Consider the following 55,274-nt stretch of genomic DNA (forward strand, 5'->3'; position numbering starts at 1 on the left):
TGCTGGGTACCCGTGGCGGCAATTGGGAGATCCTCGCAACCTCCGCCTTTGTCTCGATCGCGGTGCCACTCGCCGTCTTCTTCGCGATGCAAAAATACCTCGTCCGCGGCCTCCTTGCAGGCTCGGTCAAGTGACCTGATCCGCAGGCCGGATCAGACCGGCGCTGCCCCTTACTCTAAGACTATGGAAAACAGCTGACATGAACGCTCAAGCTCAACTCGACCCGGCCCAGGTTCTCGCCACTGACCCCGATTGGTGGCGCGGTGCGGTGATCTACCAGATCTATCCGCGCAGCTATCAGGACAGCAACGGCGACGGCATCGGTGACCTTCGGGGCATCACCCAGCGCCTGCCGCATATTGCCTCGCTTGGGGTGGACGCGATCTGGATTTCGCCGTTCTTCACCTCCCCGATGAAGGATTTTGGCTATGACGTCTCCGACTATTGCGACGTCGATCCGATGTTTGGCAGCCTGTCCGACTTTGATCAACTGGTCGCCGCCGCCCATCGTCTGGGCCTGCGGGTGATGACCGATCTGGTGCTGTCGCATACCTCTGACCAGCACGCATGGTTTGGCGAAAGCCGTCAAAGCCGCGACAATGCCCGCGCAGATTGGTACGTCTGGGCCGACCCGCAACCAGATGGCACGCCGCCCAACAACTGGCTGTCGATCTTTGGCGGCTCCGCCTGGCAGTGGGATCCCCGGCGTGAGCAGTATTACCTGCACAACTTCCTTGTCTCGCAACCTGATCTGAATTTCCACTGCCCCGCCGTGCAGGACGCGCTGCTGGATGTGACCCGCTTCTGGCTGGAGCGCGGAGTTGATGGCTTCCGCCTTGATACGATCAACTTCTACTACCACGATGCAGAGCTGCGCTCGAACCCGGCCCTGCCGCCGGAGCAACGCAACGCCACCATCGCCCCCTCGGTGAACCCCTATAATCATCAGGAACATCTCTATTCCAAGAACCAGCCGGAAAACCTGGCCTTCCTTGGCCGGTTCCGCGCGCTTCTGGATGACTACCCGGCCAAGGCGGCCGTGGGCGAGGTGGGCGATGCGCAGCGCGGGCTTGAAATCATGGGCAGCTACACGGCGGCCAACACCGGTGTTCACATGTGCTATGCCTTTGAGCTTCTGGCCAAGGACGTGTTGACCGCCTCCCGTCTGGCCGAGGTTTTTGCCGAGGTGGACCGCGTTGCCGCCAATGGCTGGGCCTGCTGGGCGTTTTCCAATCACGATGTGATCCGCCACAGCAGCCGCTGGGGTCTCAACCCGGCGGCACAACGTCTGTTCACCACCATGATGATGTGCCTGCGCGGCACCGCCTGCATCTATCAGGGCGAGGAACTGGGCCTACCGGAGGCAGATATCGCCTTTGAAGACCTTCAGGACCCTTATGGCATTGAGTTCTGGCCCGAATTCAAAGGGCGGGACGGCTGCCGCACGCCCATGGTCTGGGAGCCGTCGAATGGCGCCGGCGGGTTCAGTGAGGGCAAGCCATGGCTGCCCGTCTCGCCCGAACACCTGACCCTGAGCGTGGCCAGTCAGGAGGCTGACCCAGAGGCGATGCTGCACCACTACCGCCGCGCCATTGCCCTGCGCAAGGCGCATCCGGCGCTGGCGGTGGGCACCCATGATCAGCTGCGGGCAGAGGGCAACGTCGCCTTCTTCACCCGTCAGGACCGCGACGAGGTGATCTTCTGCGCCTTCAATCTGGGGGACACCCCGGCAGAGATCACCCTGCCGCAGGGCACATGGCAGACGCCCGACACCGACATCGCCTTGGCCGATCTACCACCGAACGGCGGGCGCGTTGCGCTGGCACCGTGGCAGGCCTGCCTTGCGGTGCGGGTCTGACAGAAACGACGAGCAGGGGAGGGACCAGTAGATGGCAAACCTGAAATTGACCAATGTGGCCAAAACCTACGGGGGCGGCGTCGAGGTCCTGAGAGACATCAACCTCGATATCAAACAGGGGGAGCTGATCGTCTTTGTCGGCCCTTCTGGCTGCGGCAAATCCACCTTGCTGCGGATGATCGCGGGGCTGGAACGGATCAGCGGTGGCACGCTGGAAATCGACGATGCGGTGATGAATGACATCCCGCCCGCCCAGCGGGGCATTGCGATGGTGTTCCAGTCCTATGCGCTTTATCCGCATATGACGGTGCGCGACAACATGGCCTTTGCGCTGAAGATCGCGAAGAAAAGCAAGGACGAGATCGACGCCGCCATCGATCGTGCCGCCAAGATCCTGCAGCTGGAACCCTATCTGGATCGCCTGCCCAAGGCGCTGTCGGGCGGGCAGCGGCAGCGGGTTGCCATCGGTCGCTCCATCGTGCGCGATCCGAAGGTCTATCTTTTTGACGAGCCGCTCTCCAATCTGGACGCGGCGCTGCGGGTCGCCACCCGGATCGAAATTGCCCAGCTGAAAGAGGCGATGCCCGACAGCACCATGATCTATGTGACCCATGATCAGGTGGAGGCGATGACGCTGGCCAGCCGCATTGTGGTGCTCGCCAACAAAGGTATCGCGCAGGTCGGCACCCCGCTGGACCTGTATCAGCGACCGGAGAATGAATTTGTCGCCCAGTTCATCGGCTCACCTGCCATGAACCTGATCCCCGGAACGGTGATCGCCACGGGGCCGCGCACCACGGTGCGGCTCACCAGTGGGGAGGAGGTCGTGGCAGAGATCCCGACAACTGACGCCGATCAGGGGCTTGCCGTGAATGTCGGGGTTCGGCCCGAAGATCTGGTTGAGGAGGGCACAGGCGGCGCGTTGATCGACAGCCGCGTTGATATCGTCGAGGCCCTGGGCGAGGTTACCGTGCTCTACATCGCGGCGGGCGAGGGGAAGGATCCGCTGATTGCCAAACTCCCCGGCATTCACAAGGGGCTGCGCGGCTCCTCTGTGCGGCTCTATGCCGACCCAGCCAAGCTGCATCTCTTTCACAAGGGCCAGTCGCTGCTCTATCGCTAAGCGCTCGCGCTACTTCTGCAACACGGTGCTGCGCCATTCCTCAAGGAACCGCGCCCGTTTCAGCCGGTCCAGAAATACCAACAGCCCCGGTCCCATCTGGATCGGGCGCAAGGCGGCGGTGGGGTTGGTCTCGGCGGTGGCGTAGCGCGGGAAAGGATAGTCCGGATCGCGCCCGTTGCCCCAAGCGGCCCGCAAAAGGTGGTCGATGAACGCCCCCGCCAGATCGGGGCGCTCCGCTCCTCTCAGCACGACAGCCGTGCGCAGCATCATATTGGTATAATCCTGCGGATCGACGATCTCGATCCGCTCTGCCAGATCGTCGCGCGCACGGGCATAGCTGCCCAGCACATTATAGGCGATGGCCAGCTCCCCGCGCGCCACCGCCTCGATCATCTCGCCGGAGCAGCAATAGAGCCGCAAATCAAGGCTGCCGAAAATCTCCATCATTCGCCAGAAACTCTCCGAGGTGCGCAGATCCTGCGTGGCAAACAAATAGCCAAGGCCGCTTTTCTCGACATCATATGTGCCGATGCGCCCCCGAAACCGGTTGGGGTAGCGACGCAGGAGCGACATCAGCGCCTGACGGCTGCGCGGCATCTCCAGCCCGTCAAAGGCGGCGGGCGACAACACAATCGATGCAGGCTCCTGCGAGAAGGCAAAGACATGATCGCGCCAGACCGCCCAATCCGGGATCCGCAGCCGCCCAGCGGGGGAATGCGCGCGGGTGTACCCATCATTGGCAAGCTTGGTCTGCAGATCCAGCGCCGAGGAGACGGCAAGGTCAAAATCCGCGCCATCCTCCACCACCGCGCGCATCAGCTCTGAACTGCTGACCGTGACGTAATCCACCACCACCGTCGGACGGGTGCGCAGAAAACTCTCAACCAGAGGCGCCAGCAGATCGGTGTCGGTGGTGGACAGCACCCGCAGGACATCAGCGCCAGCCGCACCGGCAGCGGGCCCAAAGCGGCGCTGGTCCTCGATCTCGAATGCCTGCGTTGGCCCACCGAGAATGACTGCAAGGCAGATCAGGCAGAGCACACGCAGAGCTGCTGTCAAAGCACTGGAAAACATAAGGAAACGCATGATCCCTCCCGTCTTGGAGATGCCGCCGGTGGTCCGCTGGTGGCCTGGCTCGGCGCGATGGTCAGGCGCCCGCCATGGGCCTCCACCACCTCTCGCGCAATCGTAAGCCCAAGGCCCGAGCCAATCGTCCCTTCGGCATTGGCGCCCCGCGCAAACCGCGCGGTCAGCGCCTCGGTGTCACCGCTGGGAAATCCGCCTGCTTCATCAATGATGCTCAGCCGCAGCTCTGCCCCCTCCTTGCGCAGGATCACCTGAATGTCGCTCTCGGAGGGCGCATATTTGATCGCATTGTCCAAAAGGTTGCGCACTGCGTTTTGGATCAGGATCGGATCGCCGGACAGGGGCGGCGTTTGCGGCAGGTCGGAATGCAGCGCAATATCTTTCAGCTCCGCAATAGGGCGGAGCCGGTTCAGCAGATCGCGCGATAGCGCCCCCAGATCCACCTCTTCGCGCAGCAGACTGTCGGTGCGAAAGGTCACCATCGCATGATCCAGCAGTTGCCCCGCCGCGCGGGAGCTCTCATCGATGGCGCGGATCATCTCGCGCAACGAGGCGCGGTTTTCGTCCCGCTCGACCCGTCTCAGCGTGATCTCGGCCTGCGTGCGCACCGTGGCCAGCGGCGTGCGCACCCGGTGCGCGGCCTCTGCGATGAAATCCTCCGACCGCGACAGGGAAATCCGCAGCCGCTCGATAAAGCGGTTCAAAGATGTGACCAGCGGGATCATCTCCGACGGTACCGGGCGGCGCACCGGGCGCAAATCCTTCGGTCCACGCCGCGACACCGCTTCGGCCAGTTCGGCAAGCGGTCGAATACTGGACTGTGCTGCCCAGATTGCCAAAAACGCTGCAATCATGAAAAACCCCAGACCAAGCTGCAGCGCGGTGCGCGTCAGCTCCGCCAATTGCGCCGACTGCCCTTCGCGGGTCTGCGCCACAGAAATCACCACATCGGAGACCTGACCGTTCAGCGACACCCGACGCGCCAGCGTCACCATGCGGATGCTATCGCCCTTGTAGGGCGCAGTATCAAATCGCGGCTGCCCTCGCTGCGGCAGCAGATCAGGCAGCGGCAGATCGCCGTAACCAGTGAGCAGCCGGTCATTTTGCGCGACCCGGTAAAACACCCGATCATCGCTGACATTGCCCAGCATCGACAGCGCCGAATAGGGGATATCGACCGTCACATCGCCCGACCGTACAGACACCGAGTCCATGATCGACGTGGCCGAGGCCTGCAGAATACTGTCATGGGTGCGCTGCGACACATCCCGGGTGAAGACCAGCACGATGAAGAACAACAGCGAGGCGAGAAAAGCGGCACTGCCCACCAGCTGCAACGTCAACCGCCGCCGGATTGACCCGCTGGTCGGCAGCGCGCGGCTCATGCAAGCGACATCCGATAGCCCAGCCCGCGCACCGTGGTGATTTCCACATCCGCCCCGGCCAGATGTTTGCGCAGCCGTGCCACATAAACCTCAATCGCATTTTCCGAGACGTCTTCCTCATAGGAAAACAGCCGGTCCACCAGTTTCGATTTGGAAAAAATCCTGTCCGGCGCATTGATGAAAATTTCCAGCAGCCGCAGCTCCTTGTTGCGCAGGGAGACGGTTTTGTCGCCCACCACCAGCGTGCCCGCCAAGGGATCAAACACCAGCGCGCCGAATCGTTTCTGGTTGGAACTGCCGCCACCATGGCGCCGCAACACGGCCCGGCAGCGCGCTTCCAGTTCGGAAAAATCAAAGGGTTTGGTGATGTAATCATCCGCGCCCAGATCCAGCACACCCACCCGGTCCGACACCTCTGACCGTGCGGTCAGCACGATCACCGGCGTTGTGCCCTCGCGGCTGCGATGGGACTTAAGAAAGCTGCGACCGTCCCCATCCGGCAGCATAATATCCAGTAAAATCAAATCGTAATCCGCCGTCGCCGCATAGTCATCCGCGACCGCCAGATCCGGGGCATGATCCACCACATGGCCATCCATCCGCAGCCGGTCCTCGACGGCGGCAGCCAGGCTCAGGTTGTCTTCGACCAGCAGAAAACGCATGGGGATCTATCCGTGGGAAGGGCAACGCCCGTGGTGGCAAAATGCGATGTGACAGGTTTGTGTCAGCTTGACGTGTTCCCTTTCAGTCATGAGCGGCCAAGCCGCCATTTGTCAAATGGGAGGACAAACAGATGAAAACGACTTTGACCCGGCGCGCCCTGATGGCGGTGACCGCTGCGACACTGGCCTTTGCTGCGCCGGTTTCTGCGGATGAGATGGTGGACAGCATCCACTTTCTGATCCCCGGCGGCGCAGGCGGCGGCTGGGACGGCACCGCGCGCGGGACTGGTGAGGCGCTGACCAAGGCGGGCCTTGTGGGCAACGCCTCCTTTGAGAACATGTCCGGCGGTGGCGGCGGCAAGGCAATCGGCTATCTGATCGAGAACGCCGAGAGCAACCACGGCACCCTGATGGTCAACTCGACCCCGATTGTGATCCGCTCGCTCACCGGTGTCTTCCCGCATAACTTCCGGGACCTCACCATGGTGGCAGGCACCATCGGCGACTACGCGGCCATCGTTGTGGGCAAGGACAGCCCGATCAACTCCATGTCGGATCTGATCGCAGCCTATCAGGCCAATCCGCGCAAGACCGCCATCGGCGGTGGTTCGGTCCCCGGCGGCATGGATCACCTCGTTGCCGCCATGGTGATGAAGGCCGCAGGCGAGGAGCCGACAGCGGTGAAATACATCCCCTATGATGCGGGCGGTGTGGCCATGGCCGCACTTCTCTCCGGTGAAATCGCCGCACTCTCCACCGGCTTCTCCGAGGCGATTGATCTGGCCAACGCAGGCGAGGTGAAAATCATCGGCGTCACCGCCGAGGACCGCGTACCTGCCTATGCAGACGCCCCCACAATGAAAGAGCAGGGGATTGACGCAACCTTCGTCAACTGGCGCGGCTTCTTCGGCGCGCCGGGACTGCCAGAGGAGAAGGTCGAGGCCTACCGCGCCGCCCTAGCCAAGATGTACGACACCCCCGAATGGGAAGAGGTCCGCGCCCGCAACGGTTGGGTGAACATCCACAACAGCGGCGACGACTTCGTCAGCTTCCTGGAAGGTCAGGAAGAGGTGATCAAAAGCCTGATGCAGGAACTCGGCTTCCTCTAAGTCTGGCAGAGCAGACAGGCGTCCGGTCCGAGTTGTGCCGGGCGCCATGCCTCTGACACCAGAAACCGGCGGCGCGCATCTTCAGGAGGGGGCCGCGCCGCCCGCCCGGTTTCACGCTCGACATATCTCATCAAAGGGGGGAGAGCCTCATGGCGCTCGACCGATGGATCGCGCTGGTCATTCTTATGATCAGCCTCGCCTATGGCTATACGGCCTTTTTCACCATGGACGAAGGCTTGCCGCCGTTCATGAAATTCAATGCCATCTGGCCCAGCACCTTCCCTAAGGGGTTGTCCGTTATGGCGGTGATCTGTGCGCTGATCATCCTGCTGTCACCGCAGAAAGCCGATGCAGGCCCCAAGGCTGGCGACATCGATTACCGCCGCTTGCTGGACTACAAACTGGGTCAGGCGATGGCACTTCTCGCGATGATGGTGATCTACGCGCTGGCACTGCGTCCGGTAGGCTTCCTGATCTCCACCATCGCATTTCTGGTGATCAGCGCCATGGTCCTTGGCGAACGCAAGCTGCATATCCTGATCCCCATCGCGGTCATTGCGGCGGGTGTGGTCTGGTATCTGGTGCAGCAGGTGCTGGGTATCTATCTGCGCCCGCTGCCCTTCTTTATGGGGACTGGGGGCTGATATGCTGGACGGTATTCTGATCGGCCTCAGCACGGCCTTTTCCTTGAGCAACATCCTGATGGTGATCGGCGGCTGCCTCATCGGCACCTTCATCGGCATGTTGCCGGGCCTCGGCCCGATGAGCATCATTTCCATCATGATCCCGGTGGCGATCTCCATCGGTGATCCCTCTGCCGCTCTGATCTTGTTGGCGGGTGTCTACTATGGCGCCATCTTCGGTGGCTCGACCTCGTCAATCCTGATCAACGCGCCGGGCGTGGCCTCAACCGTGGCGACGTCCTTCGATGGCTATCCGCTGGCGCGACAGGGCAAGGCGGGCAAGGCGCTGACCGTGGCGGCGATTTCGTCCTTCTGCGGCGGCAGCATCGGGGCGATCCTGCTGATGATCTTCGCGCCCGCGCTGGCCAGCGTTGCCCTGCTGTTCCACTCGGCGGAATATTTCGCGCTGATGGTTGTGGGCCTCTCCGCCATCGCCGCCTTTGCGGGCACCGGTCAGGTGGTGAAGGCGCTGTTGATGACCGTGCTTGGCCTGATCATGGCCACGGTGGGTGAGGGCGCGCTGTTCAATATGCCCCGCTTCACCATGGGCATTATGGATCTGCAATCGGGCTTTGGCTTCATCACCTTAGCCATGGCGATGTTTGCTCTGCCAGAGGCACTGTATCTGGTGCTGGATCCCAGCCGCTCCAAGACCGAAGGGGGCAGCAATGAGATCAAGGATCTGCGCATCACACGCGAGGAGGCCAAATCCATCGCGCCGGTGATTGGCCGCCAGTCGATCCAGGGCTTCCTGATCGGTGTGCTGCCGGGGGCCGGGGCCACCATCGCCTCCTTCCTTGGCTATGCGGTGGAGCGCAATATCGCCCCGAAGGAGGAGCAGAAGGAGTTCGGCAAGGGCGCCATCAAAGGCCTCGCCGCGCCGGAAAGCGCCAATAACGCCGCCTGCACAGGCTCCTTTGTGCCGTTGCTGACGCTGGGCATTCCCGGCTCGGGTACCACGGCAATCCTGCTGGGGGCGCTGATCGCGCTCAATGTCTCGCCGGGGCCGCGCCTGATGGTGGATGAACCGGAGATCTTCTGGGCGGTGATCATCTCGATGTATGTTGGCAACCTGATCCTGTTGATCCTGAACCTGCCGCTGATCCCCTATATCGCCAAGGTTCTGGCGGTGCCGCGCAACTACCTGATCCCCTTCATCTTCTTCTTCACCTTGATGGGGGCCTATATCGGGCAGAACAATGCAACCGAACTGCTGATCCTTGTGGGTCTGGGAATCTGCGCCACGGTGCTGCGCTTTGCCGATTATCCGCTGGCTCCCTTGCTGATCGGCTTCATTCTGGGGTCGATGCTGGAGGATAATTTCTCCCGCTCGATGCAGCTCTATGACGGGCTGGGTTTCCTGATGGAACGCCCGATGACCATTGGCCTCTTGGGGCTGGCCGCGGTGTTGGTGATCCTGCCCAGCTACCGGGCCCGCCGCGCCCGGCTGCGTCAGCGCGGGGTGGCAGACGGCGATTGATCGTCGCCAGGGATACAGATCACGGGGGGCGCTGCGGCGCCCCTTTTGCGTGGCTCAGCCCAGGATCAGGAGCCAGAGCCAGACCGTCAGGATACAGGATCCCGTGGCAATCAGCACCGAGGACGCCGCCACCCGCTTTGCGCGCCCATACATATTGGCAAAGATATAGGCGTTGAACCCCGGCGCCATCGCCGCATTCAACACGGCTGAGCGGAACAGATCCGGCTGCACCTTCAAGGCGCTGCCCATGCTCCAGACCAGCGCCGGATGCACCATCAATGAGATCGCACAGACAAAACCGATGGTGCGCAGGTCTCCTTCGGGGCGGTATTGCACCAGCACGCCCCCCAGCGCAAACAGCGCTGTCGGCAGCGCCGCCCGAATGACCAGCGACAGGGCCTCATCCACTGCCTGCGGGATCCACAGGCCCGAAAGGTTCACCACAAACCCCAATGCGATGCCAAGGATCAGCACATTCTTGAACATCGCGCTGAACACCGATTTCACCGTAGCGATGCCGCCCGCGCCCTTGTTGCGCACGATCTCCATCACCGTGATCCCCAGCCCGTAGCAAAACGGCGAGTGAAAGGCGATGATCGCGTAGTTGCCGGTCAGATTGTCGGCCCCATAGGCGCGCTCCGTGATCGGCAGACCCAGCAGCACCGAATTGGAGAACAGGCAGCAAAAGCCGATCGCCACGCAATCCTCCCAGTCGCGTTTGAAAATCAGCCGCGCACCGGCCATCCCCAGACAGAAACAGGCCGCCGCGCCGGTGTAGAAACTGATCAGCAGACGCGGGTCAAAACTCGCCGACAGATCCAGCGTCGCAATAGCGCGAAACAACAGGCAGGGAATGGCAAAGCTCTGGGTGAATTTCATCAGCCCATCCACATGGCTGGCCTGAAAATACCCGCGCCGCGTGGCGACATAGCCCGCGCCAATGACCAGAAACACCGGCAGGATGACATCAATCAGGCTCTGAAACATGATGTGCCTTCCTATGGGCGGGGTCGCGGGCGCCTTATGTGGCGGCTCAGATCGGGTATTCGATCACCATCCCATCATAGGCGGGATCAATATGATCAGGGGTCTCAGCGGCGACCTGCGCGTAATCCAGATCAATATGCATATTGGTCAGTACCGCGCGCTTTGGCGCCATCCGCTCGATCCACTGCAGCGCCTCGTCCAGCGACAGATGGGTGGGATGCGGCTTGCGGCGCAGCGCATCAAGGATCCAGCAGTCCAGATCCTGCAATTCCACCAGCGCGCTGTCGGGGATCTTGGCCACATCCGGCAGATAGGCGACATCGCCAATGCGGAACCCCAGCGCCTCAATGGAGCCGTGATTGACCTCAAACGGGCGCAGGGTGATATCGCCACCGGGGCCGGAAATCGTCAGCGGGCCGTCAATGCTGCGCAGGTCCAGAATGGGCGGATAGGGGGAGCCTGCGGGCTGCACAAAGGCATAGCCGAACCGCGACAGCAGCGCGTTCTGCGTGTCGCCATCCGCATAGACCGGAATGCGGTCGCGCATGTTGAAGACGATCATCCGCAGATCATCGATGCCATGCACATGATCGGCGTGGGAATGGGTATAGACCACCCCGTCCAGCCGCCCGGTGCCGGTGTCGAGCAGCTGGCTGCGCATATCAGGGGAGGTGTCGATCAGCACCGTCGTGGTGCCCTCGGGACCGTCCCGCTCCACCAGAAGCGAGCAGCGGCGGCGGCGGTTGCGGGGATTATCGGGGTCGCAATCGCCCCAATGCCCGCCCAGTCGCGGCACCCCACCGGAGGACCCGCAGCCCAGAATGGTAAAGCGCAGCACGCCCATCAGGCGGCGGCCTCATATTGGGCAGCCTTCCAGAACAGCCGGTCAAAATTGGTCTGTGTCTGGGCGGCGAAATCGGCGTAATCCACGCCAAACACCTCTGCGCCCACGCGGGCGGTATGGGCGGTATAGGCCGGCTCATTGCGTTTGCCACGATAGGGCGGCGGCGCCAGATAGGGCGCGTCGGTCTCCACCAGAATCCGCTCCATTGGGGCAGCGGCAAAGATATCGCGCAGCTCCTGACTCTTGGGAAAGGCGGCGATGCCCGACATTGACAGGTAGAACCCCAGATCCAGCGCCGCCCGTGCCAGTTCAGGCGAGGAGGAGAAGCAATGCATCACACAGCTATAGGCGCCCTTGGCCATTTCATCGCGCAGGATCATCGCCATATCCTCATCCGCTGCGCGGGCGTGGATGATCAGCGGCAGGCCGGTTTCCCGCGCCGCCGTAATATGGGTTCTGAGCGAGGTCTTCTGCACCTCCACACTGTCGGCGGTATAGTGATAATCCAGCCCGGTCTCACCAATGCCGACAAATTTCGGATGCTGCGCCAGCGCCACCAGCTCGTCCACCGACACCAGCGGCTCGTCTGCGGCGCTCATCGGGTGGGTGCCCGCCGCATAGAAGATCGGCGCATGCGCCTCGGCGATGGCGCGCACGGTGGGCTCATTGCGCAGTTTGGTGCAGATGGTCACCATGCGGGTCACACCGGCCTCAGCTGCCCGCGCAATCAGCGCGTCCAGCTCACCCTCGAAATCGGGAAAATCCAGATGGCAATGGCTGTCCGTAATGGACGGGGGCATGGGGGAAAGGCTCTCGGTCATAACTGCTCTCTGTCGCGTCCTGCGGGGGTCCGGTGCTCCGGATCAGCGCGCCGCAGTGTCCTGCATCTTGAAAACCGTATCTAGGACAAGTGCTGCGGGGTCAAGGTTCACCGCCTGACCGTGGCGCATCCGGGCTGTCACCTGCGCTGCCAGATCCGCCCAGGCACGCGCCTTTTGCGGCGTCGGCGAAAGCCGGGACAGCACCGATGCCTCCTGCGGGGCGGCCTCCGGCTGTGGGGCTGTTCCGGTGGCCCCGGTGCGTGCCAGCCGGGCCAGCGCCGTATCAATCAGGGTGAGCAGCAGCTCGAATTTCTCTGCCCCACCTCGTGCTGCGGCCTGTTCTGCCAGCGCCATGGCGCGCTGTCGATCCAGCCGGGGCAGGCTGTCCAGCAGCCGCACCACATCGCTATAGGCCTGCAAGCCACCGAGGTTCAGCAGCCGCAGCGCCGCCCCGACCGAGCCATTGGACAGCGCGGCCAGATGGTCGGCTTGCTTTGGCAGCTCAGCGCCTGCCTGCGTCAGCGCCGCCTGCATGTCCTCAGCGCTCAGCGGCGCGAACCGCAACAGCCGACAGCGGGAGCGGATCGTCGGTAACAGTCGCGAGGGCTGATGTGACACCAGCAGCAGGGTTGTGCGGGCAGGCGGCTCTTCCAGCATTTTCAGCAGCGCATTGGCGGCACTGGTGTTCATATCGTCAGCGGCATCCACAATCACCACCCGGCGTCCGCCGTCGGTGGCCGAGAGGCCAAAGAATTTGTTCAGCGCCCGGATGTCATCGACCACGATCTGATCGCGCAGCTTGCCCTTGTCGTTTTCGCTGCGGGTAATCGACGCCAGCCCCGGCTCCGCCAGCGCCTGAATGCGGTGCATCACCGGATGATCCATCCCGATATCCAGCGAGGTGGCAGGCGGCGGCGCGCCGAACAGCCCCGCATCCTCCGCAGGCGGCTGCGATAGCAAAAACGCCGCAATGCGCCAGGCCAGCGTTGCCTTGCCCACACCCTGCGGGCCGGTCAGCAGCCAGCCGTGATGCAGCCGGTCCGAGTTGAAGGCGGTCAGGAAATCCTGCTCCGCCTGCGCTTGCCCAAACAGTTGCAACGTCTCGCGCGGATGGGGCGCGCCCACTGTCTGATCCGCGCGCAGAGGGGCATCATCCTTGCTCATGCGCCTGCGTCCCCATCGGACGTGGGCAGGGCGGTGGAGACAACTTTCAGTACATCGCGCGCGACGCTGTCCATCGGGCGATCCCCGTCGATGACGCGAAACCGGTCGGCAAATTCCTGTGCCAATGCCAGAAACCCGGCACGCATCCGCTGTTGCAGATCCAGACCAAAATCCTCGAACCGTTCTTCGCTGCCCTGACGGCCCTTGGCCCGCGCCAGCCCTTTGGCCGGGTCCATGTCGATCAGGATGGTCAGGTCCGGTTCATGGCCAATCATCAGGCGATGCAGCTGATCTACGCTGGCGCGCAGATCCCCGCGCGACAGCCCCTGATACATCCGCGTGCTATCGGCAAAGCGATCACAGACCACCACTTTGCCTGCGGCCAGCGCAGGCAGGATCCGCCGTTCCATATGGTCGCGCCGCGCGGCGGTGAACAGCAACAGCTCCGTCTCCGCCGACCAGCGATCGGGGTCCCCCTCCAGCACCAGACGGCGGATCTCCTCCGCGCCGTCTGACCCGCCGGGTTCACGGGTCAGGACAACCTCAACCCCCTGCGCCTGCAAGGCCTCCGCCAGCAGCCGACATTGCGTCGATTTGCCGGAGCCATCGATCCCCTCAAATGTGACGAAGAGGCCGGAATAGGAGGCTGCGCCATGCGTAGCGGCGCCGGTCTTGGCCGCTGTCACTGGCTGGCCTCAGGCCCGCTGAGGAACCGTTTCACCAGCACTTCGGCGGCGGTCTTCACCCGCACCTGAAAGCCACCCGTGGGAATGTCCTTCTCCGCCACCAGCGGCAGCCGCACCTCCGGCAGCTCATCCGGTTGCAGCACCAGTTCGGCCAGCTGCTGCCCTTTCTCGATGGGGGCATCAATCGGCCCGGTATAGACCACCTCGCCAGTGATCTCGCGACCGGCAAGGGCAGGCAGCAGCACGGTCAGATCCTCCGCGGGCACCAGCCCTACGGTTGCCTCTGCGCCGCGCCAGACCTCGGCTTCTGCGACCGGAACACCCGCTTTAGCCACCGTTTTTTTGGCAAATTGGCGAAACGACCAGTTAACCAGGGCCTCAGCCTCCTCTGCGCGGGCGGTGGTGCTGTCCAGACCGGTGATCACAAAAATCACCCGCCGGTCGCCTTGCGCGGCGGATCCCACCAGACCATAGCCCGCCTCGGAGGTGTGGCCGGTCTTCAGACCATCCGCGCCGATGCCCAGACCCAGCAGCGGGTTGCGGTTGCGCACATTGGAGGGCGCGCGGCCATCAAATTCAAACTCCCGCTCGGCAAACAGCGGGTAATACTGCGGGAAATCCTCGATCAGCTTTTCAGCGAGGATCGCCAGATCCTCCACCGACATCCGGTGCCCGGCGGCGGGCCAGCCGTTGGAATTGGCAAAGGTGGAGTTCTCCATCCCCATTTCCTGCGCCCGTTTGGTCATGTAGCGGGCAAACCCCGCCTCAGTGCCATCCGGGCTCAACGCTTCGGCCAGCACCACGCAGGCGTCATTGCCCGACAGCACGATAATCCCGCGCAAGAGATCCTCCACCCGGACCCGATCCTGGGTGTTGAGGAACATGGTCGAGCCCTTATAGCTCATGGCGTGTTCGCTGACCGGCAGCCGCTCATCCAGTGTCAGGCGGCCATCGCGGATCGCTTCAAACGCCACATACAGCGTCATCAGCTTCGACATCGACGCAGGCGGCAGCGCCAGATCGGCGTTCTTGGCCAGCAGCACGGTATCGGTCTCCTGATCCAGCACATAGGCGGCGCGCGCGCGGGTATCAAAGGCCGCAGCCGACAGCGCCGAAAGGCTGACCAACAGGCCAGCCGCACAGGTCAGTTTCAAAGCAGAGCGAAGCGGAGAGGGGAGAAAGGTCATGACAGAAGCGTCTTTCCGGTTGGTCACGTCAAGCAGAGCCGCACAAGCGAGGTCAATTGGTGACCGCATAGGCATCGGAGAAGCCGACGGCCTTGACGCTCTTCAGCAGCTGACTGCGTTCGGATTTCGATTGGGCCGGCCCGACCAGCACCCGCCAGAACGGTTTTCCGTTGCTGGACTGGGACAGGACTGAGGGCATAAGCCCGGCATTGCGCATCTGATCGGCGGTGCGTTTGGCATTGGCCTCAACACTGAAAATACCGATCTGAATATAGGGTTTGTTCAGAGAGGAACTGGCTGCTGCAGCCTTAGTTGCGGTTGAGGCCACGGCGGGTGCGGCTGTCTGCGCAGGCGCAACAGCGGTCGGGGCCGCCGCGTCAATGGCCGCCGCAGCACCGGCAATCGGGTCCAAAGGCTGCGTGTCGATATCGCCGCCATCGGCAAGGGCGACATCGGCCTCTTCAAGGATGACCTCCGCTGCCTGCTCCGGATCGGCAACTTTTTCGCGGCGCAGCGCGGTGACATTCAGTTCAACCGGTGCACCCGCCAACATGCCCAGAGCCTCGGACGCATCGGAGGACACCTGCAGCCGGGGACCGGGAATTTCCCGCTCACGCCGGAACAGCGCACCGATCACAAATTTGCCATTGGCCTGATTGCGGATGATCACCTGTTCGGGATCTTCGGCATCCGGATGCGCCACCCAGACCCCGCCCAGCGAGGGGCGCCCATCCCAAAGACCCGCTTCGGTTACCTGAAATACCTCCGGTGCCTCTACCTCGCGTTCAACCAGGCGGGTGCTGCTGGAAGGGGTGACGGCGCCGTCTTCCTGTGGCTTTGGTTTGAGGAAGGCCAATCCGGGGCCTTCTTCGCAGGCGCCGAGGATCATCAGCCCGGTCAGTGCCGCCGCAAGCCGTCGGCCCCGGCGCGAAGACCCTTGGCCTTTGGCGCTGTGTTTGCGTGTCGACATAGCGTGAACCATGTGTGCTTCCTTGCCCGTATCTGACGGCGCTTTGCGCCTTCTTATGCGCGCTGTCCTGCGCTCCGTGCCGATTGCTTCGGCGTCAGCTGTTCCTGTACCGGTTGTTCCGGCGCCCTTATGATGGGCGCAGCATAGCCGCCACGCCAACGCAAGGAAACCCTGCCACAGCGCGCTCGGCAAGTTTTCGGCGATCCCGGTTCCCTGTGGCAGCCCGTCACGCTCGGCCCGCAGCGCAGGGTATCCGGGACAGGTGGCGGACACTGTGAAACGGGATAGGGTGCAATTCCCTCTTGCCAGACGGGCAACCAGCGCCTAAACCCGGCGCCGACCGGGGAGGTGGCAGAGTGGTCGAATGCGGCGGTCTTGAAAACCGTTGAACGTGAGAGCGTTCCCAGGGTTCGAATCCCTGTCTCCCCGCCACTTTATCAAGTAGTGAGCCGCCACCTTGACCGCTCACCCCGAACGGGGAATGTCACGGCTGACCCAAAAATTTCTACGTTCACGATCTGTTTTTGTTTCGGTCTCTGAGGCTTTGTGCCTCTTTCGCCAGGGGCTTTTGGCTGCCCCTTTCGAATACTTTTGAACCAGGATAGGCTCTTTTGCCCTGTGATCGCGACAACCTGCTGATCTGTGCAACCGACTTCAACCAATTAACCAGCGGTTTTTAAAGCAGACCGTGCAGTGAGTATTCAGCCAGGCTCGCCGTTTTTCGCACAGCCATGACTTTCTTCTGCATCTGGTCGTAATTCAGCTGCCTGCCTCTCTTCCCACTGGGGCGACGGCTTGTCGCTCTTGATGAGCTTTTAGAATGTGAAGCGCTGAGCAAGCGCACCGCCACCGCGCATCAGTCGCCAATACTTGCGGCCATATTCTTCGCAGTTGGAATCCGTGCGTGTCGCACCTCGGCACTGGCGAAAAGCCATATCTTGAAACCCCGATGGTGCGGGGTAGTGACTACCTGTCCTATCGGGCCGCGTTGAGGCGCGAGATCGCCCGGTGCCTTGGAGTTTTCTTCGTCTTTCCCGTCCGTTACGCGCAGTCACGTGCTGATCGGTGCCGTTTCTTTCGCGGGAGACGGCACCGTGTCTTCGGGGAGCAGTTATTCCACGGCCTGCATTTCAGTGTCGATTTCGATGACCGTGTCCCAACCGGGATGGTCATGCCAACACCAAAGTCTTTCGGCTCGATTTCGGTTCGCGCATAAAACGCCGCCCAATCGCCCTTGTAGTACTCTAGGAACTGCCCCAACGGGTGCTCTCCGATATGGGTCAAAGTGGCCTGAAGCGTCACGGGTTTGGTCACGCCGTGCATGGTCAGGTTGCCTGCTATATCAGCGGTCTTGTCACCGGTGCGGGTCACTGAGGCGCTTTCAAAGGTGATTTCCGGATATGTTTCCACTTCCAGGAAGTCGGCATTCTTGATGTGATCATCCAGCGCAGCGACACCGGAATGGATGCTGGTTGCATCCACAACCGCTTTCAGGCGTGCGCCTTCGACATTGGCTTCATCCAAAACCAGCGTGCCTTCAGCCGTGGTGAACTCGCCATGCTGCATCGAGACGCCTGCGTGGCTCCATTTTACGCGGACTTCGGTGTGACCCTGTTGGGTTTTATAAGTTACCTCAGCCAAAACAGGGGTTGCCAGAGCAATGGCGGTCGCGGTCGGGTTGAAGAGCTTTGAGAACAGCATGGTATTTCCAATCTTTGCAGTTAAGAAATTGAGGCAGAGGGCAAAAATGCGTGTGTTCTACGCACGCCCAGCTCTGGCCAGGACCTGAGCCACTCCGGGTTCAGGCCCCAGTCAGACAGGGTCAGTCATCAGGGCTGATAGGGCTCTTCCCGCAGCGTGTGGCTGACGAGAAGCTTGAAGAAGAGGATGGGCAGGAACCATTCCAGATGTTCAGGATTCTCGAAGACATAAAGCGACAGAAGCAGCGCGATGCAGTAGATGAGGGCCGCAAATGGGCGCTGCAGGTACAGAGGTGTCAGAAGGATCGCCGCACAGGACGCAAGGGTGAAGCCATAGACCATGGCAATCCAGCCCAAATCAAAGCCCAGAAATGCCCAACTGAACAAGGTGATCTGGATCAGGTGGATCGCAATGAAGGTCATGTGGGCCTTGAAACCCTCACCTTCACGGAAGAACCAGCGCTTGGCGGCGGAGGTCGAATTTGTGATGGCACCGCCGACCATATCCACAGCCATCAATGACACCAGAATATACTGCCAAACATTCCAATCAGTGTTCTGATAGAAGCCGAAGACAATAACGCCGGCGGCAAAGATGAACGGCGGATAAAGCTGCAGGTTCTTTTCTGCTTTTGTTGCCCCTGGGCCGATCAGCGTGTCGATAAAGCCCCAGAAGCCAACCCGTTTGTCGGGCAGCGTCCAATCAATTCTCATGGTCGTGTCGTTTCCTTGAAGAGTTTGCGGTTTAGGAAAAAGTTACGCCGTTCTCAGTCATCGGCAGTGTGCTGACCATCGTGCCAGCCAAGGCTGCGACAGCATTGGCCAGAGCTGGCCCAGCGGGGGGCGTTCCGGGTTCGCCGATGCCGCTGGGGGCTTCAGCCGAGGGGATGATGTGGACATCAATGGCTCCGATGTCGCCGATGCGCAGCGGCTCATAGTCTGGGAAATTGAACTGGTCCACTTTGCCGCTGCTCAGGGTGATCTGATCGCGCATGATGTGACCGATACCGTACCCGACGCCGCTTTGGATCTGGGCGTCTACGATGTCCGGATTGACGGCAATGCCGCAATCCACGGCGCATGTGATTTTCTCAATCTTCACGCCGTCCTCCACATTGCCCGAGACTTCGACAACAAGCGCAACAAAGGTGCCAAAGGACATATGGCCCGAAATCCCCTGCGCATGACCGGCAGGCGCCTTGCCCCAGCCGGCCTTGTCTGCGGCCAGTTTCAGAGCCGCTGACTTCCTCTGCTGGTTCTTGTTGTTCGCGCCTGCCAGATACATCAGCCGGTACTCCAGCGGATCGGCTCCGGCCGCCTTGGCCGCCAGATCCATCATTGTTTCCATCACATAGGCCGTGTGGGCGTGGCCGATGGAGCGCCACCACAAGACTGATGTTGCCTTTTGAGTGTCGGTTAGGCCGAGGGCAAATCCCGGAATGCTGTAGGCGGTATCAACAGCCCCTTCCACGGAAGTGTGATCCACGCCGTTATGCACGACGATTTGTTCAAACGGGGTGCCTTTCATCACCGATTGGCCAGCAATTTGATGCTGCCAGCCGATGATGGCCCCCTTGGCATCTAGGCCAATCCGCACCTTGTGGCCGAAGGCAGGCCGGTAGTAGCCACCCTGAATATCATCCTCGCGCGTCCAGACCAGTTTCACCGGCCGCGTCCTATCCGTCATGATAAAGGCCAGCGCCGCTTCGACCTGATAGTCCGCCGATGGGGTTGCCCGGCGGCCAAAGGACCCGCCTGCGAACATCGACTTTATGTGAATTCTTTCCTGGGGCAGTCCGAAGATTTCCTGATAGGCCAGATGGGTTGCCGTCGGCATCTGCGCCCCATCATGGAGCACGATGTCGCCATCCTCGGTCTGTTCAATGGTGCAATTCAACGGCTCCATCGGGGCGTGCGCCAGCAGTGGGAAGTAAAAGGTTTTTTCAATGGTTTTTTCCGCCCCCTTGATGTCGGCCGCCACGGCGTCCGGATCCGTGCCGTTCGCCCGGAACTCAGGTTCGGCGTCCAGCGCCGCCCTGATTTCGGCTTCGACCTCATCAGAGCTGCGGGTCTCGGCGGCGGAGAGATCCCACTCGGCCTCAACCGCGTCCCGCGCCTGAATTGCGCCCCAGGTGTTTTCTGCATAAACGGCGATGCCCGCCTTGTTTGGCAGAACTGCAGAATGCAGGTAGCCTTGCACGTCCTGCGCGGCGCTGTCGTCAAAGCTGACGGCCAGGGCACCCCGCGACGGTGGGCGCTTGATCAATACAACCATTTGATTGGGCAGATGCACATCCATGGCGAATTTTGCCTGACCGTTGCCTTTGCTTGCGGAATCCAGACGGCGGGCGGCAGGTGAGCCGATCAGCTTATAGTCTGCCGGATCTTTCAGGCGCGGGTTTTCAGGTGTCGGCAGTTGTGCGGCCGCCGCCACAAAGTCGCCGAAAGGGGCAGAATGCCCGGCAGCACTGATAATCCCCTCGTCGATTGTGATTTCCGAAGCATTAATTCCCCATGCCGCAGCCGCGGCCGCGATCAGCATCTCACGGGCTGCCGCACCAGCCTGGCGGTACTGATCCCAGGAGTTGACGAGGGAGGTGGAACTGCCGGTGCCCTGGAAAATCCCGAACCTGAGGTTGGCATAAAGTTCAGGGTTAGATGGCGCGAACTCGAATTCGATCTGATCAAGACGCAGGCCTATTTCTTCTGCAATCAGCGTGGAGAGCCCGGTGCTGATGCCCTGGCCAGCCTCATAGTGCTTGACGATTGCTGTCACTGCACCGTCCGACCCGACTTTGACAAACGGGTTGAACTGAGCCGTGCTTTCCCCGGCAGCGGCAAGACCGCCGCTGGGGTTTACTCCGACAAAGAGAACAGCTGTGGAAGCCGCAGCCCCCTTCAGAAAGTTACGACGGGACGTATTCGCGGTCATCTTCAGCCCTCCAGAATTTCAGCAGCGCGCAGGATGCCCGCCCGGATACGCTGGTACGCAGCACATCGGCAGGCATTCCCCGACATGTAGTCGTCGATCTCTTCCGCGTTGGGTTTGGGGTTCTCGGCGAGCAGGCCTGTCGCAGACATGATCTGCCCGGATTGGCAGTAACCGCATTGAACAACATCCAGCTCCAGCCAAGCCTGCTGCACAGCCGCACCGATCGCTCCGTCACCGACGGCCTCGATGGTGGTGATTTCAGCGCCCTCTGTATCTTCGATGTATGTCTGGCAGGAGCGCACAGGCTCACCGTCCATATGCACCGTGCAGGCGCCGCATGAGGCGATGCCACAGCCGAACTTCGTTCCGGTGAGTTTCAGTTCGTCCCGTATCACCCAAAGAAGCGGGGTCCCCGGGGCAGCTTCGACGGTATGCGTTTGGCCGTTCAGTTTCAGCTTGATCGTCATCTTGACTTCCCTTTGGCCGAGCCACCCTGCCGCTGCTTGGCAATTGCACGGCTTGGCAGAAGTGTCTTGAAGATGCCTCCCTTGATATTGAGAATCATCAATCACTGTCAACATCTGTTGACTGCTAGTGGTGACAACGGGCTTGACTTCCCGTCAAAAGCGATCACATTCGCGTCATGACTTCAGAAAATTCAACCATCCAAACCAATAACTTGATCTTCAAAGCTGGAACCAGTCTCAGCACGGAACTGATCCTGGACACCGCCCTCACCTTGGCGGAGGAGGTTGGAAGCCTTGAAAAACTGTCGCTCCGGAAAATTGGCAAGGCCTTGAATGCGGATCCTACGGCGATCTATCGCTATTTCCGCAGCAAGAACGAACTGCTGCAAGCGATGGCAGACCGGATCTACTCACGAATGCTGCCGGCGATAGATGTAACAGACGAAGACTGGGCTACTCAGCTTACAGAAATCGCATCCTCCGTCCGCAGCGTTTATCTGGTCTTCCCGACGATTGGACTGGAAGTCACCAATCTGTCTGAGTCTGATGCTCGGGCTGCCAGTTACGTGATTGACGCAATCTATCGTGCATTGGAGCACTCCGGCCTCCCGGAACGGCAAATCCCAGTGTTCGGAGAAGTCCTGCTTTCCATGGCGATTGGTGTTGGCACCGGTGAAAATCTGTTCGGTTCTAATCCGGACCGAAGTAAGGCGTTGGTCAGGGAAAAACAAAAAAAGCTCGATCCGGCTCAATACCCGAACCTGACCCGCCATCTGGGCAGCCCGATCCCTTCCAACGAAGAGGTTTTCGACCTTGCCGTTCAAATGCTGATCGAAAAGATATCGGCAGTCGCAAGTGCCAGCAGCAAAAGCTGAACACACATGGGAAGGCCAATCAATCCACTGCCAGGAATGCCATGGTGCCTTGTTCATGCGCCATGGCATGCGCCGTGAGAAGGGCCGCCAGGTCAGGCAGGCAAGCTTGGGTTGGCAACCTCGGGCAACGAACATGAAATTGAGGAGTACCGCTCTCCTCACAGCCGGAATTTTTGCGCTGCTAGGCGCATGTACTTCCTATGAAACAAGAGACAAGATTCAGACCATGAGCAGCTCAACACCCAGCCATCACACGGCCAACCACAGGTTCCGGAACCCTCCCGGCAGCCCGGTACGCGAAGGGTCCGCCGGAGAAATGCTCGGGTTCATCATGAACCAGCTGTTCTCTTCTTTCAAAACACCTATTCCCAGCGATCATGTCCTGGGAGGTGATGAATTCCGTCGGCAATTGGCGCAGGCCCGCAATCCAAGCGTCACATGGCTGGGCCATTCTGCATTCATCATTAGGCTGGGTGGCAAGATCATACTGACAGATCCGTTCCTCGGGGAAACTGCCGGTCCTGCGGGCTTTGGCCCCAAGCGGTTTGTCGCAGCTCCGATCACCGGAGCCGAGTTGCCCAAGGCAGATGTGCTGCTGGTTAGCCACAACCACTATGATCATCTCGATGCTCCGACAATCGAAGCCTATCCCTACAAGGCGGACATCCACGTTATTGTTCCATTGGGTCTGGGAGCATTCTTTACCAGCCGCGGCTATTCAAAGGTGATCGAACAGGATTGGTGGGAGAGCTGGCGCTCCGGCGCCCTCACGATCTCCACCTTGCCGGCACTTCACAACTCCGGTCGCGGTCTCCGTGACAAGAACAAAACGCTGTGGGCCAGCTTTGGCATCTTCACCGACGAAGGCCGCATCTGGTTTTCGGGGGGCACAGCGAGCGGACCTGTCTTTGACGAGATCGGCAAAAGGGCGGGGCCTTTCGATTTGGCGTTGGTGGCTATCGGAGCATATGAGCCGCGCAAACTGATGAAGGGAGCCCATGTCACCCCTGAAGAAGCTGTTGAACTGGCAATGAAAGTTGGCGCCCGAGCCGCAATCGGTATGCATTGGGGAACAATTGCGTTGACGCCGGAAAACCCGTTTGAAGCGCCAATAAAGTTCCGCAAGGCAGCGGAAAAACTAGGCCTGGGCGCAAAAAAAGCTGTTGTGATGAAAATCGGTGAAACCGTAAACCTGTCTGCCGGTGACCTCACGCTGCCGCACCTTGTGCAGCGTTAGACAAATATGGGCGGCAGAGCCTGCATTAGTTCCTCCGTCTCGTTGTGACTGATTGTCCGCCGCCCGGCGGTCTGACACGCTGCCAACCTCTGAAGCGAGATTTTGGCATAATCTAGCTTCGCCCTTTCCAGCAGAGTGTAAACTGCCCCGTTTAGACCGGCCACCTTGGCTTGACCAAGGTGGTTTATCCAAGCTTCACCTGAAACCTGTGAATTCGGGTGGCAGAACGCGCTGTGGCGCACGCGCAGCGAAACCATCCAAGATACAGGTTGGGTTCAGGGCCACCCAATGCGTCTGCGTGCCTTCAGCAAGATCGCCGTGCAGCCCAGCTACTCGAAGACCGCACGCAGCCCGAAGCGGAACTCCGTCAAGGCACCGAGAGTGAGGACTATCAACCGCTGCTAATAATGTATGGCGACAAGGCTTCACTCTCATCTTTACGAGAAGGTCGCTTGTAGCACGACGTGGCTTTGGGAGCGAAATGCTCCATGTTGTGTTTAGCTCAAATTATGGCGCTAGCTCACTATCAAATATATCGCGTGAAGTCGCCTGTACGCGTTTGAAAGCTTCGACATATAACACTGTTATTTCGAAAATTGTCTGTGAGGGGCGTGCAAGGTCCACTCAAGCGGGGTGGCTTGGCTGGCCTTGCTGTTTTTACGCGTCACCGTGGAGGGCTGGAGACAGCCCGCCGCAGCAGATAGATATCCATGATCCAGCCATGATCCGCGCGGGCGTTGGCGCGGGTTTCGATGATCTGATCGCTGACCTCTCCCAACGGGCCTGAGATCGAAATCTCGTTTTCCATCCCGGCATAGGCCGTCCACCAGATCTGAAGGCCTGCGGGATCAAGCGAGCGGAACGAACAGGCGCCATCCAGCATCACCACCAGCGTCTCGGTCCCCTCCGGCCAGCCCGCATCGCGCAGCTGCCGCCCGGTGGTGATGGTGAAGGGGCCGTTGATGGTGTTGATCGGGATCGCATGCGCCGCCGTCAACGCCTGAATGGAGGTGATGCCGGGAATGACGCGCAGGGCAATCTCGGCCCGCGTTTTCAGCCGGTCAGCAATGCGCATCGTGCTGTCATAAAGCGACGGATCCCCCCAGACCAGAAACCCAACCGCGCCACCTTCGGGCAGATGGGTGGTGATGGTCTGCCACCAGATCTCAGCAATCGCGTCATGCCAGTCATCGACCCGCTGACGATAGTCCTGCGTCGCCTCATCCCGCACCGGCAGGTCGAATTCCACGATGCGGGGCGCGGGATGGTCCGGGCCGCCCTCGCGGATCGCTGCGGCGCAGATGGCTTGGCGCAACCCCGCCAGATCATCCTTCCCGGCGCCCTTATTGGGAATCAGGATCAGATCCTGCGTATTCAGCGCCTCCACCGCCTGCAGGGTCAGATGCTGCGGGTTGCCGGTGCCGATGCCAATCAGGGTAAGGTCAATCATTGCGGGCCTTTCAAATGAAAACACGGCCCCGAAGGCGGGGCCGTGCCGGTTCAGTCATGTGCCAAGGATCAGGCGTTGTTGTAAAGACGCGGTGTCACCAGCGCGCTGCCGTTGAGGCCACGCATTGCCTTGGCACCGGCCAGAACCGCCAGATCGGCAATCGGCTCAATCAGCACCACCAGCATATAGGCGCCACCAAAGGTCAGCACGGAAGTTACCGTTTCGCCACCAAACCCCTGACCGTAGAAGGCCCAGAATGCCACCCAGGCCACCACGCCGCCCTGATAAGCGGTGCTCAGCGCCAGCGCTTGGCTGTACTTGAGGTCGACATAGGCGGTGCCCGGCGCGATGATACGGGCGGCTAGCGCTTGCAGGGCAAACAGCGGCACCAAGAGGGTGGTCAGGTTGATGAAATACATCGGCAGATCAAACGGCGCAAAGAACACGCCCTGGATCAGCAGACCCGCCGCCAAACCAAAGGCCGCAGGCGCGGCCCCTAGGATCAGGAACAGAGTCGAGCCGAGAATGAAATGCACCTCTGAGACGCCAACCGGGAAATGCGGCAGCACCTCGAAAAACAGGAACACGCCCACGGTCGCGATCATGGCGCGCAGGGCATAGGATACGATATTGGTCTTTTTCAGATCCGCAAAGGTTTCCTTGGCGGCATAAGTCGCAGCGCCAGCTGCGGTGGCATAAGACAAGCCGATTTTGGTGGCATCAACGATGCCTGGTTCGATATGCATTACTGTCTCCTCTCCGTCTCACCCGACGGGTTGATTATGTGGCATGGCCGGTCTCCTGACTCGCGGGTCGCTGCTTGCTCTCCCCCTTCCCAGCCCGTTGGCCAGTGGGTGTTGGAAAGCTGCTCGCCGCTCACAGTCGCGGGGGCGGTTGAGGCTTCGGTGCCGCGATTGGGTCCACCGTTCCTCATTCCCGTTTCAGTCCTGACGCTTAGCGCCGTTGGAACACCATATGCCGCCTATGTGCCCGCTGGCGCCTGACTCGGTCAAGTTTGAATCCGGCTCCGCAAGAGATGTTAGCGACGCGCCCTCGGGTCAGCGGGACCCTGCGCGCACCATAGCAGGACGTCCCATCCGCACAGCGCAGACAGGAGCATCAAAGAGGGCGCAGCACCCGCACAGGCGAGCAGAGGGTCTGACGCGTATCGCGGCCGACCGCCTGATGCGGATCAGCTGGTCTCGGGGGCATCCAATCCGGCGTGGGCCGGATCTGCGGGCTGATCGGCCAGCGGGCCATAGAGGATCAGCACCGGCGCGGTGGTCCGCATCGCCCGCAATGCGGCCGGCAGGTCCCCCACTGTATGGCAATGCAGTTCCTGCTCCGGTGTCGACACCCCCAACGCCACCAGCGCATGTGTCTGGGGCGGCAACCCCGCCTCCATCAGCTTTTCCGCCAGCGCCGCAAAGGTGCTCTTGCCCATGTAGACAACCGTTGTGGCCTCACCATCGGCAAGGGCGGCCATATTCAGATTGTCCGGCAGGCCACCGGTGACGTCATGGCCGGTGATAAACTGCAGCCGCCGCGCCGTCATGCGCCGGGTCAGCGGGATGTTCGCCGCCGCCGCCGCCGCCGAGGCGGCCGTGACGCCCGGCACGATCTCGAACCCGATACCGGCCTGCCGCAGCGCGGTGATCTCTTCTTCCAACCGGCCAAACACACCGGAATCCCCGGATTTCAGCCGCACCACATGCAGACCGCTCTGGGCGTAATCGACCAGCAGCTGGCTCACATGGTCCTGCTTGGGGGAGGGGCGGCCGGCCCGTTTGCCCACGCCCACCAGATCGGCATCCGCGCGGGCATGGGTCAGGATCGGCCCGGAGGACAGATCGTCAAACAGCACCGCATCCGCCGCCTCCAGCCGCTTCACCGCCTTCACGGTCAGCAGCTCCGGGTCGCCGGGGCCAGAGGACACAAAGGAGACAAAACCGCTCATCCCTGCTCTCCGGTGATCAGATGGAAGAAGGTGCCGGTGACATGGCCCTTGATGGAGCCAGTCTCTGGCACCGGGTTGCCGTCAGCGTCCATGACATTGGCCAGCGGCGCGTCGGGTTCTTCCAGAATGGTGGAATAATGGAATTCATGCCCGCGCAACGCCGTGCCTGTGTCAAAACCCGGCATACCGGCCTGCAGGATCGCGCGGCGGTAGCCGAGGTGGAACTTGCGCTTTTCGTAAGACGTCACCAGGCCCAGCAGTCCCAGCATCTGGTGGCGGGTGCCCGCCTTGTCGATCAGCGCCTCCCCCAGCGCCATATAGCCGCCGCACTCACCATGCACCGGCTTGGTCTCGGCATGTTTGCGAACGCCCGCACGGAAGGTCTCCGCCGCCGCCAGCGTGCCGCCATGCAGTTCTGGATAGCCGCCGGGCAGCCAGACCAGATCGGCATCCGCCGCCGGCGCCTCATCCGCCAGCGGTGAGAACGGCAGGATCTCTGCCCCCGCCGCGCGCCAGCCGCTCAGCAGATGCGGATAGGTGAAGGAAAACGCCGCATCCCGCGCCAGCGCAATCCGCTGGGCGGGCGGCGTGGGCAGGCTGGCAGCTGCAGGGGCCGCCCCCGATAGTGCCGCCGATTTGATCGCCTCCAGATCCACATGCTCACGCAGGAAGGATGCATAGCCTGCAATCGCGGCTTCCAGATCCGGATGTTCCACCGCCTGAATGAGGCCCAGATGCCGCTCCGGCAGCGCCAGATCGCCACGCCGGGGCAGGGAACCCAGCACCTTGATCCCGGCCTTCTCCATGCCCAATCGCGTCAGCCGTTCATGGCGCGGGCTGGCGACACGGTTCAGGATCACACCGGCAAAGGGTACTTCGGTGTCATAGTTCTTGAACCCCAGCGCCGTGGCCGCCGCTGATTGCGCCTGACCGCCCACATCGACCACCAGCACCACCGGCCAGCCCATCCGCTTGGCGGTTTCGGCAGAGGAGCCAAAGCCCGACTGTCCGCGCGTCGCCACGCCGTCATAAAGCCCCATGGAGCCTTCACCGATGCAGATTTCCGCGCCCGCCGCCTGTCCCGTGACCGCATCCAACAGGCCTGCGTCCATCGCCCAGGTGTCCAGATTGAAGCTCGGCCGTTTGGCGGCTGCCAGGTGAAACGCCGGGTCGATATAATCCGGCCCGCTCTTGTAGGGCTGCACCACAAGGCCATCCTCAGCCAGCGCCCGCAGAAGGCCCAGCATCACGGTGGTTTTGCCGGTACCCGAGGAGGGCGCCGAAATCATCAGTCCGGGAGGGGTCTTATCAGTCATCGCCATGGCTCCAGCTCGACCACGGGCTGTCTGCGCTTTGCGGCCTGTAGCGGCGGTCGTAATCGGCAGAGTAGAGGCAGCTTTCGTCAAAGCCTTCGCCCTTCAGCACCGGCCCCACCAGAATGAGCGCCGTGCGGGAGATCTTCTCGTCCAGCGAGTCCTTGAGGGTCTCCAGCGTGGCGCGGTGGATCTGCTGATCCGGCCAGCTGGCGCGGTAAACCACCGCCACCGGGCAATCCGCGCCGTAATGCGGTGTGAGGCTGTCGACCACATGGTCCAGATTGCCGATCGACAGATGGATCGCCAGCGTGGCGCCGGTCTTGGCAAAATTCTCCAGCGACTCGCCTGCCGGCATTGAGGACGCCCGCCCTGGCGTGCGGGTCAGCACCACCGACTGGCCAAGGCCGGGCAGGGTCAGTTCCGTTCCCAGCGCCGCCGCAGCAGCGGCAAAGGACGGCACACCGGGGGTGACACTGACTGGAATGCCCTCGGCTTTCAGGCGACGCAACTGCTCGCCCATCGCCGACCACACTGACAGGTCGCCGGAATGCAGGCGGGCGACGTCCTGACCGGCCTCATGCGCCGCCTTGATCTCACCCACGATAGCCTCCAGATCCATCGCCGCCGTGTTCACTATCTTGGCATCCGCCGGGCAGTGACTCAGAATTTCCTCCGGCACCAGTGACCCCGCATAGAGGCACACCGGACAGGACGCGATGATGTCGCGCCCGCGCAGGGTCAGAAGGTCGGCAGCGCCGGGGCCGGCGCCAATGAAGTGAACGGTCATGGCTCAAGTCTTTCTGCTATGGCCGCGGTGGCAAGCCCATCCGCGGTGACGACTCTGGGGGCGAACAAGCGCGATTTTGCGCCCTGTACCCCATGGCGCGCTCCAGCCAGCGCCGCAGCTTCCGCCAGCGAGCCGGTGCCGAACCGCGCCTTAATCCGTGGCGAGCAGGTCAGTGTCTGCTCCCCGGCAATATCCTGTTCCTGAAGCGCAATCACCGGCAGGCCGGTTTGGCGTGCAAATTCCTGCATGGCAGGGGTATTGGCCTTTTCTGCAATCGATGCCAGCGCATCCACACGCTCCCCGGTCAGCGCCAAAGCCGCCTGCAAATCCGCCGCCGTGGCGCTCTCACGAAATCCGATCCCTGCCACTTTCATCGCGTGACGCTCCACTGAATGACAGGCCGCGCCCGCCGCCAGTCGCGCATGGACCCCAGCGGGCCTGCTTCGGCGATCTCGGCCTTCAAGAGATGGCCCCCGCGTGCCGCATGGGCCTGCATCAGCAGGGTCTCGGTTTCCAGCGTGACGCCATTGGCCACCAGCCGCGTGCCTGCGGGCAGGATGTCCCACAGGTGATCCAGCAACGCTTGGCTGCCGCCGCCACCAATGAACACGCAATCGGGCAGGGGCTGGCCGTCCAGCACCTCCGGCGCCTTGCCCGGCACCGCACGCATCCGGTGATCCAGCCCAAACGCCGCCGCATTGGCGCGGATATTCTCCAGCCGGCCCGCGCGCGGCTCGAATGCAATCGCCCGCGCGCCGGGTGCGACCAGACACCACTCGACCGAGACCGAGCCGGAGCCGCCGCCGATATCCCACAGCAGTTCCCCCGCGCGCGGTGCCAACGCCGACAAGGTCAGCGCACGGACGGGACGTTTGGTGATCTGCCCGTCGCTGGCGAAATGCGCATCCGCCAGCCCCGAAGCCTGCGGCAGCCCGGGCCGCATGGCTTCGATGGCCATAAGGACCGGCGCCCCACCCGGCGGCACATCCCAGCCCTCAGCAGTGGTATGGAACAGCTGTTCCTTGGGGCCGCCCAGCCGCTCCATCACACACAGCCGCGCATCCGGCTGGCCGTTCTCAACCAGCCAAGCCGCCAATTCGCCGGGCGCCGCACCGTCGCGCAGGGTGCAGATCACCCGCATACCCTTGCCCAACAGTGGTCGCAGCTGCGCATAGGGGGCTGCATGCAGGCCGAGGCAAAGAACCTCCTCCAGCTTCCAGCCCAGCCGGTTCGCCGCCAGCGCAAAGCAGGATGGCGTGGGGTATGATACCCATTCCTCCGCCGCCAGATCCCGCATCAGCGACCCGCCGGCCCCATGCCAGAACGGATCGCCCGAAGCCAGCACAACCACGCGCCGCCCGCGCATCGCCAGCACCGGCTCGGTCGAAAACGGCACCGGCCAGGACTGCCCCTTGGCGCCAGCACCAGCCAATTCCAGATGCCGCGGGCCGCCGAAAATAACCTCGGCCTCCGCCAGCGCCTTCCGGCTTGCATCACTCAGGCCTTCCAGTCCATTTTCGCCCAGACCAATGATTGTGAGCCAGTGTTTGGAAAGGCCATCAGACATGACACGCATCCTTCTTCTGGGTGGCACCACCGAGGCCTCCAGCCTGGCCAAAACCCTGGCCGAGGCGGGCGCAGATGCGGTGTTTTCCTACGCGGGCCGCACCGCCATGCCGGTCCGCCAGCCGCTGCCGACCCGTGTGGGCGGCTTTGGCGGCAGCGAAGGGCTGGCGGCCTACTTGCTCGCCGAAGCCATCACCCATGTGATCGACGCGACCCATCCCTTTGCCGCGCAGATGAGCACCAATGCAGTGCAGGCCTGCGCGGCGGCGGGGGTGCCGCTCTGCGCCTTTGAACGCCCGGCCTGGCAGGCGGGGGAGGGCGACAGTTGGCTCCACACGGACAGCATCGAAAGTGCGGTGAGCGCCCTGCCGGATGCGCCCGCGCGGGTGTTTCTGGCCATCGGCAAGCAGAACCTCACCCAATTCGCGGCCAAGCCCCAGCACCACTACCTGCTGCGGCTGGTGGATGCGCCGGAGGCGGATTTGCCGCTGCCGCACACCACGGTCGAAATCGCCCGTGGGCCGTTTGATGTGGCGGGTGACACCGCGCTGATGCAGCGCTATGGCATCACGCATGTGGTGGCCAAGAACGCCGGCGGCATGGGCGCCGCGGCCAAACTCACTGCTGCGCGTGAGCTGAGCCTGCCGGTCATCATGATCGGCAGGCCGCAGGTGCCCGCCCAAGCAGGGCAGCGCCCTATATTGGGCAGCGTGGCAGAGGTGATGGCCTGGCTGTCGCATCCTGCGGATTAACCCTCAGCGGCGTAGCGCGGGGTGTAGACGTAATTGCCCACCCGCCGCGTGTCGCGGTTGCCGACAATCACCACGGTGCGCATATCAGCCATCTCAGGCGTGGCGTCTTTCAGCGGTACGGTCAGCAGCTCCTGTCCCGGCTTGGTCACGTCGCGGGCAAAGGTGATGAGGGTGTCCGCGCCGCAAGCCTCCCGCAGGATGTCCAAAGCGCGGGCAAACTGATGCGGCCGCGATTTGGAGCGCGGGTTGTAAAACGCCATCGCCAGTCCGGCCTCGCCCACCAGCTGCAGGCGCTTTTCAATGAGGCTCCAAGGCTTCAGATTGTCGCTGAGGTTGATGGCCGCGAAATCATGCCCCAGCGGCGCGCCGATGGCGGCAGCGGCGGCCAGCATCGCGGTGATGCCGGGCAGAACCTTGATCTCCAAGTCCAGCCACTCGGGGTGGGCTTCCGCACTGTTTTCCAGCGCCTCGAACACGGCAGAGGCCATCGCGAACACACCCGGATCACCGGAGGAGACCACAACAACGCGCTTGCCCTCGGCGGCCATCTCCAGCGCGTGGGTGGCGCGGTCAACCTCGACCCGGTTGTCAGTGGCGTGCAGGGTCAGGCCGTCGCGCGGCGCGATGCGCTTCACGTAGGGGATATAGCCGACGATATCCGTAGCCTCATCAATGGCGTCGCGCACTTCCTGCGTCACCAGCGCCTCGTTTCCGGGACCAAGACCGGCAATCACCACCCAGCCATTTCCTGTGTTGCTCATGGCCGACGCCCCTGTCCGTGCACCAATACGATGGAGAAGTAAGGCACTTCGCCGTCGATCTCCGACAGCTTCTGCACGGTTTGCCCCGGCATGGTGCCGCGCTCGACCAGCCAAGCGTCATCAGCGCGGCCCGCACGCTCCAGCGCGCGGCGCAGCTTGGGCAGGTTGCGGCCGATCTTCATGACCACCAGCGCGTCGGTTTCCGCCGCGCGCTTGGCCAGCTCTTCCTCGCTGAGGGTGGCCATGGCCACGGTCAGAACATCGTCCCCCCAGGTGATCGGCTGGCCGGAGGCGGTCCAGCAGCCGGACATGCCGGTGATGCCCGGAATGATCTCCTGCTCCGCACGGCCCTGCAAGCGGGTATAAAGGTGCATGTAAGAGCCATAGAGGAACGGGTCGCCCTCGCAGAGCACCACCACGTCCTCATCCTTGGCAATCTCGGCCAGCGTATCGGCCCAACGGTCATAGAATTCCGCCAGCACCCGGTTGTATTCGGGGTCGGAGAAATGGATTTCGGTGGTGACCGGATATTCCATCGCGTGTTCGGTGACGCCCTCGGCCAGCATCCCGTCCACGATCGCGCGGGCCTGGCCCTTGCGGCCGGCCTTGCGGAAATAGGCGATGTGACGCGCGCCTGTGATCATCCGGTGCGAGCGCACGCTCATCAGATCGGGGTCCCCGGGGCCGAGCCCGGCGCAGATCACTTTGCCCTTGGAGATGGTCATGGCTTATTCTTTCCAGCTCGCCAGCGCGTTGACCGCAGCCACCGTAATGGCAGAGCCACCCAGACGGCCCTTCACGATCATCGACGGCACCGGCAGGTCCTGCATCAGCGCGTCCTTGGACTCCATCGCGCCGACAAAACCCACAGGGCAGCCGATGATCGCGGCAGGGCGGGGGCAGTCCTGAACCTTCAGCATGTTCAGGAGATGAAACAGTGCGGTGGGGGCGTTGCCGATGGCCACAACCGCGCCTTCCAGTTTCGGGCGCCAGAGTTCCAGCGCCGCTGCTGACCGGGTGTTGGACATTTCCTTGGCCAGCTCCGGCACCTTCGGGTCGCGCAGGGTGCAGATCACCTCGTTGTCGGCGGGCAGGCGCGGGCGGGTGATGCCTTCGCTCACCATATAGGCGTCACACAGGATCGGCGCGCCTTCGGCAAGGGCTGCGCGGGCGGTCTCAGCCATGCCGTCGGAAAACCGTACATGCTCTTCCAGCCCCACCATGCCGGCGGCGTGGATCATGCGCACGACGACGCTTTCCTCGTCCTTGTTGAAGCGCGCCAGATCGGCCTCGCGGCGAATGGTGGCAAAGCTTTCGGCATAGATCGCGGCGCCGTTGGTCTCATAGTTGTGGAGCATGTCAGCTGCCCTCTGTCAGTAGGTCGGGAGTGGCGCGCAACGCGGCAGCGCTCAGGGAGGTGTTTAGCGGGTGATCGGCGGCAGTGCCATTGCAGATCAGGTCGAATGTATCCGCGCTGGTGGCCGTCAGGACCAGATCGGCCGGGCGGGGATGGGCGCAGCCTTTGGCGCAGCCGGAAATATGCAGGTGTTGACCCGCAGGGACCGCAGCGGCCAGATCGCGGGCCAGATCGCGCGTCACCGCGCGCGCCTGCGGGCAGCCGGGGGCGCCGGTGCAGGCGCTCACACGCAGGCGGGGATCCGTGGCGTCCAGGATCAGGCCGGGCAGGGGCGGCAGGCTGTCGATGCCTTCCACCAGCAGCATCCGCCAGGGGGTCAGCCGCAGTGCGCCGTGATCGGCAAGTTTGGCCAGCGTGTGGGCAGGCATCTGGCCGAATTCCAGCGCCACCAACAGGCCAAAGGGGGTTCCACCCGGTCGCTGTGGTGCAAGCCGCGTTGCGCCGGGGGCGGGGGCGGCATGCGCTGCCGGGGGCGCGCGGCGCGCCGTCAGCTGGTGCATTCTGCCACGCCCCTCAGTCGCGCCGCCCTGATCGAGAAACCAGCGGGCCAGAGCGAGCGCCTCGCCAGCGGCGGCCTCTGCCGTCACTGGCAGGCCGGTGTCTGCCCCATCGGCCCGCAGGAGCAGCCCGTCCGCATTGCTCTGATCGCGCTCAATACGGATATCGGCAGCGGTGTCAGTCAGGACCGGAGCCGCGCCGCAATCCACCGCGAAGCCGAATTTTCCGGGCAACGTCAGATCCGTTGCCTCTGTCAGCGCGGCCGCCAGCTCCAGTGCAATCTGGTGGCTTACGTCCCCCGCCTGCCAGAAGGGTGTCAGAGTGATATTGCGCCGCGCCTCGGCACCCGCGTCCTCATCCAGCAGACCAAGATCACGCAGCCCGGCGATCAGTGCTGCGTGGGCCTCTTCACGGATGCCGCGCAGCTGCAAGTTGGCGCGCGCCGAGATATCAACCAGACCCGAGCCATGCGCCTGCGACAGCTCGGCCAGACCGCGCGCCTGTTCCGGGCTGAGCCGCCCCAGGGGCGCGCGCACCCGCACCACCAGCCCGTCACCCGACATCATCGGGCGCAGCGCACCGGGGCACCAGCCATAGACTTTGGGTGTGGCGGCGGTGCTCACACCGCCCCCTCCAGTTCGGCCATGATCGAGTTGCGCCGGGTGCTCCAGAGACCTGCATCGTGCAAGGCGCGGAAGCGGTCGCGCATGGCGGCAAGGGCGTCGGGGTTTTCGCGGCTCATGAACTCAACCAGATCCTCGCGGCCCAAAGTGGCCTCGAAGTAGAGATCAAAGAGATGCGGCTGCACCACCTGCGCCAGATGCGCGAAGGCGGCCATGTGATCCAGCGTCGCTGCCACCTCAGCCGCGCCGCGAAAGCCGTGGTTCATCATCGAGGTGGCCCAGTCGGGATTGGCGGCGCGGGCGCGGGTGACGCGGGCGATCTCCTCGCCCAAACTGCGCGCCTGCGGCTTGTCGGGGCGGGTTGCGTCCATGTGGTAGAGCGCCGGTGCCTCTTGGCCGATCCGCGCCATGGCGGCGGCAAATCCCGCCTCATGGGCGGCATAATCCGAGGCCACCAGCAGATCGGTTTCCGGCAGATCCTGAAGATGTACGAAACTGTCCGTGGTTTGCAGCCGGGCCTCCAGCGCATCGCGGGCATCGTGGATATCGCCCTTGGCGTCAATCGCATGGGAGGAGGCATTGAGCCAGGCCTCGCCCGCCGCTGCCCGCGCCGCGTCGGTGTAATCGTCCAGATGCGGGGTCATGGACAGGCCGTATTGGCCCGGTTTGGGGCCAAAGACGCGGGGTGTTTCGGTCAGATAGGGGTTGTCTGCGCCGCTCTCCTCGCGGGCAGCCAGCGCGCCTGCGGCGGCCTCGAACATCTGGGCCAGACCGGGGAAGACGTCGCGAAACAGACCCGACACCCTGAGCGTCACGTCGATGCGCGGGCGGTTCAGCATCGTGAGCGGCAGTACCTCGAACCCCGACACGCGTTCAGAGCCTTCATCCCATTTGGGAGCCAGCCCGGCAAGATGCAGCGCCATGGCAAACTCCTCACCGGCGGTGCGCATGGTGGCCGATCCCCAGAGGTCGATCACCAGCCCTGTGGGCCAGTCGCCGTGGTCCTGAAGGTGGCGGCGCAGCAGCTCTTCCGCCAGTTTGACGCCTTGGGCATGCGCCGCCCGCGAGGGCACCGCGCGGGGGTCCGTGGTAAAGAGGTTGCGCCCGGTCGGGATCACATCCGCGCGGCCGCGGAAGGGCGATCCAGAGGGGCCGGGGGCGACCATTTGACCATTGAGGGCCGCGATCAGACCGGCGCGTTCGTTCACCCCACATTGGCCGGTGCCAAAGATATGCAGCCCCTCGCCATATTGGCTTTCCTTGATGTCGCAGACAAAGGCGTCGATCCGGGTGATCGCCTCGGCGGCGCAGCTGTCCGGGGTGAGGCCCAGATCCGCTTCCACACCGGTGCCCTGTGCCTCGGCGCGGATGTCATCGATCAGCCGGTCGCGGCGGGCGGGGTCCAGACCGTCGGCGGTGGAATATTCATCGAGCAGGCTTTCGAGCCGCGCCATGCCGTCCGGCAGATTGGTCTGCGCCAGCGGCGGTGGCAGATGGCCAAGGGTAACCGCGCCAATGCGGCGCTTGGCCTGTGCGGCCTCGCCCGGATCATTGACGATAAAGGGATAGGCCACCGGCAGCGGGCCGGTCAGCACCTCGGGCCAGCAGGCAGCCGAAAGCGCGACGGATTTGCCGGGCAGCCACTCCAATGTGCCATGGGCGCCGATGTGGACGATGGCGTCGGATTGGCTGCGCAGCCACATGTAAAACGCCACATAGGCATGGCGCGGGGTACGGTCGAGATCGTGGTAATCATCGACGCGGGTTTTCACCTCGCCGCGCTCTGGTTGCAGCGCGATCAGCGCCTTTCCCGCGCGCAACGCTTTGAAATGAAACGCCCCATCGCGGCAGTCGAGGTCTTCCTCCGGCTGGCCCCAAGCCTCGGCCAGGGTATCCTGTAGATCCTGCGGCAGGGTTGCAAGGGCGGTTCTGTAGTCCTGTAACGGCAGGCTCAGCGTTTCGCCCATCAGGCGCAGGCCGGTGCTTTCCAGCGGTTCGACCACATAGCCCTGATCCCACAGCTCGCGCAGGATTTCATCGCAGGAGGCCAGTGCATCCAGCCCCACCGCATGGGCCAGATTGTGATCGCGCCCCGGATAGGTCGACAGCACCAGCGCCAGACGTTTGTCATGATTGGGCAGTTGCGCCAGCCGCAGCCAGCCTTCGATCCGGTCCACTGCGGCCTTTACCCGGTCCATGTCGGCGCGATGGGCAAAACGGGAATATTGCAGGTCGGGGTCTTTCTTGCCCGGCGCCTTGAAGCTGACCAGCCCGGCAAAAATCCGTCCGTCCACCTCGGGCAGCACCACATGCATCGCCAGATCGGCCGGGGACAGGCCGCGATCAGCCTCGGCCCAGTCTTTGCGCCGGGCGGTCGACAGGGCCACCTGAAACACCGGGCAGCCGGTGGTCGACAGCGGCGAGGCGCTGCCGTCGCTGCCCTGCGCGGAGAATGCAGTGGCATTGAGGATCGCAGCCGGGGCCAGATCGGGCAGGGCGCTGCGCAGCCAGTCGGCGGCCTCCGGTGCCTTGAGGCTGGCGGCAAAGACGCCATAGGCGGCGTAGCCCCGTCCGCGCAGCTCACCGATCAGCGCATCCACCGGCGCGGTGTCGGCGGCGGTCAGATAGGAGCGATAGAAGCTGACCAGAACCAGCGGTTTTTCCGACGCAGGCAGATCTGCCAGCACCCCGCGATCCGGGTCGTAATAGCCATATTGCGGCACCGATTTCAGCCCTGCCACCGGACCGGCATAGAGCCCCGCCGCCAGCGACAGCTGCGCCAATGCGGCCTGTGCGGCGACAGCGCCGCCGGTGTCGCAGAGATGCTGCAGACGGCGCAGGGTAGAGGCGGGCAGGGTCGACAGCTCATCCAGACGCGGATCTTCGCGCCCGTCAGCAGGCAGGATCGCCAGCGCGATGCCCTTGCGGCGGGCCAGATCCTGCAGGGTGGCAAGCCCGTAGGACCAGTAGCTTTCCCCGCCGATGAGACGCACGAGGACGCCTTTGGCGCCCTCCAGCGTTTGTTCCGCGTAGACGTCGACCGACAGCGGGTGCTTCAGCGCCACCAGATTGGCGAGCCGCAGTGTGGGCAGCCGATCCTTGCCGCGATGCCAGCCCGCCGCGAAGGCGCCGAGATCACTGTCGGAGAAGGACAGCACCACAAGGTCCGCAGGCGTCTGCCCGAGGTCCTGCGGGGTGTCGGTCTCGTCAAGGCCGTGGCTTTCGCGGAAGACGACATGCATGGGTCAGGCCCTTTCAGAAAGAAGAGCGGAGGGCAGCGCCCGGCCTCGGGAGGCAGCGAAGCGCCCTCCCGTGGGGGAGGTCGGGCGCTGCCCGGCGTTGCCGCCGGGCGAAACTGTTGAAGTTTCGCCTTGGCGCATCAGCTTCAGGCCCCCAGCTCGGCGCGGATCGCCTCGGCGTCGATATTGTCATGCTCGGCGATGACCACGAGAACCGTCTTGCGCGCCTGTGCGCCCCAGGGCTGGTCATATTGCGCGCGCAGGCGTTCACCCACGGCCTGAACGAGCATCCGCATCGGTTTTCCTTCCACCGCAACATAGCCTTTGACGCGCAGGATATTGCGCTCGCGGGCGAGTTTCACGATGGCATCCTGCAACAGTTGCGGATCGGAGACTTCGCCCATTTCGACCACGATTGTATCAAAATCGTCATGGCTGTGGTCATGATCATGATGGTGGTCGTGATCGTGGTCATGATCATCGTCGTGATGATGGTGGTGTTCGTGATGCGAGGGGCGCGCGTCCAGATCATCTTCGGCGGCGGCCTCAAGCCCCAGAATGACGCGCGGGTCGATCACGCCTTCGGACATCGACAGGATCGGCAATTTGCGCGGCGCTTCCGCCTCGATCATGCTGCGGGCCTTGTCCAGACCGTCCTCACCGGCGAGATCGGCCTTGGACAACAGGATGATATCGGCGCAGGAGATCTGATCCTTGAACAGTTCCGACAGTGGGGTTTCGTGGTCGATGCCTTCGTCGGCCTCGCGCTGGGCCTGCACGGCCTCCAGATCGGTGGCGAACTGACCCTTGGCGACGGCTTCGGCATCGGCCAGCGCAACCACGCCATCGACGGTGATGCGTGAGCGGATGGCGGGCCAGTCAAATGCCTTCAGCAGGGGTTTCGGCAGCGCCAGACCGGAGGTTTCGATCACGATGTGATCGGGTTTTTCCGGCAGGTCCATCAGCTGTTCGATGGTGGGTATGAAATCATCGGCCACGGTACAGCAGATACAGCCATTGGCCAGCTCCATGATGTTTTCTGCCGGGCAGTTTTCATCGGCGCAGGATTTCAGGATTTCGCCGTCCACACCCGCCGTGCCGAATTCATTGACCACGACGGCCAGACGTTTGCCCTGCGGGTTCTGCATCAGATGGCGGATCAGGGTGGTTTTGCCCGCACCAAGGAAGCCGGTGATGACGGTGACGGGGATTTTATTCAGGTCGCTCATGGGATTAATCCTTGGACAACGAAGGGGGAGTGGAAGGCGCCGCCACAGGTGCAGGCGGGATGCGGGCAATGGATTGCTTGCGGAACACCACAGGGCGTTCGCGCCAGGGCACCAGACCATCCGTGGTGGCGGCATAGGCGGCAGCGCCGGTCAGGATGTCGGGCACATGTTCGTCGGGATCAAGATCGCCGTAGATGTAGCTCCAGCGGGCATCGCCGCCGCTCAGCACCATGGAACAGCCGCGGGTGCAGGCCGACAGGCATTCGACACCGCGCACGTTGACACCCTCGGGCAGGTCGGCCGCCTGCAGGGCGGACAGCATTTGCGCACCGGGGCGCGGGGCCTCCGGGTCGGTCACCTCGCCGCGACGGCAGGTGGTGCAGATCGTCAGTGTTACCTCGGCCATGAGCGCCCTTCACTTGGTTTCAGCGAGGGGGCTGCGGGCCAGCGGGGGCGCGAAGGTCGCGCAGGGATCCCTGCCGGTCGCGGAACACCCCGTCCGCCCGTTGCGTTTCTTGCGCTGGCAGGTCTCCCGGCTTGCGGATGCCAAGGCCTGGGGCCTCGACGGTCATCCGGCCTTCCCGAGTTTCCTCAGTGGCATCGGAGACCTCTCCGGTCACGGTCGCGGGGGCGGCTGTGCTTGGTTTGGCCCGGATGGCCCAACTGTCACATTCCCTCTTCGCCTGCCAAATGGCAGGAACCAACAAAACCCCCTTGCGCCATTGCCCCTGTCTTTGTCAAGACATGGGCGAACCACTAGGAGAGCCCCGATGAGCGATAAGTCCGAGACCGACATTTCCGAAGCAGAAGCGGCACGCCACGCGGCGAAGATGGCCAAGAAGAAGGCCGCGCGCGACCGCATGATGCAGAACAAGGATGGTGAGAAAGGGCTGATCATCGTCCACACCGGCCCGGGGAAGGGCAAATCCAGCTCTGGCTTTGGCATGATCATGCGCTGCATCGCCCATGGTATGCCCTCGGCCGTGGTGCAGTTCATCAAGGGCGCCTGGCAGACCGGCGAACGCACGCTGATTGAAGAGAATTTTTCCGACTTGTGCCAGTTTTACGCGATGGGCGAAGGTTTTACCTGGGAAACACAGGACAAGGCCCGCGATATTGCCGCCGCGCAACAGGGCTGGGAAAAGGCCAAGGAGATGATCCGCGACGAGCGCAATACCATGGTGCTCTTGGATGAGATCAACATCGCCCTGCGCTATGACTATATCGATATCGCCGATGTGGTGGAGTTTCTGGAAACCGAAAAACCGCCGATGACCCATGTTGTGCTGACCGGCCGCAACGCCAAGGAGGAGCTGATCGAAATCGCCGATCTGGTCACCGAAATGGGCCAGATCAAACACCCCTTCCGTGACGGCATCAAAGCCCAGAAGGGCGTGGAATTCTGATCGCTTGTGACGATTTGAGATGGAGCGCCCCCGCTATACATTGCGGGGGCGTTCCGCCGAAACTGCGCCGGTCTGACTGGTCGCGAAATTCTGAGCGCTTACGGCAGGTCATAAAGTCCGAGGGCGTTCCCGTCAGGGTCGGTAAACTCTGAATAGGTCACGACATCTGGAATTTGAATAGCGGCGCCGGTATCAATGCCAGCGTCCGCCCATTTGGCCTGAGAGGCGGCCATATCCTCCACCAGAAATCGGACGACAGCCCCGGATGGCTGGGGGTTTTCGGTTTCGAAGATCTGATACCACGTATCGGGCGCCACCTTGAATTCGACAACGCCGGGAACGGGCTTTAGCACCTCAACCTCAGGGCCGAACAGCGTGAGATACCACGCTTCTGCATCGGTGATCGAGGCCACGGGAACACCGACGGTGATCTCCTTGAAAGGGTCAGCAGAGGCGACACCCGCTGCAAACAGCAGGGCGACGGGTGCCGTGCAGACACGGCGCATCGTCATGCGCCACCGGTCAGATCTTCGGCCAGCATCATCGCGTTGCCGTCAGGATCGTAGAAGGTCGCTGTTTTGACCATGCCTTCGACGACATCGGTTTCGCCGTCAAATTTCACCTTGGCCTGTTCCAGTTTCTGCCGCGCCGTATCCAGATCTGCGATACCGAAGACGGGAACGCAGTTGCCGGGGGCGGGTTTGGTATGCTCACCCAGACCGATTGTGACGCCGGATGTCTTGGTCTGAAGCTCCGACCAACCGGCCTCATCCGCGTGGTAGATCGTGTCAAACCCAAGCATGGTTTTGAACCAATCCGCCGTTGCGTGGCGATCCTTGACCGAAAACGAGATTGTGATGGTGTCTTCCACTGAAATAAGCGCCATGGTCTTTCCTTTTGATCGAAAATATACTAACTATACTTTATGGACATTGAGACGTTTGTCAACACCACCTCAAGGGCCTGGGCGATCCCTATTCTGGCTCATCTGCACGCAGGCGTTGCTGGGCGGCAGGCGCCGCTGCTGACGGCCACCGGGGCAAGCAGGACGGCGTTTGCGCAAAGCGTTGATCACCTGATCTCAATCGGGTTGCTGGAGCGAAATCCCGGCTATGGCCACCCGCTGCGGCCTGAGTTTCGGCTGACCGCGCTGGGCGTTTCTGCCGCCGCCACCGCCAATAAAATCCACAGTGTCACAGCCGAAGAAGATCGCGATTTGCTGCGGCGTTCGTGGACGTTGCCGATTCTGACGGCCCTGCATGAGCCGAGCCACTTCAACGATATTAAGCGCAATCTGCGCAGGATTACGGATCGCGCCTTGTCTCAGTCGTTGAAAACGCTGGAGGGGCGGCAATGGGTGCATCGCCACGTGGATGAGGCTGCCCGGCCCCCACGCTCAATTTACCATGCGGTGAATACCGGTGGTTTGATCAGTCGTGTTGCGGCCAGCGACATCAGCTTTGCCGGATAGCTTCGCCCGCACTCCGAAATCATAAGAGACAGCATTGCCCCTGCAGGGTCGGCTAATGAGCACAGATAACAATGTCAGTCCTTCTGACCAAATGTTTCGCGTGCGAAACAATCGGGCAGTGAGGCTGATACTTTTTATGGGCGTTGCGCAGGGGGCGGACGCATAGGGAGTGGAAGTGTTGCGGAGGGGTTAAGGCGCAGGGGCCTGAAATGGCCCGGCGCCCACCCGTCCCAGAGACCGCACTCAGGCGGCCAGATCTGCGGCCTTGCTGCGGATATATGCGTCGACCGCCGCGCGCTCTTCCTCGCTCAGGCGCAGCGCCAGTTTGGTGCGGCGCAACAGGTAATCCTCGCCGGTGCGGACCCATTCGTGGGCGATGGTCCAGTCGAGTTCACGGGCGGTGATGGTGGCGCCGAAGGCCTGGCCGAGATCGGCAGCTGTGGAGGCTGTGCCCAGCACGTCCCAGGCCTCTGTCCCATAGGCGCGGATCAGGCGGCGAGTCGCGTATGGGCTGAGGAAAGGATAGTCCTGCGCCAGTTTCGCGGTCAGTTTTGCCACGTCCCCAACCGGGAAATCACCGCCGGGCAGGGCAACGCCTGCGGTCCAGTCGGCGGGCAGATCGGGGAATACGGTTGCGATCTTTTCCAGCGCGGCCTCGGCCAGTTTGCGATAGGTGGTGATCTTGCCGCCAAAGACATTCAGCAGCGGCGCGGCGCTGTCGTTCAGGGTCAGCACATATTCGCGGGTGGCGGCAGTGGCAGAGCTGGCCCCATCGTCATAGAGCGGGCGCACGCCGGAATAGGTCCAGACGATATCGTCGCGGCTGAGCGGATTGGCGAAATACTGCGAGGCGAAATTGATCAGGTAATCCTGTTCCTCCGGCGTGCAGGTCGGGGCGGTCTGCGGGTCGGGGTGGTCGGCGTCGGTGGTGCCGATCAGCGTGTAGTCTTCCTCATAAGGGATGGCGAAGATGATGCGCCCGTCGGTGCCCTGAAAGAAGTAACAGCGCCCGTGATCATAGAGTTTCGGGACCACGATATGGCTGCCGCGCACCAGACGGACGCTTTCGCGGCTGTTCTGGCCCAGCTTCTGACGCAGCACATCTGCCACCCAGGGACCGCCGGCATTGACCAGCATCTTGGCACGGCGCTGCGAGGTTGCGCCCGTGGTGATGTCTTCAAGGTCAATCACCCAGTGGTCCGCGTTGCGGGTGGCGCCGGTGACTTTGGTGCGGGTCATGATGTCGGCGCCGCGGGCCTCGGCGTCGCGGGCATTCAGCACCACCAGCCGCGCGTCTTCGATCCAGCAGTCGGAATATTCAAAAGCGGTCTTGAACTTCGGATCCAGCGGGCGGCCTGCGGGATCGCTGGCGAGATCCAGTTTGGAGGTGCCGGGAAGGATGCCGCGTTTGCCGAGGCTGTCGTACATGAACAGGCCAAGACGGATCAGCCAGGCCGGGCGCCGACCCTTCATCCACGGCATGATGGTGGTTAGCAGTTTCGATGTCGGCGTGGTGTTGTCAAAGCGCATGTCCTTGTGGAAGGGCAGCACAAAACGCATCGGCCAGGAGATATGTGGCATCGCCGTCAACAGCACCTCGCGTTCGATCAGCGCCTCACGCACCAGCCGGAATTCGAAATATTCAAGGTAGCGCAATCCGCCATGAAACAGCTTGGTCGAGGCGGAGGAGGTGGCGGAAGCGAGATCGTTCATCTCAGCCAGCGCAACAGACAGGCCGCGACCGGCGGCGTCACGGGCGATGCCGCAGCCGTTGATGCCGCCGCCGATAATGAAAATATCGGTGATTTGGTCTTGAGCGTTTGTGTTAGACATTTTCGCTACTTTCGTTTTCGCCAACCCAGAGGATTTGCGTGCCTGCGGCCTTTGCCGCGCGGGAAAATTCAGCGGGGACGGGGCGGTCGGTGACCACCACGTCGAGATCGGAGATATCGCAGATGCGGACCGGGGCGGTGCGCTCGAACTTGCTGCCATCGCAAACAAGCACACGCTTGCGGGCGTTTTTGAGGATGGCGCGGGCGACGGAGACTTCGCGCGGGTCATGGTCAAGAATGGCGCCGTCCGCATCCATGGCCGAGGCGCCGATCACCGCGATATCCACCTTGTAACGAGCAATGAACTCCAGTGCGTCCTCGCCGACGATGGCGCCGTCACTTTGCCGGATGGCGCCGCCGACAAGCACCAGTTCCTTGCTCTCATCCTCCATCATCATATTGATAATGTTTATATTGTTGGAAAGAACGGTGAGGCCGCGATGGCCGGAAAGGGCGCGGGCGACCTGTTCGGTGGAGGTGCCGATATTGAGGGTGACGGCGCAGTTGTCGGGGATCAGGTCGGCGGCGAGTGTGGCCATGGCGCGTTTACCGCGGGCGTTCAGCTTGCGCCGTTCGGCGTAGTCGCGGCTGGCGCCACTGCTGCTGCGGACCGCGCCACCATGCACACGGGAGAGCGCGCCACGGGCGGCCAGATCGCGCAGGTCGGTGCGGATGGTCTGCAGCGAGACGCCAAAGCGCTGCGCGAGGTCCTCAACCTCGACCCGGTCCTGTTGGGTCAGCAGGTCGAGAATAGCAGCCTGTCTGTCGCTTGCGTCCATGGGGGATCCTTTCGCAGGCCTATCTAGGCCTCCGGTTGCGAAAAGTCACGGAATATTTTCGTTTTGCTTTCGTTTTGCTTTCTTGGCTGATTGATCAGGCAATCGGGATCAGATGGTTGTCCCAGGCAAGATCTGTGCGGGCCCGGATGTGCGGCGGACGATCAGCTTGGCTGGTGCTCAGCTGTGCCAGCAGTCCCTGACCGGTGGTGACAACAAAGCCATCCGCGTCACTGGCCAGCCCGCAGACATCTGTGAGGCGGCGTTCCCGCAGCAGCGCGCCGGTGGTGCAATCGGCGATCTGCACCACACCGCCGCGCGGGGAGGTGACGGCGATCTGTGTTCCATCGCGGGAAAAGGCGACGGAGCCGCCATAGCCATTGAGGTTGCGCAGGCGGGGGTCATCTTCTGCCATCAGACGCGCTGCTGCACCGGGGCGGTGCAGGCCGATGATCGGCAGATCCGCGCCCAGATCGCCCTGCCATTGCATCGCAAACCCCACGGTGCCATCGGTGTGGATCGACAGGTGACGGATCGAGTTCAGGCGCAGGTCTGCATCGAGGATCAGCTGATCCCGCAGGGTGCCCTCAAGGCTGAGGTAGCTGAGGTTGGGTTGCATCGTGGCGAGGTTCAGTTTCGCACGGCCGCTGTCGGGGTGGGTCTGAATGCCGCCGTTGGCCACCACCAGATCGTGCTGGCCATCAGGGCGGGTGCGCAGGCGGATGTCATGGGGGCCAATGCCGCCGGAGGCATGATCGCCGATCCGGCGGTAGCCATCGCTGGCGTCCCAGATGCCGATCCGGCCATCGCCGCTTTCAAAGGCGTTTTCGGTGGTGAAGAGAGACCTGCCGTCCGGGGAGAATACACCATGGCCATAGAAGTGATGTCCGGGTGGTGGCGTGAGCCGGGCCAGGGCGGCACCGGTGCGGCAGTCGATCACATCCGCGAACTGTCCGGGACGGCGGGCAAAGGCGACCGCCTCCGGGCGGGTCGGATGCGCGGCTGCGGCATGGCCCCGCGCGGGCAGCGGGTGGCGAAACAGGATGCCGCCTGCGTGATTCAGACCAGCGAGGAGGAAACGCCCGTCGGGGGATTTCCCCGCTGCGAGATAGGCCGGGTCTCCAATGTCGGCCCAGCTGGCCTGCGGCGCCATGCCTGCGGCCAGAAGACCGGCAAGAAACCCGCGACGGGAGGGGCCGGCCATGGGGTCAGTCCCCGTCGAGGGAGTTGAACCCTGCGGTGACGCCGAGTTTCGGGCCAAGCCGGGTCGTGATCAGGCTGCGCAGGTCGCTGACGTCCTGCTGCACGGCTTCGATGCGGAAGCGGCGGGCGGGATCGGCCACCCCGGCGAGGGAGGGATCGTCCAGCGCGCTGGCGCGGGTCAGCGCCTTGGCAAAGCCTGCGTGGATATCCTGCATCAGCGCGGGGTCGCCTGCGGCGAGGGCAAGGGCGAGCGGTTCCATCGCGGTGAGGGTCAGCACGATGTGGTGCTGGCTGCGGGCGGAGCGGCGGGCCTCGGCGCGGTTGGGGCGGGGGGCGTCGAACTGGCCAAGGGGACGTCCCAACCGCATATCAACCAGCACCTGAAACCCGGTGGTCAGGGTTTTGAACAGCTCCTGTCGGATCTCTGCCTCCGACTGGTAGCGGTTGCCCGGTCCGGGGCTGACCAGTGTCACGGCATAGCTGTTGTGCCAATCGTCGCGGATCGCGGCGGTGGTGCGGGCGATGTCGGCGCTGATGGCCGCAACCAGGGCGCAGCGCTGGTCTGCGGTGCCTTCGGATTGGATCGCCGCATCGAAGAGAAGATATTCCAACGCATAGAAGCCGCGCAGGGCAACCGACTGGCTGGCGAAGGTATCTGCATTGGTGAGGGTATCGCGGGTCGCCTCGGTGAGGGCGCGGCGCAGGGTGCCGGGGATTTTGTTGCGGCTGTCGGGCCAGAAGGCGAGGGCAAAGGCGCGGTTGTCGGTTTCGGTTGGACCAAAGCGCAGGTGGCTGGCAGCAATCCAGGCGTCAAAGGCGCGGGCAAAAGCGTCGCGCAGGGCCGGATCATCCGGGGTGCAGTGGCTGGCGGCGACCTCGGCCAGGGTGGCGCTTTCGGCGGCGAGCCGGTCAAAGCTGGGGAGAATGTGGTGGGTCAGCACCCAGTCCACCCGCTGCGCTGGGTTGAGGGCTTCGGGCGGTTGCTCCGGAGTGGTGACCGCCGAGGTGTCGGTCTGCGCAAGGGCCGCCTGTGGGGGCAGGGTGGCGCAGACCATAGCGGTCGCAACGGTCAGGGCGACAACACGCGACAGGCGCACAGGTGACAGGCGGATAAGCGACGGCTGCATAGGTGACGGGGGCGTGGGCTTGGGCATCAGAGCGACTCCAGAAAGCGGATCAGATCGGCGCGGTCTTCGGGCGCAAGGCCCACCACGGTGTCTCGGGCGGATTGGGCTTCGCCGCCATGCCAGAGGATGGCCTCCAGCAGAGTGCGGGCGCGACCATCATGCAGGAAACCTGCGCGCGGGTTCACTTGCTGCACCAGCCCGATCCCCCAGAGCGGCGCGGTGCGCCATTCGCGCCCGGTGGCACGGGCTTCGGGGCGGTGGTCGGCAAGGCCCTCACCCATGTCGTGCAGCAAGAGGTCGCTATAGGGCCAGATCAGCTGGAAGCTCTGCGCTGGTTGCGCCTCCAGCCGGTTGGTGACGAATTTTGGCGTGTGGCAGCTGGTGCAGCCTGCGGCGTAGAACTGCGCCTTGCCGCGCAGGACGGCGGGGGCGTCCGGGTCGCGCCGGGCAGGCACGCCCAGGTTGCGGCTGTAGAAGGTGACCAGATCCATATTGGGCTGGTCAATCTCGGTCTCGCGGATGTCATCGCCGCCGTGTGGGGCGTTTTGACAGGCGGTCTGCGCGGTGGTGCAATCGCCGGAATGGGCGGGAAACAGCGGTGTGGAGATGCCAATATCGCCGGAAAACGCGGCGGCGGATTGTTCATGCACCGTGGGCTGGCCGGCCTTGTAGCCAAAGCGGCCCAGCATGATCCGGTTGTGTTCCGCTGACCAGACCAGATTGGCGCGCCCGGAGATGCCGTCGCCGTTGCTGTCATCCGCATCCGCGCCTGCCAGAAGGTCTGCGGCGGGGATCGCCTCCAACAGGCCGAGGCCAATCATGCTGGGGGCGACGCGCGGCGACAGCATGGCGTCCTTGTGCAGCGGGCCATAACCGAGGGTATTGGCGCTGTAGTCGGGGCGGTGCAGGGTGGCGGTTTCGCCACCTGCGAGCGCAATGATCTCCTCTCTATAGGTGACGCCTAGGCGATATTCGGGCGCGATACCGGGGGCGGAGAAATCCTGCATCTGGCCGCCATAGGTGGGCTCGGGTGCGGTGCCGATATAGTCGGTGATGGCCTGCATCTGGTCCGGCACCGGGCCGGGGATGGAGACGCGCAGAAACATCGTGGTCGAGACATAATCCGGGCCATCCGGCACATGGCCGCGCCCGTCCTTCAGGTGGCAGCGCTGGCAGGAGCGCGCATTATAGAGCGGCCCCAGCCCGTCGGAGGCGAGAGTGGAGGCGGGGGAGAACACCCAGATCTTCTTGAACAGCCCATTGCCGAGTTTGAATTCAAGCTCTTCCTCAAAGCTGAGGTTGGCGCTGTGCTGGGAAAATGCCTCGTCGTCGGTGCGGGCGCGCACGGTGGCTGCGCCTGCGGGCAGGGCCTCATAGGGTTCGGGCTGGTCGAACTGCGTTGTTGGGCGGGTGACGGCGCGTATGCGGGTCTGTTCCGCGTCGGTGCGCGGCAGGCTGGCGAGATGCGGGTCGGAGAGATCTGTATAGGCCGCCGCCGCCGGTGCGTGGGTTGCATCGCCTTCCGGTGCGTCCCCTGCCAGGGTTTCAGACAGCGCAGTGGTTTGCGTGTCGGCCAGAGTGGGAAACGGTGCGATCAGCGTGATCAGGCTGAGACCCATCAACAGCTGGGACAGATGCGGGCGGTGGGGCGATGGGGAAACGCGCATGCGGGCTGGGATCACTTCTATTGGCGGGGCGCGGGGCCTCCTAACCTTGGATAGGAGGATCCGGAGCTGGCATCAACTCTTGCGGGGTGGACAATTTGTCCGGGTTGTTCGGGCGAATTGGTGCTGCAACCGGGCCGGGCCTGAACGCCAAGAGCAGGGGCCACGCATTGCGCCGCCCCTGCTGTATCTTTGCTGCCGTGGCAGCCCTTGGCCCGTCTTACTGGAAAACGGCCGTCGGGTTGTCGAGCGAGTCGGAGCCTTCGATGGCGACGCCATCCAGATCCAGCGCTGTCACCACACGTTCGATGGAGCGGGTCTGATCGACCAGACCGTTGACGCCGCCCATGACCAGCGCTTCGCCTGCTTCATTGCCCTGTTCCAGCATCTGGTCGTAGGAGAAACCAGCCTCGGCTGCGGTCTTGATCTGACCCAGAGCGCGCATGGTGGTCGAGAGCTTGCTGCGCATCTCGCCGTCCAGTGCGGGGTCGATCTCCTGCACCAGATCGGAGAGCGACGCGCCGGAAACCATGCTGCCGTCGGTGCGGATGTATTCGCCCAGATAGACATTCTGCACGCCCAGACCATCGTAGTAATGGCTGTTGTGGGTGTTGTCGGAGAAGCAATCATGCTCTTCCTCAGGATCGTTCAGCATCAGGCCAAGGCGCATACGTTCACCAGCGGTTTCGCCGTAGGAGAGTGAGCCCATGCCGGTCAGCATGGCGGTGATGCCTGCGTTTTCATCCGACAAAAGCGTGCCGCGGGCTTCGCCTTCGGAGGCCCATTGTGCGGTCATCCACTCCAGATCGGAGATCAGCAGATCGGTCGCCGCCTTCAGGTATTCACCGCGGCGGTCGCAGTTGCCGTTTGTGCAGTTTTCGCCTGCAGCATAGTCGGTCCAGGCGCGGTTGCCAGCGCCGTGGTCGGTGCCATTCAGGTCCTGACCCCAGAGCAGGAATTCGATGGCGTGATAGCCGGTTGCGACATTCGCCTCGACGCCGTCGGCTTCGTGCAGAGTGCCCTCGAGCAGCGCAGGCGTGATGGCGCTGGCGTCGATGGACTTGCCCGACAGCTCAAAGCTGGGGTTGGCAACGATGTTCAGCGCCGCAAGGGTGTTTTCATCGGTCGGACCGCCGTAGCTGGCGTCGACATAATCAATCAGGCCTTCGTCCAGCGGCCATGCGTTCACTTTGCCTTCCCAGTCATCGACGATGGCGTTGCCAAAGCGGAAGACCTCGGACTGCTGGTAAGGCACGCGGGCGGCGAGCCAGGCCTTGCGCGCGGCCTCCAGTGCCTCGGCCGAAGGTTCGGCGATCAGCGCGTCAACGGCGGTCTGCAGGGTCTTGGCCGTGTCCAGGCTGTCCTGATATTTGGCGTGCGCAATGTTTGCGTAGGTGGTCAGCACCTCAGCCTTGTCTGCCGCAAAAGCGGGAGCCGCAACTGTGGCGAGCGCTGCAACAGCGGTACCTGCGAGAAAATGCGATGTCATTAGAGCGTTCCTTAAGGGTTAGTCGAGATGGTATGATGTGAACGGGTTACAGGGGAACGGTGGCTGTCTGGCAGTGGGACCGTCAGTGAAGGGTGGTCGAGAGCGGCTGCAGCTGCGCGGGATGCGCGACGGGGCCAGCTGTCTGGTCGCTCAGCTGATCCAGGATCAGGCCAATTTTGGCGGCGAGGACGGTGGCGCGCTGCGCCTGTTGTGGCTGGACGATCAGGGCGGCGAAGAGATTGGCATCCTCATATTCGCCATGCGCGGCTGCACCGACCAGATTGGCAAAGCAGTTTTCATCAGCACCAAGGCAGGTGCAGGTCATCCCGTGACGCACCAGCGGGCGGCGGCCCTCGGTGACGCAGAAATTGCACAGACGCCCGAAATTCTCATAGGCCTGACGGCCCAGCACCGGACCAAGAGCGGCTTGCAGATCTTGGCGCAGCGCAATGCGGCTGTCCGGGCCATTGAACCAGTGACGCAGGTTGCGCACGGCCATGGCCTCCAGGGCGGGCAAATCTGTCAGCAGGCCGACAGTGGCCCCGCCCCGTGGTGCCGCAGATGCGGCGGATGTGCTGTTGGAAATCATTTTGTCAGGATCAGCTTTCCGGCGCGGGTGATCCGCAGGCTGTAGATCTGGCCATTGAGCAGGATGCGGGCCTGATTGCCACCACGGGCGAGTTCCTCGGCGTGGTAGGTCGGGAAGACTTCGGTGGCTGCGGTTGTGGTGGTGGCGGCGTGGTCAAAGGTCATCTGGTTCATCAGGGTCACCCGTTTCGGTTTTCCGACCGATCCAGATACCATTCCAGGCAAAACCCCTGATCACCGCGCGGCAGCCCGTAGGCGTGCAGGCTGACCGGCGCGCGGGTGCCCTCGGCGGGGCGATGGCGCAGGGAGAAGAATTGCAGAAGAAACGACACTGGACGATCTCGGTTGATTTGCTATCAGTCGGGCTGGCTGCACAATCACAGGTTGGCTGAACTGTCCTAAACCTGACTTATTTAATCAGAATCGTCAACCTGACTTTTTTAGTCAGATTAAGATTTTTTGCCGATTGCCTTTGTGGATGGCTGGGAATGGCTGCCATCAGGAGGCGCTGTAAGCCGCCACCAGCCTGTCAATGAAGAGCCGCAGCCGCTGCGGCAGCGGACGGCGGTCCGGGTAGACCAGATACAGCGTGAGCTGGGTTTCCACGCCGGCAGGTGGCGGGGCAAGATCCAGCTGCCCCGAGGCATGGTCCGCATCGCACATCGGGCGCGGAAAACAACCACGCGCCGCGCCGGAGCGCACCAGTTCCAAGGCGAGCGCAAAGGAGTCACAGGCAATGCGGCCCACTGCGCGCCGGTCCGTCAGGTGCCGCGCCAGCGGGCCAAGAATCGGCAGGTCGTCATTTGCCAGCTGTCCCGGCGGCGCTGCCAGCACCACCGGCGTCTGAGACAGCACACGGGCAATCAGGCTGTCGCTGCCCGGACGGTTGCCGCGCAGCGCCAGATCAATGCCATCGGCCATGAAGTCGGCCGGGGTGTCATCCACCGTTATAGTGATGGAGATCTGCGGATAATCGCGCAGGAAGTCCGACGTCAGCGCCGCCAGTGGCGCCATCGGCAGCGCCGTGGGCACCGAGAGGCGCAGCAGGCCGCTGGCCTTGGCCTCCGCGGCAACCAGATCGCGGGCGGCGTCGATCTCGTCCAGCGCGCGGCGGCAGCGGTCCAGAAACAGCGCGCCGGCCGGCGTCAGCGCCACGCGCCGGGTGGTGCGGTCCAGCAGGCGCACCCCCAGGCTTTGTTCCAGGCTGCGAATACGGCTGGTGACCGTGGAGGCGGGCAGCCCGAGGCGGCGCGCAGCCGCGGCAAAGCTGAGCTGACCCGCAACCTCGGCAAAGGTTTCGATGTTTTGAAGACGATCCATTAAGCGAAATACCCGTTCAAAGTCTTCAGTATTAAACCGATTATCCCGCAATATACGAGCGTTTACTCCTGTCGGATATCACAGGAGAATACAATGAACAGACGTCAAGTGTTGAAGAGCGGCGCGGCCCTGACCCTGAGCGGCGGCTTGCCCGCTGTGGCGCGGGCGGCGCAGCCGGATGTGTCGCTGCGCTGGTTGGGCGGGGCCATGCTGGAAATTGAGGCTGCGGGGCTTCGGGTGCTGACAGATCCCTGTCTGGGCGAGGGGCCTGAGGCCTTTGTCATGGGGGATCCGAATGAGATGTTCGACCTCGCGCGCGGGCCGAACGTCAAGCCACATGCCCGGCTCACCCCGTTTCCGGGGCTGCGCCACGACCGCTATGATCTGGTGCTGCTAAGCCACGCCCATGAGGATCATTTCGATCAGGCGGCGCAAGCCTGGCTGGACCCGCAGCTGCCGATGCTGGTGCCCCAGCATGACCTTGCAGCGGTGCGGCAGAAGGGGTTTGCCGCCAGCGCGCTGGCCCATGGCGAGACGCGGCGGATCGAAGGACCTGAGGGGGTGCTGCGGATCACGGCGGTGCCTGCGGTCCATTCAGAAAACCCGGAGGTGGCGCGGTTGCTGGGGCTCGGCAAGGGCTATCTGATTGAGGTGGAGACGGGCTTCGGCGTGACGCGGATCTATTGGGCAGGGGACAGTTTTCTGGTGCCGCCGGTCTGGCAGGCTCTGCGCGCGGCGCAGGTTGCGGGGGCGGGTCTGCTTGATGTCTTTATCCCGCATCTGGGCGCGGTTGGCGGGGCGGGCGCGCTGGGGCAGATTTCCATGGATGGGGCGCAGGCGGCAGATTTTGCGCAGCGGCTGGCGCCAAAGGCGGTTCTGCCGATCCATCATTCGACCTATGCGCTCTACCGGGAGGGGCCGGAGGTGTTGCGGCAGCACCATGCGGAGCTGGCCCCGCGCTGGCAGCTGCGGATGCCGCCGGAAGGGGCGCCGATCTACCTTTGAACGCAAAAAAGGCCGCTCCCGGTGGAGCGGCCTTGGTCATTGTCAGAGGGCGAGCCCTGAAATCAGTCGCGGGTGCCGGAGAAGCGTTCCTGCCATTCCTCGCGCTGCTCGTCGGTGATCTTGGCAAAGAGCACCTCCGGCACGGTGAAGGCGTGACCTGCGGGCAGCGCGGAGAGGGCGGCGGCCACATCGTCGGGCCAGCTGCGATCCTCGGTCTGGAGGGCGGCCAGCAGACGCTCGGTCGCATCGGGGATGAACGGGGCCGACAGCACCGCGTAGAGACGGATCAGGTTGAGGCCAAGGCGCACCTGAGCGGCGGCCTGATCGGGGTCGGTTTTGAAGACGGACCAGGGCGCCACGGATTGCAGGTATTCATTGCCCGCAACCCAGATCGCCCGCAGCTCCTGCGCGGATTTGCGCACGTCCATAGCGGCCATATGGCCTTCATAGGCGGTGACGCGGGTGCTGATCTCATCAATCAGGGCCTGTTCGGCCTCGCCGTAGTCATTGCCCGCTGGGACTTCCTCGCCGTATTTGGAGCGGCAGAATTTGGTGATGCGGCTGACGAAATTGCCCAGCACGTCCGCCAGATCCTTGTTCACAGATTGCTGGAAGTTCTCCCAGGTGAATTCGGAATCGCTGCTTTCCGGGGCGTGGGACAGCAGCCACCAGCGCCAGTAATCAGCGGGCAGGATTTCCAGCGCCTGATCCATGAACACGCCGCGCCCCTGCGAGGTGGAGAACTGGCCGCCATCGTAGTTCAGGTAGTTGAAGGATTTCAGGTGGTCGACCATCTTCCACGGCTCGCCGGAACCAAGGATGGTGGCCGGGAACGACAGGGTGTGGAAGGGGACGTTGTCCTTGCCCATGAACTGGACGTATTTCACATCATCGGCGCCCTTGTCTGTGCGCCACCAGCGCTGCCAGTCGGCGTCGGATTTGCCGTTGGCGTCAGCCCATTCGCGGGAGGCGGCGATATATTCGATGGGGGCGTCGAACCAGACGTAGAACACCTTGCCCTCCATACCGGGCCAGTCCTGATCGCCCTTCTTGACCGGTACACCCCAGTCGAGATCACGGGTGATGCCCCGGTCCTGAAGCCCGTCGCCATCATGCAACCACTTCTTGGCGATGGAGGTGGTCAGCACCGGCCAGTCGTGTTTGCTGTCGATCCAGGCGTCCAGCTGATCCTTCAGCTGCGACTGGCACAGATACAGGTGTTTGGTCTCGCGCACTTCCAGATCGGTGGAGCCGGAAATCGCGGAGCGCGGGTCGATCAGATCGGTGGGGTCCAGCTGCTTGGTGCATTCCTCGCACTGGTCGCCGCGGGCGCGTTCATAGCCGCAGTTGGGGCAGGTGCCCTCGATGTAGCGGTCCGGCAGGAAGCGGCCATCGGCGTGGGAGTAGACCTGTTTTTCGGTGACTTCGCGGATCAGCCCCTGCTCGGCCAGCTTGCCTGCAAAATGCTGGGTCAACGCGTGGTTCTGCGGGCTGGAGGAGCGCCCGAAATGGTCAAAGCTGAGGCCGAACCCTTTGGCGATGCCGGCCTGCACCTCATGCATTTCGGCGCAATAGTCAGCCACCGGCTTGCCTGCCTTGGCGGCGGCCAGCTCGGCGGGGGTGCCATGTTCGTCGGTGGCGCAGAGGAACATCACCTCATGGCCGCGTGCGCGCTGGTAGCGAGCATAGAGATCTGCGGGCAGCTGGCTGCCGACCAGATTGCCCAGATGCTTGATCCCGTTGATATAGGGGATCGCCGAGGTAATGAGAAAGCGCGCCATATCATCCATCCAACTAAAGCTTTGCTGGCCCGTCTAGCGCATGGCGCTGCTGCCGAAAACCCCGCTGTGGGACTTGTGGCTAATTTCCCCGCCCTGAAGGGGGGGCGCAGACCGTCTAGCGCCGCTCGCGGGAGCGTTTGAGCAGGCGGCCAATGGTGAAGGACGTGCGCGGCGCATAGACGTAGCGGGTGCGGTCCTCGGGTGCGGGGCGGGCGCGCATCCGCGCAAGGCCAAAGACGATCAGCCCGAGATGGCCCACCGCAACAAAGGCAAAGAGCGCGCCGGGGCCGTAGTTTTCGATCAGGGCCGAGGAGATCAGCGGCGAGGCGATGGCGCCAAGGGCGTAGAAGAACATCAGCGCGGCGGCCAGCTCAATCCGCTGCTGCGAGGTGGCAAAATCATTGGCGTGGGCAGCAGAGACCGAGAAGATCGGCATGGTGGTGAAGCCGAAGAAGGCGGCAGAGGCCATCACTGCGAGAGTGCCCATGCCGCTGGCAGCCATGGTGACGCCGCAGGACAGGATCGCCACCACCGACAGCCAGATCAGCACCCAGCGACGGTCGTATTTATCGGCCAACCAACCCAGCGGGTACTGCGCCAGCGCGCCGCCAAGCACGAAGGTGGCAAGGAAGAAGGCGATCTGTCCGACCTCCAGCCCGACCTCTTGGCCGTAGATCGGGCCAACCATACGGAAGGACGCGGAGCTGAGCGCGGCGACGATCACCCCCGCGACGGCGAGTGGCGAGCAGGCCCAGGCCAGT

54 protein-coding genes, 1 tRNA gene and 2 riboswitches (2 of these 57 running past the window's edge) are annotated in these 55,274 nt (G+C 63.0%); of the genes, 13 read left to right on the forward strand and 42 right to left on the reverse strand.

What is annotated here, in order from left to right; all coding sequences use genetic code 11:
* The 3 genes from D1820_RS17015 to D1820_RS17025 all read left to right on the forward strand — a co-directional run.
* Positions 1–134, forward strand: the end of a protein-coding gene (locus tag D1820_RS17015) for a carbohydrate ABC transporter permease (RefSeq protein ID WP_118069860.1). It extends 1,015 nt beyond the left edge of the window; the window shows 134 of its 1,149 coding nt (coding positions 1,016–1,149); its start codon lies beyond the left edge, outside the window; it ends in the stop codon at positions 132–134.
* Positions 135–199: 65 nt separating this feature from the next.
* Positions 200–1,858 (forward strand): alpha-amylase family glycosyl hydrolase, encoded by a 1,659-nt coding sequence (locus D1820_RS17020; RefSeq protein WP_118069861.1) that lies wholly within the window; start codon positions 200–202, stop codon positions 1,856–1,858.
* A gap of 31 nt (positions 1,859–1,889) precedes the next feature.
* Positions 1,890–2,981, forward strand: a complete 1,092-nt coding sequence (locus tag D1820_RS17025) for an ABC transporter ATP-binding protein (protein ID WP_118069862.1) — start codon at positions 1,890–1,892, stop codon at positions 2,979–2,981.
* Between the two features lie 9 nt (positions 2,982–2,990).
* Here the strand turns inward: D1820_RS17025 and D1820_RS17030 are convergent, their stop codons facing one another.
* The 3 genes from D1820_RS17030 to D1820_RS17040 are packed head-to-tail and all read right to left on the reverse strand — an operon-like array spanning position 2,991 to position 6,114.
* Entirely contained in the window at positions 2,991–4,067 is a 1,077-nt protein-coding gene (locus tag D1820_RS17030) for an ABC transporter substrate-binding protein (RefSeq protein ID WP_118069863.1), read from the reverse strand.
* On the reverse strand, positions 4,037–5,452 hold the full coding sequence (locus D1820_RS17035; RefSeq protein ID WP_118069864.1) for a sensor histidine kinase: 1,416 nt from the start codon (positions 5,450–5,452) through the stop codon (positions 4,037–4,039). Before D1820_RS17035 ends, D1820_RS17030 begins: the two co-directional genes overlap by 31 nt.
* A complete protein-coding gene (locus tag D1820_RS17040; protein WP_040173806.1) occupies positions 5,449–6,114 on the reverse strand; it encodes a response regulator transcription factor in 666 nt (221 codons plus the stop codon). Before D1820_RS17040 ends, D1820_RS17035 begins: the two co-directional genes overlap by 4 nt.
* Before the next feature lie 131 nt (positions 6,115–6,245).
* Here D1820_RS17040 and D1820_RS17045 point away from each other — a divergent pair, with 131 nt between their 5' ends.
* From D1820_RS17045 to D1820_RS17055, 3 genes are all read left to right on the forward strand, one after another.
* A complete protein-coding gene (locus D1820_RS17045; protein WP_096870801.1) occupies positions 6,246–7,223 on the forward strand; it encodes a tripartite tricarboxylate transporter substrate binding protein in 978 nt (325 codons plus the stop codon).
* Positions 7,224–7,372: 149 nt separating this feature from the next.
* A complete protein-coding gene (locus D1820_RS17050; RefSeq protein WP_118069865.1) occupies positions 7,373–7,867 on the forward strand; it encodes a tripartite tricarboxylate transporter TctB family protein in 495 nt (164 codons plus the stop codon).
* 1 nt (position 7,868) lies between these two features.
* Positions 7,869–9,386 carry a tripartite tricarboxylate transporter permease gene (locus D1820_RS17055; protein ID WP_102897454.1) on the forward strand — a complete coding sequence of 506 codons (1,518 nt, stop codon included), beginning with the start codon at positions 7,869–7,871 and terminating at the stop codon, positions 9,384–9,386.
* Positions 9,387–9,440: 54 nt separating this feature from the next.
* Here D1820_RS17055 and D1820_RS17060 read toward each other — a convergent pair whose 3' ends face one another.
* The 7 genes from D1820_RS17060 to D1820_RS17090 are packed head-to-tail and all read right to left on the reverse strand — an operon-like array spanning position 9,441 to position 16,057.
* Positions 9,441–10,373: an AEC family transporter gene (locus tag D1820_RS17060; RefSeq protein ID WP_040173799.1), complete on the reverse strand. Its 933-nt coding sequence runs from the start codon at positions 10,371–10,373 to the stop codon at positions 9,441–9,443.
* A gap of 46 nt (positions 10,374–10,419) precedes the next feature.
* A complete protein-coding gene (locus D1820_RS17065) occupies positions 10,420–11,217 on the reverse strand; it encodes an MBL fold metallo-hydrolase (RefSeq protein ID WP_096870805.1) in 798 nt (265 codons plus the stop codon).
* Positions 11,217–12,038, reverse strand: a complete 822-nt coding sequence (locus D1820_RS17070) for a TatD family hydrolase (protein WP_118069866.1) — start codon at positions 12,036–12,038, stop codon at positions 11,217–11,219. The genes D1820_RS17065 and D1820_RS17070 overlap by 1 nt, the downstream gene beginning before the upstream one ends.
* 42 nt (positions 12,039–12,080) lie before the next feature.
* A complete protein-coding gene (locus D1820_RS17075; protein WP_118069867.1) occupies positions 12,081–13,202 on the reverse strand; it encodes a DNA polymerase III subunit delta' in 1,122 nt (373 codons plus the stop codon).
* Positions 13,199–13,888: a dTMP kinase gene (tmk, locus tag D1820_RS17080; protein WP_118069868.1), complete on the reverse strand. Its 690-nt coding sequence runs from the start codon at positions 13,886–13,888 to the stop codon at positions 13,199–13,201. Before tmk ends, D1820_RS17075 begins: the two co-directional genes overlap by 4 nt.
* Positions 13,885–15,075 carry a D-alanyl-D-alanine carboxypeptidase family protein gene (locus D1820_RS17085; protein WP_118069869.1) on the reverse strand — a complete coding sequence of 397 codons (1,191 nt, stop codon included), beginning with the start codon at positions 15,073–15,075 and terminating at the stop codon, positions 13,885–13,887. The genes tmk and D1820_RS17085 overlap by 4 nt, the downstream gene beginning before the upstream one ends.
* A gap of 52 nt (positions 15,076–15,127) precedes the next feature.
* Positions 15,128–16,057 carry an SPOR domain-containing protein gene (locus D1820_RS17090; protein ID WP_118069870.1) on the reverse strand — a complete coding sequence of 310 codons (930 nt, stop codon included), beginning with the start codon at positions 16,055–16,057 and terminating at the stop codon, positions 15,128–15,130.
* A 330-nt stretch (positions 16,058–16,387) separates the two neighbouring features.
* On the opposite strand from D1820_RS17090, the gene D1820_RS17095 reads away from it, so the two are divergent.
* Positions 16,388–16,477 (forward strand) — tRNA-Ser (locus tag D1820_RS17095).
* 609 nt (positions 16,478–17,086) lie between these two features.
* Here the strand turns inward: D1820_RS17095 and D1820_RS17100 are convergent.
* The 4 genes from D1820_RS17100 to D1820_RS17115 form a co-directional block, all read right to left on the reverse strand.
* Positions 17,087–17,746: a YceI family protein gene (locus D1820_RS17100; RefSeq protein ID WP_118069871.1), complete on the reverse strand. Its 660-nt coding sequence runs from the start codon at positions 17,744–17,746 to the stop codon at positions 17,087–17,089.
* A gap of 128 nt (positions 17,747–17,874) precedes the next feature.
* Entirely contained in the window at positions 17,875–18,459 is a 585-nt protein-coding gene (locus D1820_RS17105) for a hypothetical protein (RefSeq protein ID WP_118069872.1), read from the reverse strand.
* A 31-nt stretch (positions 18,460–18,490) separates the two neighbouring features.
* Positions 18,491–20,677 carry a xanthine dehydrogenase family protein molybdopterin-binding subunit gene (locus tag D1820_RS17110; protein WP_118069873.1) on the reverse strand — a complete coding sequence of 729 codons (2,187 nt, stop codon included), beginning with the start codon at positions 20,675–20,677 and terminating at the stop codon, positions 18,491–18,493.
* A gap of 2 nt (positions 20,678–20,679) precedes the next feature.
* Entirely contained in the window at positions 20,680–21,144 is a 465-nt protein-coding gene (locus D1820_RS17115; RefSeq protein WP_096870814.1) for a (2Fe-2S)-binding protein, read from the reverse strand.
* Positions 21,145–21,320: 176 nt separating this feature from the next.
* Here D1820_RS17115 and D1820_RS17120 point away from each other — a divergent pair, with 176 nt between their 5' ends.
* Both D1820_RS17120 and D1820_RS17125 read left to right on the forward strand, forming a co-directional pair.
* Entirely contained in the window at positions 21,321–22,019 is a 699-nt protein-coding gene (locus D1820_RS17120) for a TetR/AcrR family transcriptional regulator (RefSeq protein ID WP_118069874.1), read from the forward strand.
* Positions 22,020–22,086: 67 nt separating this feature from the next.
* Positions 22,087–23,256 carry an MBL fold metallo-hydrolase gene (locus D1820_RS17125; RefSeq protein ID WP_205521393.1) on the forward strand — a complete coding sequence of 390 codons (1,170 nt, stop codon included), beginning with the start codon at positions 22,087–22,089 and terminating at the stop codon, positions 23,254–23,256.
* Between the two features lie 664 nt (positions 23,257–23,920).
* On the opposite strand, the gene cobF is transcribed toward D1820_RS17125, so the two are convergent.
* The 7 genes from cobF to cbiE form a co-directional block, all read right to left on the reverse strand.
* Positions 23,921–24,706: a precorrin-6A synthase (deacetylating) gene (gene cobF / locus D1820_RS17135; RefSeq protein ID WP_118069877.1), complete on the reverse strand. Its 786-nt coding sequence runs from the start codon at positions 24,704–24,706 to the stop codon at positions 23,921–23,923.
* A gap of 68 nt (positions 24,707–24,774) precedes the next feature.
* Positions 24,775–25,452, reverse strand: a complete 678-nt coding sequence (locus tag D1820_RS17140) for an energy-coupling factor ABC transporter permease (RefSeq protein ID WP_096868414.1) — start codon at positions 25,450–25,452, stop codon at positions 24,775–24,777.
* 27 nt (positions 25,453–25,479) lie between these two features.
* Positions 25,480–25,697, reverse strand: a riboswitch (cobalamin riboswitch).
* A gap of 201 nt (positions 25,698–25,898) precedes the next feature.
* Positions 25,899–26,663, reverse strand: a complete 765-nt coding sequence (gene cobA / locus D1820_RS17145) for a uroporphyrinogen-III C-methyltransferase (protein WP_118069878.1) — start codon at positions 26,661–26,663, stop codon at positions 25,899–25,901.
* Positions 26,660–27,979 carry a cobyrinate a,c-diamide synthase gene (locus D1820_RS17150; protein WP_118070280.1) on the reverse strand — a complete coding sequence of 440 codons (1,320 nt, stop codon included), beginning with the start codon at positions 27,977–27,979 and terminating at the stop codon, positions 26,660–26,662. The genes cobA and D1820_RS17150 overlap by 4 nt, the downstream gene beginning before the upstream one ends.
* Positions 27,972–28,766 carry a precorrin-4 C(11)-methyltransferase gene (cobM, locus tag D1820_RS17155; protein ID WP_118069879.1) on the reverse strand — a complete coding sequence of 265 codons (795 nt, stop codon included), beginning with the start codon at positions 28,764–28,766 and terminating at the stop codon, positions 27,972–27,974. Before cobM ends, D1820_RS17150 begins: the two co-directional genes overlap by 8 nt.
* Entirely contained in the window at positions 28,763–29,140 is a 378-nt protein-coding gene (locus D1820_RS17160; protein ID WP_118069880.1) for a cobalamin biosynthesis protein, read from the reverse strand. Before D1820_RS17160 ends, cobM begins: the two co-directional genes overlap by 4 nt.
* Positions 29,137–30,333, reverse strand: a complete 1,197-nt coding sequence (gene cbiE / locus D1820_RS17165) for a precorrin-6y C5,15-methyltransferase (decarboxylating) subunit CbiE (RefSeq protein ID WP_118069881.1) — start codon at positions 30,331–30,333, stop codon at positions 29,137–29,139. The genes D1820_RS17160 and cbiE overlap by 4 nt, the downstream gene beginning before the upstream one ends.
* On the opposite strand from cbiE, the gene D1820_RS17170 reads away from it, so the two are divergent.
* The gene (locus D1820_RS17170; RefSeq protein ID WP_118069883.1) at positions 30,332–31,084 is read left to right on the forward strand and encodes a cobalt-precorrin-6A reductase; all 753 of its coding nucleotides are present in this window, start codon (positions 30,332–30,334) and stop codon (positions 31,082–31,084) included. The two genes, cbiE and D1820_RS17170, sit on opposite strands and share 2 nt — an antisense overlap.
* Here the strand turns inward: D1820_RS17170 and cobJ are convergent.
* From cobJ to D1820_RS17205, 7 genes are all read right to left on the reverse strand, one after another.
* On the reverse strand, positions 31,081–31,845 hold the full coding sequence (gene cobJ / locus D1820_RS17175; protein ID WP_118069885.1) for a precorrin-3B C(17)-methyltransferase: 765 nt from the start codon (positions 31,843–31,845) through the stop codon (positions 31,081–31,083). The genes D1820_RS17170 and cobJ overlap by 4 nt on opposite strands.
* The gene (locus tag D1820_RS17180; protein WP_118069887.1) at positions 31,842–32,570 is read right to left on the reverse strand and encodes a precorrin-2 C(20)-methyltransferase; all 729 of its coding nucleotides are present in this window, start codon (positions 32,568–32,570) and stop codon (positions 31,842–31,844) included. The genes cobJ and D1820_RS17180 overlap by 4 nt, the downstream gene beginning before the upstream one ends.
* 3 nt (positions 32,571–32,573) lie before the next feature.
* Positions 32,574–33,203 (reverse strand): precorrin-8X methylmutase, encoded by a 630-nt coding sequence (locus D1820_RS17185; protein ID WP_118069889.1) that lies wholly within the window; start codon positions 33,201–33,203, stop codon positions 32,574–32,576.
* A 1-nt stretch (position 33,204) separates the two neighbouring features.
* Complete coding sequence (gene cobG, locus D1820_RS17190; protein WP_118069891.1) at positions 33,205–34,383, reverse strand: precorrin-3B synthase; 1,179 nt, start codon at positions 34,381–34,383, stop codon at positions 33,205–33,207.
* Complete coding sequence (gene cobN, locus D1820_RS17195) at positions 34,380–37,625, reverse strand: cobaltochelatase subunit CobN (protein ID WP_118069892.1); 3,246 nt, start codon at positions 37,623–37,625, stop codon at positions 34,380–34,382. Before cobN ends, cobG begins: the two co-directional genes overlap by 4 nt.
* A gap of 143 nt (positions 37,626–37,768) precedes the next feature.
* Positions 37,769–38,851 carry a cobalamin biosynthesis protein CobW gene (gene cobW / locus D1820_RS17200; RefSeq protein WP_040173767.1) on the reverse strand — a complete coding sequence of 361 codons (1,083 nt, stop codon included), beginning with the start codon at positions 38,849–38,851 and terminating at the stop codon, positions 37,769–37,771.
* Between the two features lie 4 nt (positions 38,852–38,855).
* Complete coding sequence (locus tag D1820_RS17205) at positions 38,856–39,257, reverse strand: DUF1636 domain-containing protein (RefSeq protein ID WP_040173764.1); 402 nt, start codon at positions 39,255–39,257, stop codon at positions 38,856–38,858.
* Positions 39,258–39,355: 98 nt separating this feature from the next.
* Positions 39,356–39,571: riboswitch (cobalamin riboswitch) on the reverse strand.
* A 50-nt stretch (positions 39,572–39,621) separates the two neighbouring features.
* On the opposite strand from D1820_RS17205, the gene cobO reads away from it, so the two are divergent.
* A complete protein-coding gene (cobO, locus tag D1820_RS17210) occupies positions 39,622–40,257 on the forward strand; it encodes a cob(I)yrinic acid a,c-diamide adenosyltransferase (protein WP_118069894.1) in 636 nt (211 codons plus the stop codon).
* Between the two features lie 98 nt (positions 40,258–40,355).
* Here cobO and D1820_RS17215 read toward each other — a convergent pair whose 3' ends face one another.
* The gene (locus D1820_RS17215) at positions 40,356–40,769 is read right to left on the reverse strand and encodes a VOC family protein (protein ID WP_254683335.1); all 414 of its coding nucleotides are present in this window, start codon (positions 40,767–40,769) and stop codon (positions 40,356–40,358) included.
* Entirely contained in the window at positions 40,766–41,143 is a 378-nt protein-coding gene (locus tag D1820_RS17220) for a VOC family protein (protein WP_040173762.1), read from the reverse strand. The genes D1820_RS17215 and D1820_RS17220 overlap by 4 nt, the downstream gene beginning before the upstream one ends.
* Positions 41,144–41,182: 39 nt before the next feature.
* On the opposite strand from D1820_RS17220, the gene D1820_RS17225 reads away from it, so the two are divergent.
* Positions 41,183–41,728, forward strand: coding sequence for a winged helix-turn-helix transcriptional regulator (locus D1820_RS17225; RefSeq protein ID WP_024098036.1), 546 nt, complete (start codon positions 41,183–41,185; stop codon positions 41,726–41,728).
* Between the two features lie 243 nt (positions 41,729–41,971).
* On the opposite strand, the gene glpD is transcribed toward D1820_RS17225, so the two are convergent.
* From glpD to D1820_RS17270, 10 genes are all read right to left on the reverse strand, one after another.
* Positions 41,972–43,561, reverse strand: a complete 1,590-nt coding sequence (gene glpD, locus D1820_RS17230) for a glycerol-3-phosphate dehydrogenase (RefSeq protein WP_118069898.1) — start codon at positions 43,559–43,561, stop codon at positions 41,972–41,974.
* Positions 43,554–44,339: a DeoR/GlpR family DNA-binding transcription regulator gene (locus D1820_RS17235; protein WP_118069900.1), complete on the reverse strand. Its 786-nt coding sequence runs from the start codon at positions 44,337–44,339 to the stop codon at positions 43,554–43,556. The genes glpD and D1820_RS17235 overlap by 8 nt, the downstream gene beginning before the upstream one ends.
* Positions 44,340–44,433: 94 nt before the next feature.
* A complete protein-coding gene (locus D1820_RS17240; RefSeq protein WP_118069902.1) occupies positions 44,434–45,540 on the reverse strand; it encodes a DUF1513 domain-containing protein in 1,107 nt (368 codons plus the stop codon).
* Between the two features lie 4 nt (positions 45,541–45,544).
* Positions 45,545–46,693, reverse strand: coding sequence for an imelysin family protein (locus D1820_RS17245; RefSeq protein ID WP_118069904.1), 1,149 nt, complete (start codon positions 46,691–46,693; stop codon positions 45,545–45,547).
* Positions 46,693–48,333 (reverse strand): di-heme oxidoredictase family protein, encoded by a 1,641-nt coding sequence (locus D1820_RS17250; RefSeq protein ID WP_254683336.1) that lies wholly within the window; start codon positions 48,331–48,333, stop codon positions 46,693–46,695. Before D1820_RS17250 ends, D1820_RS17245 begins: the two co-directional genes overlap by 1 nt.
* A gap of 217 nt (positions 48,334–48,550) precedes the next feature.
* Positions 48,551–49,819, reverse strand: coding sequence for an imelysin family protein (locus D1820_RS17255; RefSeq protein WP_118069906.1), 1,269 nt, complete (start codon positions 49,817–49,819; stop codon positions 48,551–48,553).
* Between the two features lie 82 nt (positions 49,820–49,901).
* Positions 49,902–50,408, reverse strand: a complete 507-nt coding sequence (locus D1820_RS17260; protein ID WP_118069908.1) for a hypothetical protein — start codon at positions 50,406–50,408, stop codon at positions 49,902–49,904.
* Entirely contained in the window at positions 50,405–50,581 is a 177-nt protein-coding gene (hemP, locus tag D1820_RS17265; RefSeq protein WP_036767300.1) for a hemin uptake protein HemP, read from the reverse strand. The genes D1820_RS17260 and hemP overlap by 4 nt, the downstream gene beginning before the upstream one ends.
* A 5-nt stretch (positions 50,582–50,586) precedes the next feature.
* Positions 50,587–50,739 (reverse strand): hypothetical protein, encoded by a 153-nt coding sequence (locus tag D1820_RS19155; protein ID WP_158524458.1) that lies wholly within the window; start codon positions 50,737–50,739, stop codon positions 50,587–50,589.
* A gap of 166 nt (positions 50,740–50,905) precedes the next feature.
* Complete coding sequence (locus tag D1820_RS17270) at positions 50,906–51,727, reverse strand: LysR family transcriptional regulator (protein ID WP_118069910.1); 822 nt, start codon at positions 51,725–51,727, stop codon at positions 50,906–50,908.
* A gap of 93 nt (positions 51,728–51,820) precedes the next feature.
* Between D1820_RS17270 and D1820_RS17275 the strand changes: the two genes are divergently transcribed.
* The gene (locus tag D1820_RS17275; protein ID WP_118069912.1) at positions 51,821–52,732 is read left to right on the forward strand and encodes an MBL fold metallo-hydrolase; all 912 of its coding nucleotides are present in this window, start codon (positions 51,821–51,823) and stop codon (positions 52,730–52,732) included.
* A gap of 62 nt (positions 52,733–52,794) precedes the next feature.
* Here D1820_RS17275 and metG read toward each other — a convergent pair whose 3' ends face one another.
* Together metG and D1820_RS17285 are read right to left on the reverse strand one after the other, a co-directional pair.
* Positions 52,795–54,513 carry a methionine--tRNA ligase gene (gene metG, locus D1820_RS17280; RefSeq protein ID WP_254683337.1) on the reverse strand — a complete coding sequence of 573 codons (1,719 nt, stop codon included), beginning with the start codon at positions 54,511–54,513 and terminating at the stop codon, positions 52,795–52,797.
* A 115-nt stretch (positions 54,514–54,628) separates the two neighbouring features.
* Positions 54,629–55,274 carry the 3' portion of an MFS transporter gene (locus D1820_RS17285; RefSeq protein ID WP_118069914.1) on the reverse strand. 578 nt of this gene lie beyond the right edge of the window, so 646 of the gene's 1,224 nt are visible here — the last part of the coding sequence; its start codon lies beyond the right edge, outside the window — the gene reads right to left on this strand; it ends in the stop codon at positions 54,629–54,631.

The sequence above is a fragment of the Phaeobacter sp. LSS9 genome, assembly GCF_003443595.1.
Taxonomy (GTDB): Bacteria; Pseudomonadota; Alphaproteobacteria; order Rhodobacterales; family Rhodobacteraceae; genus Phaeobacter; species Phaeobacter piscinae.

What these genes read in the sequence shown, in the direction of transcription:
- D1820_RS17220 (WP_040173762.1), bottom strand. Translation starts at nt 41,143, where the DNA reads ATGGCGCTTATTTCAGTGGAAGACACCATCACAATCTCGTTTTCGGTC.
- cobF (WP_118069877.1), bottom strand. Translation starts at nt 24,706, where the DNA reads ATGATTGACCTTACCCTGATTGGCATCGGCACCGGCAACCCGCAGCAT.
- metG (WP_254683337.1), bottom strand. Translation starts at nt 54,513, where the DNA reads ATGGCGCGCTTTCTCATTACCTCGGCGATCCCCTATATCAACGGGATC.
- D1820_RS17245 (WP_118069904.1), bottom strand. Translation starts at nt 46,693, where the DNA reads ATGCCCAAGCCCACGCCCCCGTCACCTATGCAGCCGTCGCTTATCCGC.
- D1820_RS17150 (WP_118070280.1), bottom strand. Translation starts at nt 27,979, where the DNA reads ATGACTGATAAGACCCCTCCCGGACTGATGATTTCGGCGCCCTCCTCG.
- D1820_RS17215 (WP_254683335.1), bottom strand. Translation starts at nt 40,769, where the DNA reads ATGACGATGCGCCGTGTCTGCACGGCACCCGTCGCCCTGCTGTTTGCA.
- D1820_RS17115 (WP_096870814.1), bottom strand. Translation starts at nt 21,144, where the DNA reads ATGACGATCAAGCTGAAACTGAACGGCCAAACGCATACCGTCGAAGCT.
- D1820_RS17105 (WP_118069872.1), bottom strand. Translation starts at nt 18,459, where the DNA reads ATGAGAATTGATTGGACGCTGCCCGACAAACGGGTTGGCTTCTGGGGC.
- D1820_RS17045 (WP_096870801.1), top strand. Translation starts at nt 6,246, where the DNA reads ATGAAAACGACTTTGACCCGGCGCGCCCTGATGGCGGTGACCGCTGCG.
- D1820_RS17205 (WP_040173764.1), bottom strand. Translation starts at nt 39,257, where the DNA reads ATGGCCGAGGTAACACTGACGATCTGCACCACCTGCCGTCGCGGCGAG.
- D1820_RS17260 (WP_118069908.1), bottom strand. Translation starts at nt 50,408, where the DNA reads ATGATTTCCAACAGCACATCCGCCGCATCTGCGGCACCACGGGGCGGG.
- D1820_RS17110 (WP_118069873.1), bottom strand. Translation starts at nt 20,677, where the DNA reads ATGACCGCGAATACGTCCCGTCGTAACTTTCTGAAGGGGGCTGCGGCT.
- D1820_RS17225 (WP_024098036.1), top strand. Translation starts at nt 41,183, where the DNA reads ATGGACATTGAGACGTTTGTCAACACCACCTCAAGGGCCTGGGCGATC.
- D1820_RS17055 (WP_102897454.1), top strand. Translation starts at nt 7,869, where the DNA reads ATGCTGGACGGTATTCTGATCGGCCTCAGCACGGCCTTTTCCTTGAGC.
- D1820_RS17100 (WP_118069871.1), bottom strand. Translation starts at nt 17,746, where the DNA reads ATGCTGTTCTCAAAGCTCTTCAACCCGACCGCGACCGCCATTGCTCTG.
- glpD (WP_118069898.1), bottom strand. Translation starts at nt 43,561, where the DNA reads ATGTCTAACACAAACGCTCAAGACCAAATCACCGATATTTTCATTATC.
- hemP (WP_036767300.1), bottom strand. Translation starts at nt 50,581, where the DNA reads ATGAACCAGATGACCTTTGACCACGCCGCCACCACCACAACCGCAGCC.
- cbiE (WP_118069881.1), bottom strand. Translation starts at nt 30,333, where the DNA reads ATGTCTGATGGCCTTTCCAAACACTGGCTCACAATCATTGGTCTGGGC.
- D1820_RS17120 (WP_118069874.1), top strand. Translation starts at nt 21,321, where the DNA reads ATGACTTCAGAAAATTCAACCATCCAAACCAATAACTTGATCTTCAAA.
- D1820_RS17125 (WP_205521393.1), top strand. Translation starts at nt 22,087, where the DNA reads ATGCGCCGTGAGAAGGGCCGCCAGGTCAGGCAGGCAAGCTTGGGTTGG.
- D1820_RS17235 (WP_118069900.1), bottom strand. Translation starts at nt 44,339, where the DNA reads ATGGACGCAAGCGACAGACAGGCTGCTATTCTCGACCTGCTGACCCAA.
- cobN (WP_118069892.1), bottom strand. Translation starts at nt 37,625, where the DNA reads ATGCATGTCGTCTTCCGCGAAAGCCACGGCCTTGACGAGACCGACACC.
- D1820_RS17090 (WP_118069870.1), bottom strand. Translation starts at nt 16,057, where the DNA reads ATGGTTCACGCTATGTCGACACGCAAACACAGCGCCAAAGGCCAAGGG.
- cobA (WP_118069878.1), bottom strand. Translation starts at nt 26,663, where the DNA reads ATGAGCGGTTTTGTCTCCTTTGTGTCCTCTGGCCCCGGCGACCCGGAG.
- cobM (WP_118069879.1), bottom strand. Translation starts at nt 28,766, where the DNA reads ATGACCGTTCACTTCATTGGCGCCGGCCCCGGCGCTGCCGACCTTCTG.
- D1820_RS17065 (WP_096870805.1), bottom strand. Translation starts at nt 11,217, where the DNA reads ATGGGCGTGCTGCGCTTTACCATTCTGGGCTGCGGGTCCTCCGGTGGG.
- D1820_RS17050 (WP_118069865.1), top strand. Translation starts at nt 7,373, where the DNA reads ATGGCGCTCGACCGATGGATCGCGCTGGTCATTCTTATGATCAGCCTC.
- D1820_RS17075 (WP_118069867.1), bottom strand. Translation starts at nt 13,202, where the DNA reads ATGAGCAAGGATGATGCCCCTCTGCGCGCGGATCAGACAGTGGGCGCG.
- D1820_RS17185 (WP_118069889.1), bottom strand. Translation starts at nt 33,203, where the DNA reads ATGCTCCACAACTATGAGACCAACGGCGCCGCGATCTATGCCGAAAGC.
- D1820_RS17180 (WP_118069887.1), bottom strand. Translation starts at nt 32,570, where the DNA reads ATGACCATCTCCAAGGGCAAAGTGATCTGCGCCGGGCTCGGCCCCGGG.
- cobJ (WP_118069885.1), bottom strand. Translation starts at nt 31,845, where the DNA reads ATGAGCAACACAGGAAATGGCTGGGTGGTGATTGCCGGTCTTGGTCCC.
- D1820_RS17250 (WP_254683336.1), bottom strand. Translation starts at nt 48,333, where the DNA reads ATGCGCGTTTCCCCATCGCCCCACCGCCCGCATCTGTCCCAGCTGTTG.
- D1820_RS17020 (WP_118069861.1), top strand. Translation starts at nt 200, where the DNA reads ATGAACGCTCAAGCTCAACTCGACCCGGCCCAGGTTCTCGCCACTGAC.
- D1820_RS17240 (WP_118069902.1), bottom strand. Translation starts at nt 45,540, where the DNA reads ATGGCCGGCCCCTCCCGTCGCGGGTTTCTTGCCGGTCTTCTGGCCGCA.
- D1820_RS17040 (WP_040173806.1), bottom strand. Translation starts at nt 6,114, where the DNA reads ATGCGTTTTCTGCTGGTCGAAGACAACCTGAGCCTGGCTGCCGCCGTC.
- cobO (WP_118069894.1), top strand. Translation starts at nt 39,622, where the DNA reads ATGAGCGATAAGTCCGAGACCGACATTTCCGAAGCAGAAGCGGCACGC.
- D1820_RS17030 (WP_118069863.1), bottom strand. Translation starts at nt 4,067, where the DNA reads ATGCGTTTCCTTATGTTTTCCAGTGCTTTGACAGCAGCTCTGCGTGTG.
- D1820_RS17140 (WP_096868414.1), bottom strand. Translation starts at nt 25,452, where the DNA reads ATGCATATCGAACCAGGCATCGTTGATGCCACCAAAATCGGCTTGTCT.
- D1820_RS17275 (WP_118069912.1), top strand. Translation starts at nt 51,821, where the DNA reads ATGAACAGACGTCAAGTGTTGAAGAGCGGCGCGGCCCTGACCCTGAGC.
- cobW (WP_040173767.1), bottom strand. Translation starts at nt 38,851, where the DNA reads ATGAGCGACCTGAATAAAATCCCCGTCACCGTCATCACCGGCTTCCTT.
- D1820_RS17255 (WP_118069906.1), bottom strand. Translation starts at nt 49,819, where the DNA reads ATGACATCGCATTTTCTCGCAGGTACCGCTGTTGCAGCGCTCGCCACA.
- D1820_RS17270 (WP_118069910.1), bottom strand. Translation starts at nt 51,727, where the DNA reads ATGGATCGTCTTCAAAACATCGAAACCTTTGCCGAGGTTGCGGGTCAG.
- D1820_RS17035 (WP_118069864.1), bottom strand. Translation starts at nt 5,452, where the DNA reads ATGAGCCGCGCGCTGCCGACCAGCGGGTCAATCCGGCGGCGGTTGACG.
- D1820_RS17025 (WP_118069862.1), top strand. Translation starts at nt 1,890, where the DNA reads ATGGCAAACCTGAAATTGACCAATGTGGCCAAAACCTACGGGGGCGGC.
- D1820_RS17070 (WP_118069866.1), bottom strand. Translation starts at nt 12,038, where the DNA reads ATGACCGAGAGCCTTTCCCCCATGCCCCCGTCCATTACGGACAGCCAT.
- D1820_RS17170 (WP_118069883.1), top strand. Translation starts at nt 30,332, where the DNA reads ATGACACGCATCCTTCTTCTGGGTGGCACCACCGAGGCCTCCAGCCTG.
- D1820_RS17085 (WP_118069869.1), bottom strand. Translation starts at nt 15,075, where the DNA reads ATGACCTTTCTCCCCTCTCCGCTTCGCTCTGCTTTGAAACTGACCTGT.
- D1820_RS17060 (WP_040173799.1), bottom strand. Translation starts at nt 10,373, where the DNA reads ATGTTTCAGAGCCTGATTGATGTCATCCTGCCGGTGTTTCTGGTCATT.
- D1820_RS17160 (WP_118069880.1), bottom strand. Translation starts at nt 29,140, where the DNA reads ATGAAAGTGGCAGGGATCGGATTTCGTGAGAGCGCCACGGCGGCGGAT.